Raw genomic sequence first — 56266 nt, forward strand, 5'->3', positions numbered from 1 at the left:
CCGGCAAAATCCAGCGCGCGCTCGACGCTGGTGCTGCCCAAGTCCTTGAGTACGCTGGCGGGCACCACACTGATTGCCTGCGGGATATCGCGGATCGCCGTGTCGGTCTTGGTCGCGCTGGCCGAGCGTGTGGCGCGATAGCCCTTGACCGGGCCGGTCGGCGATTCGTATTCGGAGGTGACGCTGATGGCGTCGAGTTCAAGCGGCTTGGGTTCTTCGGCAAACGCTGGATCGACCAGCAACCCGAGGCTCAATCCCAGCAGGGAGGCCTTTGTTCGAGACGACATGTTATATTGTTCCAATTCCTAGAATTGAAACAATATAACATGCCTGTTGAGAATGTCTTTTATTCGCGCGCCTGGCGCGAAGAAAGTTTTACTCTTCTTTTTCCTGCACCGGCGCCGGTGGTGGGCGCAGGCCGATTTCAGCGGTGAGCTTGAGCTCTTTGCCGTTGCGCATCACCTGAATCGTCACCTTGTCAGTCGGTTTGATCCGCGCGACCTGGTTCATCGAACGACGGCCATCGCCGGCCGGCTCGCCATCGATGCTCAGAATCACGTCGCCCAATTGCAGGCCGGCCTTCTGCGCCGGGCCGTCGCGGAAGATCCCGGCGACGACAATCCCCGGCCGTCCGGACAAGCCGAACGACTCGGCCAGTTCCTGGGTCAGCGGCTGCACTTCAATGCCCAGCCAGCCGCGAATCACCTGACCGTGCTCGATGATCGACTTCATCACTTCCATCGCCAGTTTCACCGGGATCGCAAAGCCAATGCCTTGCGAGCCGCCGGACTTGGAGAAGATCGCCGTGTTGATGCCGGTGAGGTTGCCGTTGGCATCGACCAGCGCACCGCCGGAGTTGCCCGGGTTGATCGCCGCGTCGGTCTGGATGAAATCTTCGTAGTTGTTCAGGCCCAATTGATTACGCCCGGTGGCGCTGATGATGCCCATGGTCACGGTCTGGCCGACGCCGAACGGGTTGCCGATGGCCAGCGCAACGTCGCCGATACGAATGTTGTCGGAGCGGCCGACGGTGATGGCCGGCAGGGTTTTCAAATCGATTTTCAACACCGCGAGGTCAGTTTCCGGATCGCTGCCGATCACCCGGGCGAGGGTTTCACGACCGTCCTTCAGCGCCACGACAATTTGGTCGGCGCCGCTGGTCACGTGGTTGTTGGTCAGAATGTAGCCTTCCGGGCTCATGATCACGCCGGAACCGAGGCTCGATTCCATGCGTTTCTGCTTCGGCGAGTTATCACCGAAGAAACGCCGGAACTGTGGATCTTCGAACAGCGGATGCGCCGGTTTGTTGATGACTTTGGTGGTGTACAGGTTGACCACCGAGGGCGCCGCGATGGTCACCGCATCTGCATAGGACACCGGCCCCTGCTGCACGCTGGTGGTTTGCGGGGCCTGTTGCAGGTTGACGTCGAGGCTCGGCAGCCCGACCCACTGCGGGTAACGCTGAATAATCAACAGAGCGATAAGCACGCCGGCCAACAACGGCCAGCCCATAAAACGCAGCGCCTTGAACATTAAGCACGTCCTGGAAGAGTTGCAGGCGGGGTCAGACCGCCCATAATGTCGCGCATTATACGAGGCCGCGCGTGCCTCTGAACGGGATATTTAGGAGTCTTTCATGGCCGTTGCCCTCAGCACCCTCGTCGAAGAAGCCGACCGTTACCTCGGCAGTGCGAAAATTGCCGATTATTGCCCCAACGGCTTGCAGGTCGAAGGCCGTCCGCAGGTGATGCGCATCGTCAGCGGCGTCACCGCCAGCCAGGCCTTGCTCGATGCCGCCGTCGAGGCCGAGGCCGATCTGGTGCTGGTGCATCACGGCTATTTCTGGAAGGGCGAGAATCCCTGCATCACCGGCATGAAGCAGCGCCGACTGAAGACGTTGCTCAAGTACGATATCAGTCTGCTCGCCTACCACTTGCCGCTGGATCTGCACCCGGATGTCGGCAATAACGTGCAACTCGCTCGCCAACTGGACATCACTGTCGAAGGCCCGCTGGATCCGGATAACCTGAAAATCGTCGGCCTGGTGGGATCCTTGAAAGAACCGATGACAGCACGCGATTTCGCCCGCAAGGTGCAGGACGTCATGGGCCGCGAACCGTTGCTGATTGAAGGCAATCCGATGATCCGCCGGGTCGGCTGGTGCACCGGTGGCGGTCAGGGTTATATCGATCAGGCCGTCGCTGCTGGCGTCGATCTGTACCTGAGCGGCGAAGCGTCCGAGCAGACTTTCCACAGTGCCCGCGAGAACGACATCAGCTTCATCGCCGCCGGCCACCACGCCACCGAGCGCTACGGCGTACAGGCACTGGGCGACTACCTGGCGAAACGCTTCGCCGTCGAACACATCTTCATCGACTGCCCCAACCCGATCTGAAAACCACCGCAAATCCCTGTGGGAGCGAGCTTGCTCGCGAAGAGGCCGTATCAGTCGCCATCATTGTTGAATGGCACACCGCTTTCGCGAGCAAGCTCGCTCCCACATTGGTCCCCATCGGCCGAACTGGTGGGCATATTCATATACCCTTTCGATCTAGTTGGCGTCCTGATTAGAAGAGGCCGCTGTGCTAGGATTTCCCGCTCGAACACGGCCCGCTGGCCGTTCATAAGAAAGTTTTCGTGAGTAGCCATGGTCGACAAACTGACGCATCTGAAACAGCTGGAGGCGGAAAGCATCCACATCATCCGCGAGGTGGCCGCCGAGTTCGATAACCCGGTGATGCTGTACTCCATCGGTAAAGACTCCGCCGTGATGCTGCATTTGGCACGCAAGGCGTTCTTCCCGGGCAAACTGCCGTTTCCGGTGATGCACGTCGACACCCGCTGGAAATTCCAGGAGATGTACAAGTTCCGCGACAAGATGGTCGAAGAACTGGGCCTGGACCTTATCACTCACATCAACCCGGACGGCGTGGCGCAGAACATCAACCCGTTCACCCACGGCAGCGCCAAGCATACCGACATCATGAAAACCGAGGGCCTGAAACAGGCACTCGACAAGCATGGTTTCGACGCAGCCTTCGGCGGCGCCCGTCGCGATGAAGAGAAATCCCGCGCCAAAGAGCGCGTGTACTCGTTCCGCGACAGCAAGCACCGCTGGGACCCGAAAAACCAGCGCCCAGAGCTGTGGAACGTCTACAACGGCAAGGTCAACAAGGGCGAATCCATCCGCGTATTCCCTCTGTCGAACTGGACCGAACTGGACATCTGGCAGTACATCTACCTCGAAGGCATCCCGATTGTGCCGCTGTACTTCGCCGCCGAACGTGAAGTGATCGAGAAGAACGGCACGCTGATCATGATCGACGACGAGCGCATCCTCGAACACCTGTCCGACGAAGACAAAGCGCGCATCGTCAAAAAGAAAGTGCGTTTCCGCACCCTTGGCTGCTACCCGTTGACGGGCGCCGTGGAGTCCGAGGCCGAAAGCCTCACGGACATCATTCAAGAAATGCTCCTGACGCGAACTTCCGAGCGCCAGGGCCGTGTCATCGACCACGATGGCGCCGGCTCGATGGAAGACAAAAAACGTCAGGGTTATTTCTAAGGGGTTGTCATGTCGCACGTATCTGATTTGATCAGCGAGGACATCCTCGCCTACCTGGGCCAGCACGAACGTAAAGAACTGCTGCGCTTTTTGACCTGCGGTAACGTCGATGACGGCAAGAGCACCCTGATCGGGCGCCTGCTGCACGATTCGAAGATGATCTACGAAGATCACCTCGAAGCGATCACCCGCGATTCGAAGAAAGTCGGCACCACCGGTGACGACATCGACCTGGCGTTGCTGGTCGACGGCCTGCAGGCCGAGCGTGAGCAGGGCATCACCATCGATGTCGCTTACCGCTATTTCTCCACCGCCAAGCGCAAATTCATCATCGCCGACACCCCCGGCCATGAGCAGTACACCCGCAACATGGCGACCGGTGCCTCCACCTGTGACCTGGCGATCATTCTCGTCGATGCGCGTTACGGCGTGCAGACCCAGACCCGTCGCCACAGCTTCATCGCCTCCCTGTTGGGGATCAAACACATCGTCGTCGCCATCAACAAGATGGACCTGAAAGACTTCGATGAGGGCGTGTTCGAGTCGATCAAGGCTGACTACCTGAAGTTCGCCGAAGGCTTGAAGATGAAGCCGACCAGCATGCACTTCGTGCCGATGTCTGCCCTTAAAGGCGACAACGTAGTGAACAAGTCCGAGCGCTCGCCTTGGTACAAAGGCCAGTCGCTGATGGAAATCCTCGAGACCGTGGAAGTCGCGGGCGATCGCAACTTCACCGATCTACGTTTCCCGGTGCAGTACGTCAACCGTCCGAACCTGAACTTCCGTGGTTTCGCTGGCACGCTGGCCAGCGGCATCGTGCACAAGGGCGACGAAGTTGTGGTGCTGCCGTCGGGCAAGAGCAGCCGCGTGAAATCCATCGTCACTTTCGAAGGTGAGCTGGAACACGCAGGTCCAGGTCAGGCAGTCACGCTGACCATGGAAGACGAAATCGACATCTCCCGTGGCGACCTGTTGGTGCATGCCGACAACGTCCCACCGGTCACCGACAGCTTCGAAGCGATGCTGGTGTGGATGGCTGAAGAGCCGATGCTGCCGGGCAAGAAATACGACATCAAACGCGCCACCAGTTACGTGCCGGGCTCGATTGCCAGCATCGTTAACAAGGTTGACGTGAACACTCTGGAAGAAGGCCCGGCGAGCGCGTTGCAGCTCAACGAAATCGGCAAGGTGAAGATCGCGCTCGACGCGCCGATCGCCCTCGACGGTTACGAAAGCAACCGCACCACCGGCGCGTTCATCATCATCGACCGTTTGACCAACGGCACCGTTGGCGCCGGCATGATCGTCGCGCAGCCAGTGACCCACGGCACCGCTACGCATCACGGCAAACTTGCCCATGTAGCCACGGAAGAGCGCGCTCAGCGTTTCGGCCAGCAACCGGCCACCGTGTTGTTCAGCGGCCTGTCGGGCGCGGGCAAGAGCACGCTGGCTTACGCGGTCGAGCGCAAGCTGTTCGACATGGGCCGTGCGGTGTTTGTGCTGGATGGCCAGAACCTGCGTCACGACCTGAATAAAGGTCTGCCACAGGATCGCGCCGGTCGCACTGAAAATTGGCGTCGCGCCGCGCACGTCGCGCGTCAGTTCAACGAAGCCGGTCTGCTGACCCTGGCCGCGTTCGTCGCGCCAAGCGCTGAAGGTCGCGAGCAGGCCAAGGACCTGATCGGCAAGGATCGTCTGCTGACGGTCTACGTGCAGGCCTCGCCGGCCGTGTGCGCCGAGCGTGATCCGCAAGGTCTGTATGCCGCCGCTGGCGACAACATCCCGGGCGAATCCTTCCCGTACGACGTGCCGCTGAATGCCGATCTGGTGATCGACACGCAGACGCTGAGTCTGGAAGAAAGCGTCAAGCAAGTGCTGGATCTGCTGCGCAAGCGTGGCGCGATCTAAGCGTTAGCGACAAATAAAAAGCCCGCCGATGAGCAATCATCGGCGGGCTTTTTTATTGGGCATACGGCGATCAAAACTGTGGGAGCGAGCCTGCTCGCGAAAGCGGTGGATCAGCTTGCGTCAATGTTGAATGAAATAAAGCTTTCGCGAGCAGGCTCGCTCCCACAGGGGGTTAGTGTTTGCCTGGGTATTCGCGGTGCATCTGTTCGAGCAACGCATCCTTGTCCAGCCACAGCTGATTGATCCAGCCCTGAAACTGCAAACGATACTCGCCGTCCTGATCGTAATTCTTGCCAATGAATTGCTGGGGAATCTTCAGCTCTTCAAAGTGCACCACCACATCGCGCACATTGCCGCAGAGCAAATCCCAGAACCCCGGACGCCCGGCCGGGTAGTGAATCGTCACGTTGACGATCGACTCCAACTGCTCACCCATCGCATCCAGCACAAAGGCAATCCCGCCAGCCTTGGGCTTGAGCAGGTATTTGAACGGCGATTGCTGCTGCGCATGCTTGCCTTCGGTAAAGCGCGTGCCTTCGACGAAGTTGAAAATCCCTACCGAGTTATTACGAAACTTCGCGCAGGTTTTGCGGGTGGTTTCGAGGTCTTTGCCTTTCTTCTCCGGGTGCTTGGCCAGGTACGCCTTGGAGTAGCGCTTCATGAACGGAAAGCCCAGTGCCCACCACGCCAGACCGATCACCGGCACCCATATCAGCTCCTGCTTGAGGAAGAACTTCAGCGGCTGAATCCGGCGATTTAGCACGTATTGCAGCACCAGAATATCGACCCAGCTCTGGTGGTTACTGGTGATCAGATACGAGTGCTGATAGTCGAGGCCTTGCAGACCACTGACGTGCCAGCGAGTGCGGCGCACCAGATTCATCCAGGCCTTGTTGTTGCTAATCCACGCTTCATGGGTGTGGCTCATCAGCCACAGTGAGGCGCGTCGGGCGAGGTCGAACGGCAGCACTTTGATCAGCGCCACGCAGAACAGAAACGAGCACAGCACAATCGTATTGAGTGCCAACAGCAGCGAGGCGATCACGCCGCGCAGCGGTGCAGGTAGAAAATCCAGCATTTACACATCCATAGGTCGGTTGGCGGCTTGAATCGCAGTGAGGGCGATGGTGTAGACGATGTCATCGACCTGCGCGCCGCGCGGCAAGTCATTCACCGGTTTGCGCAAGCCTTGCAGCATCGGCCCGAGGCTGACGCAATCGGCACTGCGCTGCACGGCTTTGTGCGTGGTATTGCCGGTGTTCAGATCCGGGAACACGAATACGGTGGCGCGACCGGCGACCTGACTGTTCGGCGCCAGTTGCCGGGCGACCTCGGCGTTGGCGGCGGCGTCGTATTGCAGCGGGCCGTCGATCAGCAGCGAGTGCTGTTGCTCGTGGGCGAGCAGGGTGGCTTCGCGGACTTTCTCGACTTCTTCACCCGTCGCCGATTCGCCGCTGGAATAACTGATCATCGCCACGCGCGGGGTGATGCCGAACGCGGCCGCCGAGTCGGCGCTTTGCAGGGCAATTTCGGCCAGCTCTGTGGCGCTCGGGTGCGGGTTCATTACGCAGTCGCCGTAGACCAGCACTTCTTCCGGGAACAGCATGAAGAACACCGACGACACCAGCGTGCAGCCCGGCGCGGTCTTGATCAGTTGCAGGGCCGGGCGGATGGTGTTGGCGGTGGTGTTGATCACACCCGAGACCAGACCGTCGACCTCATCCAGCGCGAGCATCATGGTGCCGATCACCACGGTGTCTTCCAGTTGCTGCTCGGCCATCGGCGCATTAAGGCTTTTGGTTTTGCGCAGGGCCACCATCGGCTCGACGTAGCGCTCGCGGATCAGATCCGGATCAAGAATCTCCAGTCCCGGCGGCAAGACGATGCCTTGGGCGCGGGCGACGGCTTCGACATCTGCAGGTTTGGCCAGCAACACGCAACGGGCGATCCCGCGTTCCTGACAGATCGCCGCGGCTTGCACGGTGAACGGCTCGCTGCCTTCGGGCAGGACGATGCGCTTGTTCGCCGCTTGCGCGCGCTGGATCAACTGATAGCGGAACACCGCCGGCGACAGGCGCATTTCCCGTGGCGTGCCGCAGCGCTGGTGCAGCCATTTGGCGTCGAGATGGCTGGCGACGAAATCAGTGATGATCTCCGCACGCTCGCGGTCATCAATGGGGATTTCCTTGTTCAAACCGTTGAGCAGGTTGGCCGTGTCGTAAGAACCGGTGCTCACCGACAACACCGGCAAACCGGCCTGCAACGCGCCACGGCACAGGTCCATGATGCGCGGATCGGGCAGGGTGTCGCTGGTCAGCAGCAGCCCGGCTAGCGGCACGCCGTTGATCGCGGCGAGGCTGACGGCGAGGATGATGTCGTCGCGATCGCCCGGCGTTACCACCAACACGCCAGGCTTGAGCAGCTCGACGGTGTTGCGCATGGTCCGCGCGCAAATGATGATTTTGGTCATCCGGCGGGTTTCGTAATCGCCGGCGTTGAGCACTTGTGCACCCATCAGATCGGCGACGTCGCGGGTGCGTGGTGCGTTGAGTTCGGGTTGGAATGGGATGCAACCGAGCAAGCGGAAATCACCGCTGCGCAGCAACGGCGAATGCTCTTTCAGACGCGTGGCGAAGGCGTCCATGCTTTCGTCAGTCTTGACCTTGTTGAGGATCACACCGAGGACTTTCGGGTCTTTCGGCCCGCCGAATAATTGCGCCTGCAATTCGACCCGGCCGGAGAGTTCGGCGAGCACTTCGTTTTCCGGCGCCGAGACCAGAATCACCTCGGCGTCGAGGCTCTTGGCCAAATGCAAATTGACCCGCGCGGCGTAACTGGCGCTGCGAGTTGGCACCATGCCTTCGACGACCAGCACGTCTTTGCCAATGGCCGCTTGCTGATACAGCGTGATGATTTCTTCGAGCAACTCATCGAGTTGACCGTCGCCGAGCATCCGCTCGACATGCGCCAGACCCAGTGGCTGCGGCGGTTTCAGACCGTGGGTGCGCGCCACCAGTTCGGTGGAACGCTCAGGGCCGGTGTCGCCCGGGTGCGGCTGGGCAATCGGTTTGAAGAAACCGACTTTGAGGCCGGCGCGCTCAAGTGTGCGCACCAGCCCGAGGCTGATGGAGGTCAGACCCACGCCAAAATCGGTGGGGGCGATAAAAAAAGTTTGCATGCGAATTCTCTAAAGTTGCATGGCAATGGCGGTCGCTTATAGCTGACGACCTACCGAAATTCAGTCGCCAAGGTTAGCGCTAACCGAGCCTTGAGCGCACCAACCGCAGGCAAAGGGTTGGCCTATTTTTTCAATACGTTGCGCCGGGTCGAGCACCCATGCGCGTGATTGCCACGGTGGCTGATGGCGCAGGTGTTGCGTGTGGCCACAGGAAAGCTCGACCACCCAGTGACCGTCTTCGTCCTGATGGAAGCCTGCAATCGTCGAAACCCGTTTGTCCGGGTTGTGTTCGCTTTCGCGCGATTGCTTCGCTAAACTTGGCCTTTCTATATTCTTCTGCAAAAGGTCTCGCCCCATGCTGATCGCCGCCAATAAGGCTGTCTCCATCGACTATACCCTGACCAACGACGCTGGTGAGGTCATCGACAGCTCCGCCGGCGGCGCTCCGCTGGTCTACCTGCAAGGCGCAGGCAACATCATCCCGGGCCTGGAAAAAGCTCTGGAAGGCAAAGCTGTTGGTGACGAGCTGGAAGTTGCCGTTGAGCCGGAAGACGCTTACGGCGAATACGCCGCCGAGCTGGTCAGCACCCTGAGCCGCAGCATGTTCGAAGGCGTCGACGAGCTGGAAGTCGGCATGCAGTTCCACGCTTCGGCGCCGGACGGCCAGATGCAAATCGTCACCATCCGTGACCTCGACGGCGACGACGTAACAGTCGACGGCAACCACCCACTGGCCGGTCAGCGCCTGAACTTCAAAGTGAAGATCGTTGACATCCGTGATGCCAGCCAGGAAGAAATCGCTCATGGCCACGTCCATGGCGAAGGTGGCCATCACCACTGATTTTCTGCGCTAAGCTTCGAGTACTGGAGAGGCGCCTGCGGGCGCCTTTTTAGTCCGCGGCTGTCCTTGGTGACCTCGCCAAGTGGCTGTTTCGAGTAGAACACGGGAATCTTGGAGTTCGCCATGAGTGCTTTTCACGACCTTAAGTTGACAGCCCTGGATGGTCAGGCGCTACCGCTGGCGCCGTTCAAGGGCCAAGTCGTGCTGGTGGTCAACGTCGCCTCCAAATGCGGCTTGACCCCACAGTACGCGGCGCTGGAAAACCTCTATCAGCAATTCAAAGGTAAAGGCTTCACTGTGCTGGGTCTGCCGTGCAACCAGTTTGCCGGCCAGGAACCCGGTACTGAAAAGGAAATTCAGGATTTCTGCAGCCTCAACTACGGCGTGACGTTTCCGTTGTCGAGCAAGCTCGAAGTCAATGGTCATGACCGCCATCAGCTCTACCGTCTGCTGGCGGGCGAGGGTGCGGAATTTCCCGGCGACATCACCTGGAATTTCGAGAAGTTCCTGCTCGGCAAGGACGGCCGCGTGCTGGCCCGGTTCTCACCGCGCACGGCGCCAGACGATCCGACCATTGTTCATGCGATTGAAAAAGCGCTGGGCTGAAAGACAAGAATCGTCGCCCTCGGGCGGCGATTTTTTTTGCCTGCCTTTTGACCCTTAATCATTCAGATCAATAGTGCTATCGCGAAGATGTCTTCACGCATATTATCGCCGTCATATGGTTTTATGCCTTGTCGATAACGTTTTCGTGGAGCCTTTCGATGCCCGTTCAAGCCTTGTTCAAACCGTTCCAACTCGGTGCCCTCGAACTGCCGACCCGCGTGGTCATGGCGCCAATGACCCGCTCGTTTTCCCCGGGCGGTGTACCGAACTCGAAAGTCATCGAGTACTACCGTCGTCGCGCCGCGGCCGGTGTCGGCCTGATCATCACCGAAGGCACCACTGTCGGCCACATCGCCTCCAACGGCTATCCGAACGTACCGCAATTCTTTGGTGATGCGCCATTGGCCGGCTGGAAAAAAGTCGTCGACGCCGTTCACGCCGAGGGCGGCAAAATCGTTCCGCAACTGTGGCACGTGGGTAGCGTGCGCCGCATCGGCACCGAGCCGGACGCCAGCGTGCCGGCCTATGGTCCGTCGGAAAAACTCAAGGACGGTCAGGTCGTGGTGCACGGCATGTCCAAACAAGACATTCAGGACGTGATTGCCGCCTTCGCCCAAGCGGCCAAGGATGCGCAAAGCATCGGCATGGACGGCGTGGAAATCCACGGCGCGCACGGTTACCTGATCGACCAGTTTTTCTGGGAAGGCAGCAACCAGCGCAGCGACGAATACGGTGGCAGCCTGGCCAACCGTTCGCGTTTTGCCATCGAACTGATTCAAGCGGTCCGTGCTGCGGTCGGTGAAGGCTTCCCGATCATCTTCCGCTTTTCGCAGTGGAAGCAGCAGGATTACACCGCGCGCCTGGTGCAAACGCCGGAAGCGCTGGGTGAGTTCCTCCAGCCGTTGTCCGACGCCGGCGTGGATATTTTCCACTGCTCGACGCGGCGTTTCTGGGAGCCGGAGTTCGACGGTTCCGAGCTGAACCTGGCAGGCTGGACCCGCAAACTGACCGGCAAACCGACCATCACCGTCGGCAGCGTGGGGCTGGATGGTGAGTTTCTGCAGTTCATGGTCAACACCGACAAGGTCGCGCAACCGGCCAGTCTGGAAAACCTGCTGGAGCGTCTGAACAAAGAGGAATTCGATCTGGTCGCGGTGGGGCGTGCGCTGCTGGTGGATCCGGATTGGGCGCAGAAAGTCCGCGAAGGGCGCGAGCAGGACATCCTGCCGTTCAGCCGTGAGGCGTTGATGACGCTGGTTTAACCAGCGCCCTCATAGACTCCTTCCCGAGCAGGCTCGCTCCCACAGGTTTATCTGGTGTTCACAAAATTTGTGTTCACTGAAGATCCCCTGTGGGAGCGAGCCTGCTCGCGAAGGCGGTTTTGCTATCAGCAAAGCTTCAAGGCAATGTCTGCGCATTCGGGACTGCCTGCTCGCCTACACAAGCCCCGCGCAAATGCTTTTCAAACTGCTCGATAACCGCCGGCCAGCCCTGGCGACTCGCATGCTGTCGCGCATTCAGGCGCACGCAACGCAACGTCTCATCCTCCTCCAGCAACCACGCCGCCGCCTCGCAGAACGCCTGCTCATCACCGGGCATCGCCAGCACGCCGTTGTAGCCATGACGAATATGCTGCGCCGCTGCCGCTTGATCGTAAGCCACCACACCAAGCCCCGAGGCCAAAGCTTCGAGCACAACATTGCCGAAGGTTTCGGTCAGGCTCGGAAACAGAAATACATCGCCAGACGCGTAGTGCGCCGCCAACGCCTCACCGCGCTGTGCGCCGCAGAAGATTGCCTCGGGCAATTCCTTTTCCAGCGCGAGCCGTTGCGGCCCGTCCCCGACCACGATCAGTTTCAGATTGCGCTGTGGATACGTCTCGCGCAGGGTTGCGAAGCTGCGCTTGAGCAGGCCCAGGTTTTTCTCCGGAGCCAAGCGTCCTACATGAATAACGGCAACGTCGCGCTCGCTCAGTCCCCATTGCTCACGCAAGGCGTTCAGGCGTTTGCTCGGATGAAACAACTGACTGTCCACACCTCGCGACAACAACGCCAACCGCTCGAAATGCCGCCGCTCCAGCTCCAGCCGCTGGCTGACGCTCGGCACCAATGTCATCGCCGAGCGATTGTGGAACCAGCGCAGATAATGCGTGAGCATCCGCGTCAGCAGACCGAGCCCATATTGACTGGTGTATTGCTGAAAGTTGGTGTGAAAACCGCTGACCACCGATATCCCCAAACGCCGCGCTGCACGCAGCGCCGACAATCCGAGCGGGCCCTCCGTGGCGATGTACAGCACATCCGGACGCTGACGTTTCCAGCGCCGCAACAGTTTGTGCATCGACGACTGACCCCATTGCAGCCCCGGATACCCCGGCAGCGGCCAGCCCCGACACAGCAGCAGCGCTTCATCTTCACTGCGCAGCGGATCACCGGCCTGACGCGGGCGCACCAGTTCGACCTGGTGACCACGCGCGCGCAATCCATCGCACAAGCGGCCAAGGGTATTGGCCACGCCGTTGATTTCCGGTGGAAAGGTTTCGCTGATCAGAGTGATGTTTAGAGCTGTCGTCATGGCCTCAGTGTCGGCTGAGGCCATGTCGTCATTGTGTCGAGTTGGTGATGGATTGATGACAGCTGCTTTCAGTCTGCCTAAACCTTTTGCCTGTGCGGTCGTTAGCCTTGGCTTGAACTCTTTTCCAGGAAAACGGCTGTGTCCGAGAATGCTTATGCGTCGCCTGAGGCGCAACTGTTGGTTGCGGATGAACAAACTCCAGAGTTTTATGTTGTCGCACGTTGGAAGTTCTTGCTGCTGTCGATCCTCAGTTTTGGTCTGTATTTCTACTTCTGGATCTACAAGAACTGGAGCCTGTACAAGCGAAGTACTCGACAAGAGTTATGGCCGTGGGCACGCGCGTTCTTTTATTTGTTTTTCGTGCATCAGCTTTATCGGCAAGCCAAAAAGCGAATCCACGACAGGGGCGGTAAGTCCGATTGGGATCTTGAGCAGTGGGCGACAGTCTTTGTGGTATTGACCGTCGTCGCGCACATATTCGAAAAGCTTCCCAAGCAGATTCCTGAGTTGAGTTTTCTTGGTCTTGTCGCCTTGATCATGTTGCCGATAAGAGTTTATGTCGCGAGCGAAGGTCAACAACTGATCAATTTGGCTGCGGACGATCCTCAGGGCCTGAGTAACAATCGCTTCAACGCCTGGAACTTGCTGATCATCGTGCCAGGCGTTGCGGTGTGGGTGTTGGTAGGGCTGATGTTAGCTGGCGTTTACCCCTGAGTTATCAGGATTAAAGCCTGCTGGCTCAGGCCTTTTCCTGAGCCAGCACCTCGGCACCACGTTCACGCACCCAGAACAGCGTTGCGCCAGCGACAGCCGCCGGCATCATCAGGATGTTGACCACCGGAATCAGCAGCACCAGATACACAATCCCGCCAAAGCTCATGCTCTGCCAGCGCTTCTGGCGCAGCCAGGCGAGCATCTCGTTCCAGCCCAGTTTGTGGTTGTCCGCCGGGTAGTCGATGTACTGGATCGCCATCATCCACACGCCGAACAGCAGCCACAGCGGCGCGGCGACGATATTGACCACCGGGATGAACGAGAGAATGAACAGACCGATCGCCCGTGGCAGGAAGTAGCCGAGTTTGCGCATTTCCCGGGCGAGGGTGCGCGGGACCATGGCGATCAGTTCGCCCCAGCTGAATGCCGGGAAGTCATCGGTGCCGCGCACCACCACTTCGACTTTTTCCGCGAGGAAGCCGTTGAACGGTGCGGCGATGACGTTGGCGAGCATGGTGAAAGTGAAAAACACCATCAATGCCACCAGCACCACGAACAAGGGCCAGAGGATGTAGCTGAGGAAACTCAGCCATTCGGGCAGCGAGGGCATCAGCGTATCGACCCACAGGCTGAATTGGTGGCCGGCCAGATAGATCAATCCGACGAACAGCACCAGGTTGATCGCCAGCGGCAACAACACGAACAGGCGCAGGCCAGGGCTGAGGACCAGTTTCAGGCCTTCGCGCAGGTATTGCGGGCCGGACAGAACAGGGGCGGGCATAAGGTACTCCGAGCAAGGGAAAACGCGCCGACCTTACCGACTTTGCAACGGCTGCGAAAGCGCGGCAGAGCGATCGACATTCACTGTAACAAAGACGTCCATCTCGTCAGTGTGTCGGCATAGAGACCACCTATGAGCTGGATTGTTAAACCGTATTTCCTTAATCTTGCCCCCCTCGATACGCTGCACCCAACTTTTTACAGGACTGTCGAGCTCAAGCCTTCCCCAAGGTTTTCCACAGTCCTTTTTTATTCCCGCCGGCAGTCCGGCGATCCGCGCCATTTTTTTCGGCCCGGTCAACAGGAGCAGGTCATGTCTGAAGTCCGTCATTCGCGAGTGATTATTCTCGGTTCCGGCCCTGCCGGTTACAGCGCTGCGGTATACGCGGCCCGTGCCAACCTCAAGCCACTGCTGATCACCGGCATGCAGGCTGGCGGTCAACTGACCACCACTACTGAAGTCGACAACTGGCCGGGCGACGTCCATGGCCTGACGGGGCCGGTGTTGATGGAGCGTATGCGCGAGCACGCCGAGCGTTTTGAAACCGAGATCGTTTTCGATCACATCAACGCGGTGGATTTCGCTGCCAAGCCTTACACCCTGACCGGCGACAGCGCGACCTACACCTGCGACGCCCTGATCATCGCCACCGGTGCCAGCGCGCGTTACCTGGGCCTGCCGTCGGAAGAAGCGTTCATGGGCAAAGGCGTTTCGGCCTGCGCGACTTGCGACGGTTTCTTCTACCGCAACAAGCCTGTTGCAGTGGTCGGCGGTGGTAACACCGCCGTTGAAGAAGCGCTGTACCTGGCCAACATTGCCAGCACCGTGACCCTGATCCACCGTCGCGAAACCTTCCGCGCCGAGAAGATCCTGATCGACAAGCTCAACGCTCGTGTGGCTGAAGGCAAGATCATCCTCAAGTTGAACGCCAACCTCGACGAAGTGCTGGGCGACAACATGGGCGTGACCGGTGCGCGTCTGAAAAACAACGACGGCAGCTTCGACGAAATCACCGTCGATGGTGTGTTCATTGCCATCGGCCACACCCCGAACACCTCGCTGTTCGAAGGCCAGTTGACCTTGAAAGACGGTTATCTGGTGGTGCAGGGCGGCCGTGACGGCAACGCCACTGCGACCAGCGTCGAAGGCATCTTCGCCGCCGGTGACGTGGCTGACCACGTTTACCGTCAGGCCATCACCTCGGCCGGCGCCGGCTGCATGGCGGCACTCGATACTGAGCGTTACCTGGACGGTCTGCAGAACGCTTCGTTCTAAATCGCAGGCATAAAAAAACCGGCCAGATTGGCCGGTTTTTTTGTGCCCGCAATTTCAGCTACACCGGATAACCCTGTGGGAGCGAGCTTGCTCGCGAAAGCGGCTTATCAGTCGACAACAATGTTGAATGTCAGTCCGTATTCGCGAGCAAGCTCGCTCCCACAGGTTTTGGGTAGGCTCCGAAGTCAGCGGCGAGTCAGGGGCTGGGCGGTGAATTTGACGCCGGCCAGACCGTGCTTGATCAGCGCACGGATGTTGCCGTGATCGCTGCCCTCAGGCGTCGCGACCACCGAACGATAGTGCTCGCCAAACGCCAGCAGCGCTTCTTCATCGCTCAGACCTTCCAGCAGCGCCAGACCCAAGGTCTTGCACGAGCCTTCGTTCTGCCCGGCGGCGTTGTCCACGCCACCATTGTTGAACGCTTGCGGCTGATAGTCGTAACCGTCGGCGATGAACGCCAGGGTGTCGGCGAAAGCGTGTTCGCCGCTCTTGAGGCTGGCGCGCAGGGTGTTCAGGTCACTCATGGGTTTTTCCTTTGGCGAACGCCGCTTGTTGTTCGGCGTTGGCTTCTTGCTGAAATTGGGCTTTCCACTCGGCGTAAGGCATGCCGTAAACCACTTCACGGGCGTCGTCGAGGCTGACCTCGATCTGGCGCTCATCGGCTTCGGCCTTGTACCACTTCGACAGGCAGTTACGGCAGAAGCCGGCGAGGTTCATCAGGTCGATGTTCTGCACGTCCTTGCGGCTGTCCAGGTGGGCGACCAGCCGGCGGAAGGCGGCGGCTTCGAGTTCGAGGCGTTGTTGCTCGTTCATGGAGGTCTCTTCGAGACAGCTTCAAGCGGCGAGCTTCAAGCTGCAAGTTTGGATTGTGGGTGGCGGTAGCTTAACGCTTGCAGCTCGCCGCTTGAAGCTCAGCGGCTCGCCGCGAGCGTGATCGATACCGACTCGGCAAATCGCAGCGCATGCGGCTTGTCGACTTCGACTTCGGCGTACAGCACCGAGCCGTTGCCCATCACCAGATCGAGCAGTTCCTGCGTCAGGCGTTCGAGCAGCGCAAAACGGTTGCCCTCGACGTGGGCGATGATCGCTTTGGTGATGGTGCGGTAGTTCAGCGCGTGGTCGATGTCGTTGTCACGCACAGCTTCCTGTGCGGCATACAGAATGGTCAGGTTGATCAGCACATCCTGTTTGTTGAGGATTTCGTCCTCGTTGATCCCGATGAAGGTGCGCAAGCGCAGATCCTTGACCCGGATGCGCGCCATTCCCGGTTGAAGTTGTGGCATTTACTTGCTCCGTCCAATCAATTGCAGGAACTCCTGGCGGGTGTTGCTCGACTCGCGGAAGGCGCCGAGCATGACCGAGGTGTTCATCGTCGAATTCTGTTTTTCAACACCGCGCATCATCATGCACATGTGTTTGGCTTCGATGACCACGGCGACGCCGGCGGCGTCGGTCACCTGTTGCACCGCGTCGGCGATTTGCCGGGTGAGGTTTTCCTGAATCTGCAGACGCCGGGCGAACATGTCCACCAGTCGCGCGATCTTCGACAGACCCAGCACCTTGCCCGTCGGAATATAAGCCACATGGGCCTTGCCGATGAAGGGCAGCAGGTGATGTTCGCACAACGAGTACAACTCGATGTCGGCGACGATGATCATTTCGTCGCTGTCGGAGGCAAACAGCGCGCCATTGACGATCTCCTCGACACTCTGTTCGTAACCGTGACACAGGTATTGCATGGCTTTGGCCGCGCGCAGCGGGGTGTCGAGCAATCCTTCGCGGTCGGGATCTTCACCGAGGCCAATGAGGATTTCGCGGTAATTCTCGGGCAGGGAACGGGTCATGGACATCCTCGCGAATCGGCTTATTTGACGTGCCGTCCGCCGTTGACGGTCAGGGTCGTACCGGTGACATAAGGGTTGTCGAGCAAATAGCGCAGGCTCTGATAGATCACTTCGCTGCCGGGTTCGATGCCCAGCGCGGATTTCGCCAGTGCCTTGGCGCGGTACGCCGCGTCGTCGTCGGGATTGAACAATAGCAGGGCCGGGGCGATGCCGTTGACCTTGATGGTTGGCGCATAACGGGCGGCGAAGGACAGGGTCAGGCTGTCGAGCCCGGCTTTGCTGGCGCAATAACCGATGTGCTGGCTGCTGCCCTTGCGGGTCACGTCGTCACTGATGTGAATGATGTCGGCCGGCGTCGAGCGCTGCAGCAGATCGGCGCAGTGCAGATTGATCAGATAGGGCGCGAGCATGTGAATGTTGATCATGCGGGTGAAGGCATCGGCTTCGCTGTCGGCTGTTTCGGCAAGCCATTCGGAAGCATTGTGAATGATCGCTCGCAGGTGGTCGGTGTGGGTTTTCAGTTCAGCGATAAAGGCGAGAATACCCGCTTCGCTGGAGAAATCCGCGAACACGCCGAGCGCACCCAGGTCACGCAATACCTGCACGCCCGGGCGTTCGCTGCGGTAAGTGAAGATGACCTGATGGCCGTCTTCGAGCAAACGCTGGGCGCAGTGCAAGCCGACACGCTGGCCGGCACCGGTGATGAGAATCGGAGCGGAGGAAAGGGTCATGAACGGCTCGCGTCGCGGCTGGAGCAAAAACTATAACAGCGACATGGCTTGCCCACCTATCGTCGGTTTTCCCCATTATTGTGGGAGCGAGCCTGCTCGCGAAAGCGGTCTTTCAGTCGACATCAATGTTGAAGGTCAGTCCGTATTCGCGAGCAGGCTCGCTCCCACACAGAGATCATCGATTCTGTGCAGAAGACGTCACTGGCAACGGGCGCACCGGGGTGCTGTTCAGCCAGTTCGCCAGCAATCGCGTCGACAGCGGAATAAAGAAGTAAACCATCAGCGGCGTCAGACACGCCGTGCTGATCAATACGCGCGGCAGCAGGCTCATTTCAGCCAGCAACGGGCCCAGTACGAAGTTGAACAATAACGACACCGGAAAGAACGCCAGCCAGATCGCCACAGCCTGTTTCCAGCGCGGAGGGCGCTGACCGGCGGCGCCGAACCAGCCTTCGATGCCGCTGACGCGATGTTCTTTCGGATGGGCAAACAGGTCGCTGCCACGATCCAGCCACGCCGTGCGCGAAGCCGAATGCTCCCACGCATGCAGGGTGTGCTCGTCGGCGAAGCGGAAAATAATCTGGAATTCGTTATCACCGGGTGGCGGAGCGAGCACGCCAGAACCGAGGTAACCGGCGAAGTCGGTCGCCAGTTGTTCGCCTTCGCGCAGCCAGGCGATCAGATCCTGATAGCGGCCATCGGCGACACGACGCGCAACCATCAGCGTGACGGGGGAAGTAGACATTTTGTATCTCCGTATTTCGATTGCGTCGTTCCGGATAGGAATTTCGCCTGACGCAGGACCGGGGTAGAGGCCTGCGTTTTTCAACGAGCAAGGATTATTCCGGTTTTTCCTGATTAAACCAGCGACTTTCGTCGCATTTCATCACTTGAACGCAATTGGGGCATCGGGGTTAGAATGGGATCCAATTAAACCAACATGGACGTTGAACGCCATATGCCTGTCATCACGGACGCAAGCCCCGCTTCGCAGGCATCAGTTGCGCTTGAACGCGAAGACCTGTTCCCCATACGAGAAGTCTCGCGTTTGACCGGCGTCAACCCGGTGACCTTGCGCGCTTGGGAGCGCCGTTATGGTTTGATTCAGCCCACGCGCACCGACAGTGGGCATCGGCTGTATTCGATGACCGATATCGAGCGCGTGCGCAGCATCGTCGACTGGATTGATCGTGGCGTTGCCGTGAGCAAGGTCGGCAAGATCCTCGCCAAGACCGAACCGCTGAAAGTGCTGGCGCACCTCTTTCCCGATGACCTGGTGCAGGCTGATTACCTGCAATGGCAGGAGCAGATACAGCAGGCGGTCAGTTCATTCGACGACCAGCAACTGGATCGCGTCTATGGGCAGATTTTTTCTTCCTACACATTACCCGTGGTGTTCCAGGACATCCTGATGCCCTTGTGGCTGCAATTGTTGCAGCGCCAGGAGGCTTTCGGGCAAACCAGTGAGTGGCTGTTCTTCGATGGGTTTCTGCGGGCGCGGGTGTTACAGCGCATTGTCATGCTGCGTGGCACGCAACCACGGCGAGTGATCGTCAGCGCACTGGCCGGGCAATGCCGAGAGTTGGAGTTACTGGTGGCCGCGCTGTTTCTCAGTGGCAGCGATTCCGGCGTGCGTGTGTTGACCACGGGCCAGCCGTTCGATGAGCTGACGCTGGTCTGCGAAAAGACCCGGCCTGATGCGTTGGTGTTGTTTTCCAATCACGCGCCGTCTGCCGAACTGCCTCGGCGTCTGAACCGCTTGGCGCTGAGCCTTGATTGTCAGTTGATGCTGGCGGGCGATGCTTCAGATCTGGCGCAGGACAGCCTGGCCGGATCCTCTGTTGCGTGTCTGGGCAATGAAGGGGCGAACATGCGTCAGCGCATGCTGCAGTTTCTCGCGGGGAAACTGGATACCTGAAATCAGGTGTGCAGGGCAGGATGGGTCAAACGATGTTGCTGCAGGATGAACTGGCGCAGACGCTCGGTTTCATCGGCATCGGTCTGACTCAGCTCGTAGGCGTAGAAACCACTTTCGGTTTCCCTCTCGAAATGACCGCGCAGTGAAATCCGCTCATACCCCGAAGGGCTGAACCACAGGGCGAAATGCTTGGGCGGTTTGGTCTTGTTGCGCATTTCCAGCAGCACGCCTTTGTGCGAAACCTCATGCACCCACAACATGCCCGGTTGGCCCTTGGCGTTTTCCAGCGCTACCGGTTCTTCAAGCGTGAGTCGCCACGGTCGCACCATCGGTCCGTCTTCGTAGATGCTCGGAACCCCGAGGCGCAGATGCAGCGCGTGAAACTCGTCTTCCACCAAGTGCAGCGGGAAGGTCATTTGCTGGTTTTCGAAGTTGGCCTGAATGGTCACTTGCTCGTGCGCGGCCAGGCGCGTCAGCAAATCGCGGATCTGCGAACCGCCGTTAACCAACAGACTCGACGTCGCATCCCGCACGTTCAGTTGCGGGTTGTGCTGCATGGTCTGGATGAAATCCAGCTCATCCTGAGTGAGGAGGGCGTCGCGTTGCATGGTTAACTCGAAAGATATAGTTACAAAGTCATTGGTGATTGTAGTTAATGACAATTAGTTCGCTGATTTGTTTGCGCCGTTCGTCGCTTTCAATAATGCCAGCTCTCCCTGCAGAGCAGTCACCTGCGCTTCGAGCTGTGCAACACGCTGCTGAGCCTTGACCTGAACGGTCACATCCTTTTGCACCCCGACGAAATAAGTCTGTCCGTCATCGGCGTTTTTCACCGTCGAAAGCGACAGTTCATTCCAGAATGGCGTGCCGTCCTTGCGATAATTGCGCAGAATTTCCCGGCACGATCCATTGTTTCGCAACACCTCGCGAATCAGCTCCAGACTCTGCTGGTCACGATCTCCGGACTGCAAAAACCGGCAGTCCTGGTAAAGGATTTCTTCGCTGCTGTATCCGGTCATGCGTTCGAAGGCCGGGTTCACATAAATCAGGATATTGTCCTGCTCGCCTTCCTTCTCGGCGACCACGATCCCGTCATTCGATGCGTTGATCACCATTTGCAGCAAACTGGCATTGATCATCCTTGAATCCTTTCAGAGCTGTCATTAGCTCGCATTCTAGAAGAACCGTAGGCGCTGTCTACTGGCCATTACCGCCAGTTGAGATTCAATCGCAGCTTTGCGCCTGAGACTGTTACTATCGCCGCTCTTTTTTTTCAGTTGCAGGATCAGATTGATGAAAGTCGCCATCCTCTCCGGTTCGGTCTACGGCACCGCCGAAGAAGTTGCCCGTCACGCCCAGAACCTGTTGAAAGCCGCTGGTTTTGAGACCTTCTACAACTCGCGCGCCAGCCTCGCGGACATTCAAGCGTTCGGCCCTGAAGCCTTCCTCGCGGTGACCTCGACCACCGGCATGGGCGAGTTGCCGGACAACCTGCAACCGCTGTACTCGACTATCCGCGATCAGTTACCCGCCGCGTGGCGCGGTTTGCCAGGCGCGGTGATTGCCCTGGGCGATGCCAGTTATGGCGACACCTTCTGTGGCGGTGGCGAGCAGATGCGCGAATTGTTTGCTGAGCTGGGTGTGCGCGAAGTGCAAGAGATGCTGCGCATCGACGCCAGCGAAAGCGTTACCCCGGAAACGGACGCCGAGCCGTGGCTGGCGCAGTTGATCGAAGTGCTCAAGGGCTGATTCCACGCTCGCGCAACAGCGCCAGCCACGCCTGAGCGGCTTTCGACAGATAGGCGCCGTGACGCCAGATGAAGGCGATATCCCAACGCAAATAATCCGGCGCGCGCAAGGTCAGACGTACCACGCCTGGCCGCACCAGCCCACGCGCGACCACGCTGGGCAACAACACCACGCCTTGCCCGGCGGCCACCAGCGCCGCGAGAAAATCCGCCTGCCCGCTGCGGCCACCTTCTTTGGGCGTGAAACCCATTTGCTGGCACGCCTGCAACAAACGGTCATTGAGCACGAAGCTGCGCTGATAAAGCAGAAAAGGGGTCTCGGCCAATTCTTCCAAGCCAATTTCGCCGCGCTCGGCCAATGGATGATCCATCGGCAACAGCGCGTCGAGCTTCTCGTCGCAAAAAGGCTGACAGTCGAACTGCGGATCCTTGGGCAGCAAACTCCCGCCCAGTTCCAGTTCGCCACTGAGCACGGCTTGCTCGATATTGCGGCTGCCGCCCTCAAGCAACTGGATATTGATATTCGGATAACGCCGCCGGTATTCGGCAAACAGTCCGGCAAACAGCGCATCACTGCCCAATAACGGTAAGCCGAGGCGCAACTCACCGCGCGCCAGATGGCTCATGTCGTCGAGTTCACTGAGCAACTCCTGGCGCAAGCGCAACATGGCTTCGGCGCGTTGCAGCACCACGCTGCCGGCGGCGGTCAGGCGCAACTGTGAGCCGAGCCGCTCGAGCAGAGGCGTGCCGAGACTTTGCTCAAGTTGGGCAATTTGTTTGCTGACCGCCGACTGACTGATGTGCAGGGTTTTCGCCGCTTGGGTGAAACCGCCCTGATGCATGACTTCGACAAAGCTGCGCAGTTGTTTGAATTCCATGACCTGATTCCATTTTGGAATGGCGTTGAGTCTAACAATTCGCTTCGGGGATGGCAGTGCGCTTCGTAAAATAGGCTTCTGTAAGGAGCCAAATGTCATGAACGCTGCAACCTTCAAGCATCTTTTCCGATTACTCAGCGAACTCGCCGTGTTGCTCGGCCTCTACCTGCTCGGTTGCCAACTCGCCGCTTGGCTGGCCCTGCCGATTCCCGGTGGGGTGATCGGCATGGCGCTGTTGCTGCTGGCGTTCGCGTTTGGCTGGGTGAAACCGGCAGCGCTGCAATTGGGCGCCGGTCTGCTGATGGCCGAGATGTTGTTATTTTTTATTCCGGCGCTGATGAGCCTGCTCGACTACGGCGCGCTGTTGCGCAATGACGGTTGGCGCATTTTGCTGGTGATTGCCGCCAGCACATTGATGGTGATGCTGGTCACGGCGTTCACCGTGGAACTGGCCGTGCGCATGAGGCAGTCCCATGACGCTTGAATGGATGCCGATGTTCTGGCTGGCCTTCACCTTGTTGGCGTACTTGTTCAGCCGCTGGATATATCGCCGTAGCGGTCGTTACCTGTTATCGCCGCTGATTCTGGTGCCGGCGCTACTGCTCGCGCTCGCCGTGCCACTGCACACCGCGTATGCCGAATACGCCAGCAACACCCACTGGTTAATGTTGGTGCTGGGGCCGGTGACGGTCGCCTTCGCGGTGCCGATCTGGCAGCAACGGCGGTTGTTGATGCAGCATTGGTCGGCGTTGCTGCTGGGCATGGTCGCTGGCAGCGCGGCGTCGATCGGCACTTCGTTCGGCCTGGCCAAAGCATTGGCACTCGACAGTTCCGTGACGATGTCGCTGGTGCCCCGTTCGATCACCACACCGTTTGCCATGCCGCTGGCACATGACCTCGGTGGCGTGCCGGAATTGACTGCAGTGTTCGTGATGTTCACCGGCGTCTTCGGGGCGATGTTGGGCGGTGTCCTGCTCAAGTGGTTGCCGCTGCGCAGTGCCCTGGCTCGCGGTGCTTTGTTCGGTGTCGGCGCGCACGGTGCCGGTGTCAGCCGGGCCCATGAAGTGGGCGGCGAGGAGGGCTCGGTAGCGGGGCTGGTGATGGTCCTCACCGGCCTGCTCAATCTGTTCGCCGCGCCTTTGTTGGCGTCGATGCTTTGACATGGATCCAAGGTGTTTGCATGGCTGACCCGCTCAGTCATCAAGCTGGCTGGCAATGCAACTACGCGATCCGCTGTGGCTGACTAGACTGCTCACACGTGCAGAACAATAAGAACGCAGAGGTGCATACAGTGAGCGTAGCCCCCGTCCAATCGTCCCTTAATGTCAAAGACCAGGTCAGCGCCGCAGAATGGCAGACCCGCGTCGATCTTGCCGCTTGTTATCGTCTGGTCGCGCTGCATGGCTGGGACGATCTGATCTTCACGCACATCTCCGCCAAGGTGCCGGGCACCGAAGATTTCCTGATCAATCCGTTCGGTCTGATGTTCCATGAGATCACCGCGTCGAGCCTGGTGAAAGTCGATCAGGCCGGCAACAAACTCATGGACAGCCCGTACGAGATCAACCCCGCCGGTTACACCATCCACAGCGCGGTGCACGAAGTGCGGCACGATGTGGTTTGCGTGCTGCATACGCACACCGCTTCCGGTGTTGCGGTGTCGGCGCAAAAACAGGGTGTGCTGCCGATCAGCCAACAGTCGCTGTTCGTGCTGTCGAGCCTGGCCTATCACGCCTATGAAGGCGTGGCGCTGAACCACGAAGAGAAGGCGCGCTTGCAGGCTGATCTGGGCGAAAACAATTTCCTGATGCTGCACAACCACGGTCTGCTGACCTGTGGCGGCACCATCGCCGATACCTTTCTGATGATGTTCACCTTCCAGCGCACTTGCGACATTCAAGTCATGGCGCAAACCGGCGGTGCGGAACTGATCGCCATCGAACCGCCGATTCTGGCGGGCGCCAAAGCGATGATCGCCGGCGTCACCAAAAGTGCTCAAGGCATGGGTGGCGCGCTGGCCTGGCCGGCGCTGCTGCGCAAACTCGATAAACAAGACCCCGGATATAAACTCTAATGCCTCTTGCCGAGATTCCTCTGTGTGTCTGGCGTAAACGCAGCCAGACGTTTGTCTTTCGTGGCCAGCCGATCCGTTACTGGACGGCGGGGCAGGGTGAGCCATTGCTGCTGATCCACGGCTTCCCGACCGCCAGTTGGGACTGGCATTACCTGTGGCAGCCACTGGCCCAGCGTTATCGGGTGATTGCCTGTGACATGCTCGGCTTTGGCGATTCGGCCAAGCCGCTCAATCACAGCTATAGCCTGCTTGAGCAAGCGGATTTGCAACAGGCCTTGCTCGCACATCTGCAGGTCGAGCAACCGGTGCATGTGCTGGCGCACGACTACGGCGACAGCGTCGCTCAGGAATTACTGGCGCGGCACTACGAAAACCAGATCGACGTGGCCAGCTGCGTATTCCTCAACGGTGGTCTGTTTCCGGAAACCCATCGCCCGGTACTGATGCAAAAATTGCTGCTCAGCCCGCTGGGCTGGATGATCGGCCGTGCGTTTACCCGCGACGGACTGGTGAAGAGTTTCCGCCAGATCTTCGGCCCGCAGACCCGCCCGACCGAAAGTGAACTGGATGATTTCTGGAGTCTGGTCGAAAGCAATCGCGGGCCACGGATCATGCACAAATTGATCAGCTACATTCCCGAGCGTCGGGTGCAGCGTGATCGCTGGGTGACGGCGATGCAGCGCGGCGAGATTCCGTTGCGGGTGATCGATGGCGAAGTCGATCCGATTTCCGGGGCGCACATGGTCGAGCGTTATCGCGAGCTGATCGCTGACGCCGACACGGTCCTGTTACCGGGTATCGGCCACTATCCACAGACCGAGGCGCCGGTGCAGGTGCTCAAGCACTATCTGGCGTTTCGTGAACGTTTTGTGCTGCCGCCACGCAAAGTGGCCTGCTCCTGACCAATCAAAAGATCGCAGCCTGCGATCTTTTGATTTTTTTGCGCCTCATCATCCCCCAGCCTTATCGCGCACCATTCAGCCTCAGCCGTATTCATTGTGACCAAAAGCCTCGTGGCTGACACTCGGGGTCAATACTGGCCTGCTGGAGTTGCTGCGATGAATGAGTCTGTGCGTTTCGAAGATAAAGTTGTCATCGTCACCGGAGCCGGTGGTGGCCTCGGACGCGCCCACGCATTGCTGTTCGCCAGACAGGGCGCCAAAGTGCTGGTCAACGACCTCGGCGGCTCGACCCAGGGCGAGGGCGCCAATTCGTCCGCCGCCGACCGCGTCGTCGCCGAAATCCGCGCGGCCGGCGGCGTTGCCGAAGCCAACCACGATTCCGTCACCGACGGCGACAAACTGGTGCAAAACGCCCTCGATGCCTTCGGCCGTGTCGACGTCGTCGTCAACAACGCCGGCATTCTGCGCGACAAGACCTTCCACAAAATGGACGATGCCGACTGGGATCTGGTGTACCGCGTCCACGTCGAAGGGGCCTACAAAGTCACCCGCGCCGCCTGGCCGCATATGCGCGAGCAAAACTACGGCCGAGTGATCTTCACCGCCTCGACCTCTGGCATCTACGGCAACTTCGGCCAGTCCAACTACGGCATGGCCAAACTCGGCCTCTACGGCCTGACCCGCACCCTCGCTATTGAAGGCCGCAAAAACAACATCCTCGTCAACGCCATCGCGCCTACCGGCGGCACACGCATGACCGAAGGCCTGATCCCGCCGCAAGTGTTCGAGCAACTGAAACCGGAACTGGTCAGCCCGTTGGTGGTGTATCTGGCCAGTGAGCAGTGCCAGGAAACCTCTGGACTGTTCGAAGTCGGTGGCGGCTGGATGGGCAAGGTGCGTTGGGAGCGCAGCCTCGGCGCCGGATTTGATCCACGCGCAGGATTCTCGCCGGAAGATGTCGCGGCGCACTGGCAGCAGATTTGTGATTTCGAAGGGGCGGCGCACCCGAAGGATAATATTGAGGCGCTGAAGGAGATGATGGCGAATTTGCAGAAGTATTCGCTTTAAGAAACGTTTGAGCCTCGCTGCGTTCTGGATGCGGCGAGGCTCCTTCTATTACTCCTCGTACCGCTTATCAATCATGAATTCCGGGATTTCCCAGTTTGGACCCGGAATGGCAACAGCCGCATTACCCTCAGCCAGTACACCCTCACGAAATAATTCCTCGTATGTTCTCCACAATTCACCGCGCGCGATAACTTCAAAACGATAACGTCCGAACAGTGTGTCGATGGAGGGAAATGCCAAACCGATAGCCAAAACTGATAACAAATCTCTTAGATTTTCTTGCCTGACAGCTTGTTCGAGTTTGGCAGTCGAACTTTTGGATCTGCTGACGCATTCAAATGCTTCCACCTCCTGTTTTTTCGCCGCGTCGATGGCCTCGTCGGTATAGCGTAATGACTCATCGTCGCTCAGTTTGAAGTCTTCAAGTGTGGCCGTATGGAGGTTATTCCAAAGGGACGGATTACTTTTGGGAATGTAGTCGTCGGCGAATCCCATCGCTCTGAATCGCTCCATCATTCGAAGTGAATAGGCATAGAACCGTCGATCGGTATTGGTCATCTCGAGCTTGCGCTCCAGTATGGCGTCAAGACGCTTGATCATGATGAGGTTGGCTGCAGACCCTTTTCCTTCAATTTTTATTTCGGCGGCCTCAACAAAATTTTGCTCCAGCATTCGTTTTACTCACTGCGAATTTTCGGTTTTGCGGAGCAATTAACCTACATCAGTTTTCGAACGGAAGAATCTGCATCGATCGTCAGTAATGACCTGCTTGGTTGTATGAATAATGTGGAAGGCGGTTTGATAGCTTGGCATTAGAAGATAAAAAAGGAGATTTCCTACAACAATAGGGGATTTTCCCGCTGATGCAGATGGCATGGGTAAAACGGCGCGCAAAAAAAGGCCGCTGCGAACGCAGCGGCCAAGGTAAGACGTTTGATCAAGGAGCGACAAATCACCGTTAGTGCATGGCTGCGCAATAATTTATCCGAAACATTGGCAGCAGATTTGTGATTTCGGAGGGGCGGCGCATCCGAAGGACAACATTGAGGCGCTAAAAGAGATGACGGCGAATTTGCAGAAGTATTCGCTTTAAGGGGTGAGGCCACCAAGCTCGGGCTTGGCGGCCAACAAACCATTAAACGTATCGTTTTTCGGTCATGAATTTTGGAGCCTTCCAGTTGGGGCCTTTAATAGTTAAGCCTTTATCTCCGTGTGCCAGTACTCCAGACGCAATGAGTCGAGTGTAGGCACCCTCAAGGGCTCCATATTGACTGATCAAATCTCGGTTGTATTGTCTGATCATCATGTCCAGGTGCGGGTTTGGTTTGAACAGTGAAAATACGGTCACGATGTCATCCAATGGTTCATTCTTTACAATTTGTTCAATGGTATTCATTACCACATCTCCTTAAGCAACTTCTGATACTCACGCTCTTCTTGCCGCCTAGCAGCTTCCAGCGCCTCTGGCGTATATAACAACGTTGGATCATCTTTAAGCTTGTAATCCTCCAGTGTTGCAGTGTGGACGTTGTTCCATACGGAAGAGTCTTTGTCGGGCATTTCCGTGTCCCCATATCCCAAGGCTTTAAGCCTTTCGAACTCTCTGATCTCATGAGTGTAGAAGCGTTTGTCGGTATCGGTTACCTCTAGTTCTCCTCGAAAAATTCGTTCTAGGCGATCGATCATTATTTTATTCGCATCAGAATCCGGGAACTTTGAAGTGTGTAGCCTCACGATATTAATTCCGTTTTTTGCGATGATGGACGGTGCCCAGTCCGAGCTTGTAACCGGTAACCCTGTTTCTTCGGGGTTGAAATCTCGCCCACTGTGTTCTCCGTCCTCGACTCCCCCATACGGACTGCTAAACACCACATAAAGCGGCGCAATCCCCGAGTCATCTGGAAACACGATGATGAATCGTTCCCAGCCCTCAATCAGTACGGGATGCAGATCCAGTCGTCCTTCAATCGGAACAATTGGAGCGCCTGAATACGCTGGATAATCGGCATCAACCACTGGCGATTCAGTCGAGCTGTCACCCGGCGAGATAGCGGGTGTCCAGGTCAGAAAGTCCGTCGGCGAATCTGGTAGCGCTACTTCATAAACATCATTCAGCAAGTCATAGGCCGCATTCAGAACCAGCACACTCGAGCGGATATGGAAGTCATCGTTTGTAGCGACGAAGACTTCAGCGCCAGCCCCGAGCCGCCTTACGCCCAAGCCCACGGGCAGCTCTAATGTGCCTTGCCGATCCGCTATTTCGCGCAATCTCTGAGGAGACTCCGGCGACAACTCCGCAAGTGGAACGCTCATGGAAAAGCGTTCGCCGTTGCCCAAGCGTGATGGCATTAACAGTGCCGCGAAACCTACCAGCACCGGACCGCTGATCAGCGCAGCCCCTGCCGCTCTCACGGTCAGTAACCCCGCCCGCAGAGAGGTAAGGATCGCGGAAGATGTTGCTGGAGGAAGGTGCGTAGCTTTAGAAGCAAATGATACCGCCGGACTGTTGCTCGCCAGTGCTCCATTAGCCGGGTAGACATGCTGAACTTCTGTCGCACGGCGTTCTTGCTGTTGCGACTTCTCGATAGGTTGTTCCGGTTTCGTTTTAGGTTGGGGCTTCTCGGTTGCCAATTTCTGCTCAGCTGCTTCAGCTTTGGAATCTGCGCCATCCACCGCGGTCTTCGTTGCTGCAATCCGAGATGTCTCCTGCGATTGGGCCCGGGCTTCAGCAATCAATCGTGTCAAGATTTCAGAGTATCTTGCCAAACTGGCAGCCAGCTCCTGTTTCTTTGCCAACTCTGCAAGTTGGGCCTGTTCAGGCGTGCGTATCAGCTCCTCTTCCTTTGTGCGTCTTGTCGCCTCGAGCAAGGCCTGCTGGTCACGCTGTTCGGAAAGTCTTGCCTTTTCAGCAGCCTTTCGCCTTGTTTCTGCTTCGGTGCGAGCGCGTTCCTTAGCCAACCGCTGAGCCTCTGCCAGAGCAGCAAGTCTTGCTTGCTCCACACGTGCTGTCTCGGCGAGGTCTTTTTGGCGTTGCTGTTCAGCATCGACTCTGGCCTGTTCAGCGGCCCGTCGTGCGGCCTCTGCCGCCTCGGCCTGCGCCTGGTCATTGGCCTGCACCGCCGCGAGCCAGTTGTGTACGTTGACTTGCTGCTGGTGCAAAACTGCGAGGGTCTGGGTCAGCAGCCTTGCTTCCATTGCCGCTCGATAGGACTGTTTCCACAGATTCATGCCCGGTCCGTTCGGACTAAGAACCTTGTCCAGGATCTGAGCGCGAGAGAGAAACTGCTAAACGGTCTTGTCGGTGGGGTCGCTGCCGTAAAAGCCATGGGAGAGTGCGGTCTGCCGGTGCTGCTCGGCGGCTTTTCGTTGAATGACTTTGTTGCGCACCCCAAGTTCGCGCGCGATAGCAGCAGCAGGTGGCAGCGCGTGCATCGACTCTTCAAGTCGTGTAGCTGCCAAATCCGTTTCAATGGTCAGCGGGATCTGAGCGGTTTTAGCCTGGTATTCGATTTGCAGTGGCGCGGTGAAATTCTGTAACACCTGATGATAACGAACGGGATTGAGCGGAGTGCCAAACGGGCCGTTGTAACGATTGTGATCGATGGCCGGGGTAACCGGATTGATATCCGTAGGCGCAGGCGCTGTCGTCCAGACAGCCTCTGTCAGTTCATACGCTGGAGGTCTTTGCATATTCATATCCTTTTGAATGTGCGGTTTAACAGTTTGGGTATTGGGGTAGTGCGTTCCTGCCTTCCTTTAAAAGCTACAGCACGGATCGAAAATCCGGGTCCGAGAATGGCGTAGGTAATGACTCAGGATGAAGAAGGCGTTTTCTATGGGGATATCGCATTAAAAGAAATTTCCTATACACAGACAGGACAATTCTTTCCGGGAAGATAGGCGTGGGAATTAGCTGATTTATCAGCGCTAGATGGCGAGCATAAAAAAGGCCGCTGCAAACGCAGCGGCCAAGGTAAGACGTTGGATCAAGGAGCTACAAATCAACGTCAGTGAACACCGGGGCGACAAATCGAACTTTCGATTCATCTGAAATCTGTCAGCAATGGCCCGAGTTGCTCGAAGGTCAGTGCTGCGTGCTTTGCGGCGACTGCCGTGAAAGCGCGTTCAGAATAAGGTCTTGAGCCTGTAGGAAAAATACCGATTCCGGACATGCACTGTTACGGGGCATGCAACAGTCCCATGAATTAATGCGCACCATGCGCGGCACTGATGATCCTTCATCCAGCCAATCCATGACCGGCGCAAACCCCCGCCCTGCAAGGCCATTCATCCTTTCGAGCGACAACACGAATACCTCCTTGGTGCGCTTATCGACCCGCTCGCCCGGCAGTAGGGTGGGGCCTTCTGTCACTCACCGGGGAAGACGCATGACAACAAAAACAATGCGCGCCATCTTCACACCGCAGGCGCTGGCAGCCGCGGTGGCTTTGGGTTGCTGTGCCCAGGCGCACGCGGTTGCATTCAACATTGGCGAGATTGAAGGCACCTTCGACTCGTCGCTGTCGGTCGGTGCGAGTTGGGGCCTGCGCGATGCTGACAAGTCGCTGGTCGGCACGGTCAACGGCGGTACCGGGCAATCTTCCACGGGTGATGACGGACGCCTGAACTTCAAGAAGGGCGAGACCTTCTCGAAAATCGTCAAAGGCATTCACGACCTCGAACTCAAGTACGGCGACACCGGCGTCTTTGTGCGCGGCAAGTACTGGTACGACTTCGAACTGAAGGATGAAGACCGCGAGTTCAAACCGATCAGCGACAGCGGGCGCAAGGAAGGCGCCAAATCCTCCGGTGCGCAGATTCTCGATGCGTTCGTCTATCACAACTACTCCATCGCCGACCTGCCGGGCACTGTGCGCGCCGGCAAGCAAGTGGTGAGCTGGGGCGAAAGTACCTTCATCGGCAACTCGATCAACAGCATCAACCCGATCGACGTCTCGGCGTTCCGGCGCCCCGGTGCGGAGATCAAGGAAGGTCTGATTCCGGTGAACATGTTGTTCGGTTCGCAAGGCCTGACCGATCAACTGACCGTCGAAGGTTTCTATCAACTGGAATGGGACCAGACCGTTCTCGACAACTGCGGCACCTTCTTCGGCGTCGACGTGGCGGCGGATGGTTGCAACAACGGCTACACCGTCGGCAACCCGGCGATTGCGCCGTTTGTGCCGCTGACCCAGGCCTTCGGCCAAGGCATCCAGGTGACCCGCGAAGGCGTGGTGATCCCGCGTGGCGGTGACCGTGATGCGCGGGATTCCGGGCAGTGGGGCACGGCGTTGCGCTGGCTCGGAGACGACACTGAATACGGCCTCTACTTCATGAATTACCACAGCCGTACGCCAACCGTGGGCACTACCACGGCGGGGCTTTCGACCCTCGCGGCGTTGCCGGGCATGGTCGGTATTGCCAACGGCCTGGCACCCGGCAGCGGCTCCGGTCTGGCGCAGAGCGTGATGCTCGGACGCGGCCAGTACTACCTCGAATACCCGGAAGACATTCGCCTCTACGGCGCCAGTTTCTCCACCACCTTGCCGACCGGCACCGCCTGGACCGGCGAGATCAGCTACCGGCCGAATGCTCCGGTGCAGGTCAACACCAACGACCTGACGCTGGCGCTGCTCAACCCGATTGCCGGTGGCGCCGCTTCGCCGATCGCCACCACACCGGGTTCTGACAACAAGGGCTATCGCCGTAAAGAAGTCACGCAAATCCAGAGCACCCTGACGCACTTCTTCGATCAGGTCTGGGGCGCTCAACGTTTGACGCTTGTCGGTGAAGCCGCCGTGGTGCGGGTCGGCGGTCTGGAGTCGCGCGACAAGCTGCGTTACGGCCGCGATTCGGTGTATGGCCAATACGGTTTCGGTGGCGATACCGACGGCTTTGTCACCTCGACCTCGTGGGGCTACCGCGCCCGGGCAATTCTCGATTACGCCAACGTGATCGGCGGGATCAACCTCAAACCCAACCTGTCGTGGTCGCACGACGTCGCCGGTTATGGCCCCAACGGCCTGTTCAACGAAGGCGCGAAAGCGATCAGCGTCGGCGTCGATGCCGACTATCGCAACACCTACACCGCGAGCCTCAGTTACACCGACTTTTTCGGTGGCGATTACAACGTCCTCGAAGACCGTGACTTCGTTGCCCTGAGCTTCGGCGTGAACTTCTGATCTGCCCGAGAAGGATGACTGCAATGCGTAAAATGATTCTGCAATGTGGTGTGCTGGCCCTGAGTCTGCTGGCGGCCAACGTAATGGCGGCGGTGTCACCGGAGGAGGCCAACAAGCTCGGCACCAGCCTGACCCCGCTCGGTGCCGAGAAGGCCGGCAATGCTGACGGTTCGATTCCGGCATGGACCGGCGGCATCCCGAAAAACGCCGGCGCGGTGGACAGCAAAGGCTTCCTCGCCGACCCGTTCGCCAATGAAAAACCGTTGTTCACGATCACCGCGGCCAACGTCGACAAGTACAAGGACAAACTGTCCGAAGGCCAGGTGGCGATGTTCAAACGCTACCCGCAGACCTACAAGATTCCGGTCTATCCGACCCACCGCACCGTCGCCGCACCGACGGAAATCTACGAGTCGGCCAAGCGCAGTGCGCTCAACGTCACCACCATCAACGACGGTAACGGCCTGGCCAATTTCACCGGTAACCGTTACTACGCTTTCCCGATTCCGAAGAACGGCGTTGAAGTGCTGTGGAACCACATCACCCGCTATCACGGCGGCAACGTCAAACGCATCATCACCCAGGTCACGCCGCAGACCAACGGCAGCTACACGCCGATCCGCTTCGAAGAAGAGATCGCCGTGCCGCAACTGATGAAGGATCTCGACCCGGAAAAAGCTGCCAACGTGCTGACCTTCTTCAAGCAGTCGGTGACCGCGCCGGCGCGGCTGGCGGGTAACGTGCTGCTGGTGCACGAAACCCTCGATCAGGTGAAGGAGCCGCGTCTGGCCTGGATCTACAACGCCGGTCAGCGCCGCGTGCGTCGTGCTCCCCAAGTGGCCTATGACGGCCCGGGCACCGCGGCCGATGGCCTGCGCACCTCGGACAACTTCGACATGTTCTCCGGTGCACCGGATCGCTACGACTGGAAACTGGTCGGCAAGAAGGAAATGTACATTCCGTACAACAGCTACAAACTCGACTCGCCGAGCCTCAAGTACGACGACATCGTCAAGGCCGGGCACATCAATCAGGATCTGACGCGCTATGAGTTGCACCGGGTCTGGGAAGTGATCGGCACCGTCAAACCGAGTGAGCGGCACATCTACGCCAAGCGCCACATGTACATCGACGAGGACAGTTGGCAGGTGGCACTGGCCGATCACTATGACGGTCGCGGGCAACTGTGGCGTGTCGCCGAAGGCCACGCGCAGTACTACTACGATCACCAGGCTCAGGCCTACACCCTCGAAGCGCTCTACGACATCATCGCCGGCCGCTACATTGCATTGGGGATGAAAAACGAAGAGAAGCACAGCTTCGAATTCGGCTTCGAAGCCAAGGCTGCCGACTACACGCCATCGGCCCTGCGTGCAGAGGGCGTACGGTAAGCATCCGGATACATTGGCAGGACAAAAGGCGACCGCTCGGTCGCCTTTTTTATGGCTGCCAATCAGCGTGCTGAATACTCGTCAACAAGGGGCCGGGAGAGGGCTAGGGTGAGCGCACAACAATAAAAAGGCTCACCCGATGACTGTCATGACGCCGTGTCTGGAGCGCCCTGGATTTTTACCCAGATTGTCTTCCCATCACCAGCCGCGTGCGCGGCTGAGCGAGCCAATGCTGACGTCGACTGCACGGATCCGACTGGCGTGCGCACCGGCTGGCAGCGGCAAAACCGCGCTATTCACCGAATGTCTGCTGCAGGCACCCACAGAGTACGAAACGATCTGGCTTGCGCTGGCGGGGGCAACGCTCAGCCGTGAAGAATTCTGTCTGCGCGTGAGCCGGGCGCTTGGACTGGTCGAAGGCCTCGGCGACGCCGGGCTGATGGCGGCACTGGCGAGTTGGTCCAGGCCCACTTGGCTGTTTATCGATGATTACAGTCGTCTGCCGGATCCGGCACTGGATGCTTTGCTCGATCGTTTGCTGGCAATCAGTAGTCCCGCGCTCGGTTGGTGGATCAACACTCGCCGTCGGCCGCAGTGCAACTGGCCGCGTTTATTGCTTGATGACGAACTGTACGAATGTGAGCGCGCCAGTCTCGCGCTGACCTGCGATGAAGTGGCCTCGGGGTTGCGCCATTTGCCGCCGGACCAGGCTGACTCTGTCGCTGCCCGCATTATCCAGCGCACCGGTGGCTGGTGCGCTGGTGCGCGTATGGTGCTCTTGCAAAAGTGCGACTGGTCGCAAAACCTTCAGCCACAGCAGCATGCCGACACAGTGTTGGATTATCTGCAGCACGAACTTTTCAGCAATCTGACGCCGGAGCAAGCCGAGACATGGCGCGTGCTGGCTCATCTGCCGCGATTCAACGTGCAACTATGTGAGCATTTATTTGGCGCGAGAGAGGGCGCGCAGCTTCTGCTTGAGCTGCAAGTGCTTGGCTGCTTTATCGAACCGTGGCACTCGTCCGCTGATTGGCTGCGGGTATTCCCGCCGTTGTCGCGAATCATACGTGAATCACATTGGCCGGCCGCGCGCTCGTGGCATCGGCGAACCTGTCAGTGGTTTACCGCGGCGCAGGAGTGGCGAGCGGCATTCGAGCAGGCCTTGTTGGCCGAACTCTACGAGACCGCCGTGAGCCTGTTGCGACATTTGAGCTTCGAAGACTTGTTCGAGGACCAGACGGTTGTCCTGTTGTTGCGATTGCATGAGCAACAGAGCCAGGAGCTGACCCTGTTGACCCCGCAGATGATCGGGTTGGTCACGGCTGCCTTGCTGTTTGCGGGACGATTCGAACAGGCTGAGCAATGCATGGCACATCTCTCCCGCTTCATGCCGCCTTGCGCGCAACAGATGCAGCAACTGCTCGCGCTCTGGCAGGTGCAACAGGGTTGGCTCGCACACTTGCAAGGGCGCATGGAATTGGCGCGCGACTGCTTTCAAGAGGCGTTATCGACGCTGGCTGCCGATGCCTGGCAAGCCCGTTTGATGTGCTTGTCGGGGCTGACTCAGCAAGCATTACTGTGCGGTGAGCTTGATCAGGCCCATGCCATCAACCGTGAGGCCCTATGCCTGGCGCGCGCTCATGACTCGTTGTTGTTCGAGGGGTTACTTGAACTTGACCATGCGCAATGGCTCGAGCAGCGAGGAGCGCCAGCGCGTGCTGAAAACCTGCTTGTGAATATCGAGCATTTACTGCGCCAGCGCACAGCGGCGCCCACGCCGCTGCTGGGTCGAATTGCATTGCGGCGAGGACGGCTGGCGCTGTGCATGGGGCGTGAAGAACAGGCCGCGGATCTGTTCAGGCAAGGTCTTGAAGATTGCCTGCGCAGTGAAGACAAACGTGTGTTGTATGGTTACCTGGGGCAGGCTCAGCTGGCCGGCAATCGTCGAGATTACGCGTGCGCGTTTGAACGCTTGCGCGAGGCCGAGAGGGTCATGCAGCAGCGGCAGATTCCCGAAACGGTCTATCGCGGCGTGGTGCTGCAGATCAGCAGCCAATTGTGGTTGCAACAGGGACGACCGCAGCGGGTACAAGAAACGTTGGGCCGGCTGCTACGGCATTACCGCGGGCCGTCTGCTCTGCAGGCGCCTCCCGCAACCTTCGAGCTGATTACCCGCATCGAATACCTGCTTGCCTGCGCGAACGCGCAAATGAGTTCAGATGATAACGGCCTGGTGACGGTAGAAAGGTTATTGGAGCGGGCCCAGGCCGCAGGCATGCTGATGATGGAGACGGAATTACTGCTGGTCGTCGCGCAACTGGCGGAAACCCAGGGCAGCAGTGCACTGGCGCAGCAAGCCTTGCGGCGGGCGCAGATGCTGGTGGAACGCTGTTTTCTGCATCAAGCCATGCGGGAGTGGAAGTTACGCCGTGGCGATGTCGATACCGGCTCACTCATGGCAATCCCTGCCTCGCAGCCTGAGAGCGCTGGCCGTTCGCCAGGCCTTAGTCGTCGTGAGTGCGAAGTACTTCTTTTAATTGCACAAGGTGCCTCAAATCAGCAAGTTGCCGAGAAACTTTTTATTTCGTTACATACAGTAAAGACGCATGCCCGACGAATTAACGGTAAGTTGGGTGTAGAGCGCAGGACCCAGGCTGTAGCAAAGGCAAAAGCCATGGGTATATTGGATTAGGAATGTTTGGTTTGTATGAAGTGCAGGGCTGTTATTTCTTTTTATTGTGCATGCTTTGTAAAGTATTGGTGCTTCTTGTTATTTGAGAAAAGATCTACCTTGCAATTATCTACAGTGGCTGCGGCAGGCAGCTCTGGATCGTAAAGCAAGGATATAAAATGAGTAAGCTGTTCAAAAGTTTGATGCGCAATTCATTTGCTGAGCCAGTCTCCTGGATAGAAGAGTGGAACAAGGCGAGTCTTGCAAAAGACGAGCTTTTTGCAATGATCGATGCCATGCCGACTGTTCGGGATATTCTGCGGAATATGATTGAAAGCGAATTGAAGCGTTTAGGGAAGAACGTTGACATCGATAAGGTTTACGTCAATACGGATAATGCTTTTCCTGCCCGCAAAGACCGCCCGACAGGCACGCTGAGTGACGTGGTTTTTTATTGTATTGATAACAATGTTAGCCCTCAGTACATTCTCGGTGGTGATGGGGTATTCTTTTTGCCGGATACTTTGAGTAATCAATTCAAAGTCAGCGCACTGAATATTTTCATTGTTACGGATCTGATTGAGGTTGTCTCTGCCGGACTGGAAAAAAGACTACGAGCCGAACTTGCAAGATTCTGGGCTGCGCCGGTGCAATCCCCACGTTCTGAAAGTGCTTCGTTATCCAATAAGCAAGCGTTTGTTCAGGCTCACGCGTTGGTCACAAGTGCAGAGTTGTCGTTGTCGGTAATGGCCAACAATTTTGATGCCCATTGGGGCGAACGATTTGCTCATCTGCTCGACCTGGAAAACGGCCAAGGAGCGATTGAAGTCAACCTGCAGGCAGGTCAGGGTTATCTTGAATCGCTGCAGCCATGTTTCATCCTGGACAATGCCGAGCGTCCGGATGCGGAAATGAAGTTGGTCAGCGAATCAACTTCTTACCTCATGCATACGCCGGAAAAAGGATTTGAGTTCTTTGAAAAAAACACTGATCTGCATAGCAAGTTACAAGCTCGATTGCCCCTGAGCGGCAGTCAGATAAAGTATCTGAAAGGCATGCGTAGCTCGTATGTGTATTGCGTTGAAGTGCACCTCAAGCGGCAACTGGACAGTGTCTCGGCCCTTCTTGAAAACCGTGGCCAGCTGAAACCTGCGCTGACATCGCTGCTGCAGGATAATCTGCGCATGCACGTGCTGCGTGATGGTTTGAACACCCGCTTCAATCTGTTACGGGCCGCATTGAAACGTACCGAGTGGCCGCTTTGGCTGAAGAAAGCGAGCAACGCCATTCAGGAACGCTACAGCGTGCTGGAGAACTCGAAGGATCAATACCGGGGCGATTATCAAACAGCCTTCAACGCGTGCTTCTCGTTCAGGGATTATGTACTGCGTACGTTCGCCGAGTGGGCAGATCGGGTGCTCGGCGAGCAGATTGATCCGCAAGCAATCAGTGTACATAGCGTGTACACCCTGCAAATTGAAGGTCGCGCCATTGAACAGGAAGAACTCCGAACGCTCACGGAATTCCTGGTGTTCGGTTTGCATGACTCCGCATATAAAGCCAAACTCAGTATCATCGGCACGCCAGGCGCAAGCCGTTTTACTGTCGATAAGCTTGAGCAGTGGTTAGAACATCGAAACTTGCGCATGCAGTTTGTCGACGGTCTTCCAGGTTATCCTTCGGATGATTATCAGGCGGCCTATCGTGACCATCTTTTCAGTCAGATAGAGTTTGAATTGTTTGCTGCTCGTCAGTCAGGTGTGTTTAACGACGCGGATGCGAATGTAATTGCCCGCGCGATGGCGAACGATGCCTCGGTTACGATTCGCGGCTTGAAAATCTGGCGGCAAGCGCCAGCCTTGAAAGATGTTCTGGTTTTTACTACTCAAGGATATTCAGGCCATCTGGTATTTTTGCGAACTCCTGAAGGTGCGTTCAGTTTCCGCAAGTTTGCCGATGGGTTCGCCATGAAAAGCTGGTTTGAGTCCGCTCTGGCTGCTAACCGTGAATATGCGGCATTGTTGATCCATCCCGACTATCTGCATGAGGCGGGTGTCTCACTAGGCGGTGCTGGATATCGTTACGAACTGGACCCGAAACAGGCCGATTTGAACCTGAATGCCAAAGAGCCACTGGCTGATTATGTCAATGTCGCTTATCGTGCCGAGGTTGCCCTGCACAAGGCAATTGCGCCGACAGGCTATCGGGCACTGGGAGTCGAGGGGCGCAAGCGCTATACCCGGTTACAGACCGAGCTAAAGGCACTATCAACCGTTGATACGCGAGACAATGGCTTTCCTTCATTTGAGCAATTCACTTATGACTCGGTAAAAAGTGAAATTGAAGGCATCTTGCACGCTAGTGGAATCAAGGTCGCAGTTGATCCTGATCGGATCATTGTGCAGACCGAAGATTTTCGCAAGAGCGTTACTGATTTGCTTCTTGAAGGGCTCAAATTTGACGCGGTGCATCCCGCCTATGAAACCAAATTCAGCCCAAAATATTATTTGCTGAATGGCCACCCGGCCATAGATCAACTGGATATTCGCCATCTTTCATCGTTGTCGAAAACGTTTCGTCCCGGCGATCGATATACCGCGTTGCTGAAAGAAAAATTCCAGAATAAGGAGAAACCCGACTACGCATTCAAGCGTGCTGTACACGCTCGCAAAGTTCGTTGTGAAATGTATTGCAATGCGCTATCCGATTTCACCAGTGGCAGGCTGTCAAGTGAAGTTTTTGCTGGTATTCAGGCAGTTATTAATGGTCTTAAAGAAGGTGGCCGTTATTCGCCGATTCCGGATAGTATCAACCCTGGGGATCAGGGGTTATATAAATTAAATATTGGAGACTTGAGTGTATCGGGGTCTTGGGACCGTACGGTGGGCGGTGTCTATATATTCCGTGTGAAGTTGTTTTCTGGGTTCTTTGACCTGCTTTATACCCCTGACGCCCCCGATCTTGTCAGCTTTCGACCCATCGAGGAGTTTGTTCACTCGATTCGTTTTCGCCAGGGGCCGTTCCGCGAATATTACATCAAGCGGGTATTGCTCGTTGATCAAAAGGTGATCAACGATTACTTTGACAAACTTGTCGCGACTACTGTTTCCAGGCCGGTGATCGGCACCCAGCAGCGCGCCAAATTGCCTGATCTTTACACTTTTCATGATGAGCGAATTCGGCGCGTACTCAGTGATATCGACGCACGCACCACCAGTTTGAATGAGGTGATCGCCAATCTCATCTACGACAACTTGTTGAAAGCCGCGAACATCGTGAGTCTGCTGGTACCTCCGGTCGGGACCGTGGTAGTGGCCGTCCAGATGATGAAAAGCATTTATGACGGCTCGCAGGCTCACAAGAGTGGTGATTACTCCGCCGCGCTGGGGCACATAAAAGACACAGTGACCGGGCTGCTGACGTTGGGCAAAGCCGCGGCGGCGGGCGCCCCCACCAAAGAAATCACTGATGCGCAACGGTCGTTCCTGAGTTTATTCAAGGATGCGCGGACGGTCGCGGAACTGGTTACTTATTACACGGGTCAGGAAACGCCGATAGAAACCCTGGTCGGATATTTCAATACATTGATGGAAAGCGCCGGTTCCGCACTGAGTAAAACAACGGTTCATTGATCTTTGAGCCGTCAGATGCTTTTTCAGTGACTCAATAGGCTGGCTTTTCATAGCCCATGCGCCAACTCACGGCCCGCGTCGCAGCCAACAACCGCTGCGCCGCCGGGCCGTTTTCGTCGGCGTGGAACAGCGAAGTCGGGCCGACAATGGTCAGCACCGCAGCAACCTGGCCGACGGCGTTGAACACCGGTGCAGACAACGCGTCCACACCCGGCATCAGCAAACCATGCACATGATGCAGACCGCGTGCGCGGATCTGTTCACACAGCGTCGTGTAAGTCTTTTCGTCCTTCAGCGGATGATCGGCTGCGGCGATTTCCTGATCGCGCAATTCATCGGTTTCCCGATGCGGCAGATAGGCGCTGAACACCAGCCCGGTCGATGAACTGAGCAGCGGCAATACCGAACCCAATTGCGTCACCACCGTCACCGCGCGCACCGCCGGTTCAATGTGCACCACGGTTGCGCCCTGATTGCCCCACACCGCCAAAAAGCAGGTTTCATTGAGTTCATCGCGTAACTCGGCCAACGGCAAGGCAGCGACTTTCAGCACGTCCATACTGTTGAGTGCGGCCAGGCCCACGCGCAGTGCTTCACGGCCGAGACCGTAATGGTTGGTCGCGGTGTTCTGCTCGGCGAATCCCGAGGCGATCAACGCCTGCAAATAGCGATGGACCTTGCTCGCCGGCATCTGCACATGTTCGGCCAGACGCGACAGCGAAGTGGAGGGCGACAACTCGGCCAGAGCCTTGAGGATGTCGGTGCCGACTTCGGCGGAGCGGACTTTCTGTTTGCCGTTACTGTCGCTGGTTTTTTCCATGGTGCGGCCGGGATCCGAAAACGAATGGGCGTCTTTATAGCTTGACGCTGGATAGCGAGCAAATTACGTTATGCGTAATCGAATTACGATAATAACAACCCCGGCGTGCCGAAACCTCTGAGCCAGAGCGATGGGCCACTGCCGACTCCCTGTTCAGGAGGCTCCATGAACCTCGATTCAACCGCTCAGGCGCTGGCTTACCAGTCCGGTTTCGGCAACGAATTCAGCACTGAAGCGTTGCCCGGCGCGCTGCCCGTCGGCCAGAACTCCCCGCAAAAAGCCCCGTACGGTCTCTATACCGAATTGTTTTCCGGCACCGCGTTCACCATGACTCGCAGTGAAGCGCGGCGCACCTGGATGTACCGGATTCAGCCATCGGCCAACCACCCGGCCTTCGTCAAACTGGATCGGCAACTGGCCGGTGGGCCGTTGGGCGAAGTGACACCCAATCGCCTGCGCTGGAATCCGCTGGATATTCCGGCCGAGCCGACCGATTTCATCGACGGACTGGTGAGCATGGTGGCCAACTCTGGCGCCGAAAAACCGTCTGGCATCAGCATTTATAACTACGCCGCCAACCGTTCGATGGAGCGTGTGTTCTTCAATGCCGACGGTGAACTGTTGCTGGTGCCGCAACTCGGCCGTCTGCGCATCGCCACCGAATTGGGTGTGCTGGACGTCGCGCCGCTGGAAATCGCCGTGCTGCCGCGCGGTTTGAAATTCCGCGTTGAATTGCTCGATCCGCAGGCGCGCGGTTACGTCGCCGAGAACCACGGCGCACCACTGCGCCTGCCGGATCTGGGGCCGATCGGCAGCAACGGTCTGGCCAATCCACGCGACTTCCTGACCCCGGTCGCTGCTTACGAAAACCTTCAGCAACCGACCACGCTGGTGCAGAAATTCCTCGGCCAGTTGTGGGCCTGCGAACTCAATCACTCGCCGCTGAACGTGGTCGCCTGGCACGGCAATAACGTGCCGTACAAATACGACCTGCGCCGTTTCAACACCATTGGCACTGTCAGCTTCGATCACCCCGATCCGTCGATCTTCACCGTGCTGACCTCGCCGACCAGCGTGCACGGCCTGGCCAATCTCGACTTCGTGATCTTCCCGCCACGCTGGATGGTGGCGGAAAACACCTTCCGGCCACCGTGGTTCCATCGCAACCTGATGAACGAATTCATGGGCCTGATCCAGGGCGAATACGACGCCAAGGCCGAAGGTTTTGTGCCCGGCGGCGCCTCGCTGCACAGCTGCATGAGCGCCCACGGCCCGGACGGCGAGACCTGCACCAAAGCGATCAACGCTGAACTCAAACCAGCGAAAATCGACAACACCATGGCCTTCATGTTCGAGACCAGCCAGGTGCTGCGCCCAAGCCGCTTCGCCCTCGACTGCCCGCAACTGCAATCCACTTACGACGCCTGCTGGGCCACGCTGCCCGCCACCTTCGACCCGACCCGGAGATAACCCATGACACAGAATTCCATCACCCGCAGCTGGGTCGCTTCGGCCAACGGTCACGCTGATTTCCCGCTGCAGAATTTGCCGCTCGGAGTGTTCAGCCTTAACGGTTCGGCGCCGCGCGCAGGCGTGGCGATTGGCGAGCACATCTTCGATCTGCAAGTCGCGCTGGAGGCGGGGCTGTTTGGCGGCGTCGCGCGCAGTGCGGTCGAAGCCATGCACGGCGGCCAATTGAACGCGTTCTTCGATCTCGGTCGCGAGGCGCGTGTGGCTCTGCGTACGCGCCTGCTGGAACTGTTCAGCGAAGGCAGCACCCTGCGCGGCAACATCGAAGCCCAGGGCGCGAAACTGCTGCCTTTGGCCGCCGATTGCCAACTGCATCTGCCGGCGCGCATCAGCGATTACACCGACTTCTACGTCGGCATCGAGCACGCGCAGAACGTCGGCAAACTGTTCCGTCCGGATAATCCGCTGCTGCCGAACTACAAGCACGTGCCGATTGGTTATCACGGTCGCGCTTCCACTGTGCGTGCCTCCGGCACCGACGTACGTCGTCCGAAAGGCCAGACCTTGCCGGCCGGTCAGACCGAGCCGACGTTCGGCCCGTGCGCACGTCTGGATTATGAACTGGAACTGGGCATCTGGATCGGCCAGGGCAACGAGATGGGCGATTCGATTGCCATCGGTGACGCTGCTGATCACATCGCCGGTTTCTGCCTGCTCAACGATTGGTCGGCGCGCGATATTCAGGCCTGGGAATACCAACCGCTGGGTCCGTTCCTGTCGAAGAGCTTCATCACCAGCGTGTCGCCGTGGGTCGTCACCGCCGAAGCGCTGGAGCCGTTCCGCACCGCACAACCGGCGCGTCCTGCAGGTGATCCGCAGCCGCTGCCGTACCTGTTCGACAAGCGTGATCAGGACGGTGGAGCCTTCGACATCGAACTGGAAGTGCTGTTGCTCACCGAAACCATGCGCGAGCAGAACCTGCCGGCCCATCGCCTGACCTTGAGCAACACTCGCTACATGTACTGGACCGTCGCGCAAATGGTCGCGCACCACAGCGTCAACGGCTGTCAGTTGCAGGCCGGCGATCTGTTCGGTTCGGGCACCTTGTCCGGCCCGGAAAACGGTCAGTTCGGCAGCCTGCTGGAAATCACCGAGGGCGGCAAAAAGCCGATCGAACTGGCCTCCGGCGAAGTGCGTAAATTCCTTGAGGACGGTGACGAAATCATCCTGCGCGCCCGTTGCGCCCGCGACGGTTTTGCCTCGATCGGCTTCGGCGAATGCCGCGGCAAAGTATTGCCGGCGCGCTGACAGGAGCGGCTCATGGATCTCTATACCTATTACCGTTCGACCTCTTCGTACCGGGTGCGGATCGCGTTGGCGCTCAAGGGCCTCGACTATCAGGCGTTGCCGGTCAACCTGATCGCGCCACCCGGTGGCGAGCATCGCCAGGCAGCGTATCTGGCGATCAACCCGCAGGGCCGCGTGCCGGCCTTGCGCACCGATCAGGATGAGTTGTTGATTCAGTCACCGGCGATCATCGAGTACCTTGAAGAACGTTATCCACAGCCGCCGCTGTTGCCCGCAGATCTCGCTGCTCGCGCCCATGTGCGCGGCGTGGCGGCGGTGATCGGTTGCGATGTGCATCCATTGCACAACGTCAGCGTGCTCAACCGCCTGCGGCAGTTGGGGCATGACGAGCCGCAGGTGGTCGAGTGGATCAGCCACTGGATCGGCCAGGGGCTGGCGACGGTGGAGCAGTTGATCGGCGACAGCGGTTTCTGTTTTGGCGAGTGGCCGTGTGTGGCGGATGTTTACCTGATCCCGCAGTTGTATGCGGCTGAGCGGTTCAACGTCAGTCTGGAGGCGTATCCGAAAATCCGCCGGGTTGCGGCGCTGGCGGCTGAACATCCAGCGTTCATCAAGGCCCATCCTGCCAATCAACCAGACACCCCATAATTCCCTCTGTGGGAGCGAGCCTGCTCGCGAAGACTGAGTGTCAGCCACCATTCATTTAGCTGACATACCGCCTTCGCGAGCAGGCTCGCTCCCACACGGTTCGGCGTTGAACCACACCAAAAATCATAAAAACAAAACAGGTACCTTGCGATGCATAACCAGATTGCCAGCTTCCGCGCGGCACTCGACGCCCGTTCTGTGTCCCGCTATCAGTGGTTGCTCTTGATCCTGCTCGCCTTGCTGCTGGTCACCGACGGTTATGACGCCCAGGTGCTCGGTTACGTGGTGCCCGCGCTGGCGCAGGATTGGGGCCTGGAAAAGTCTGCGTTCGGCCCGGTGTTCAGCGCCAACCTGCTGGGCCTGACCCTCGGTTCGCTGGCGGTCACGCCATTGGCTGACCGTTTCGGTGTGCGGCGGATTCTGCTCGCGTGCGTCTTGATCTACGCCAGCCTGACGGTGTTGATGGTCTTCGCCGATTCGCTTAACACGCTGATGATCGCGCGCTTTATCTGCGGCATCGGCATGGGCGGCGCGATGCCCAGTGCCATGGCGCTGATGTCGGAATATTCGCCGCCGCGCCTGCGCACGTTGATGGTGACGCTGGCTGCGTGTGGCTTCTCGTTCGGTGGCGCGGCAGGTGGTTTTGTTGCCGCCGGATTTATTGACCAGTTTGGTTGGCAAGCGGTGTTCCTCGCCGGCGGTGTGACGCCGTTGCTGCTGTTTCCCTTCCTGTGGTGGATGTTGCCGGAATCGCTGCCGCGTCTGTTGCGCGATGCGCCGCCCTATGCGCGTCTGCGCAAAGTCACGGCGCGGATGCTGCCGGACTGGCAGCCACCCGTTGCCAGTGTCGAGCAGAATGAGCGTGAGCAGGGCAGCAAACTGACTGTCGTCGAGTTGTTTCGCAACGGCTACGCACGGCCAACGTTGCTGCTGTGGGCAACGTTCTTCGTCAGCCTGATTCTGCTGTACTTCATGATCAGTTGGTTGCCGTCGTTGCTGCTGGAAAGTGGCTTGAAACTCAACGAGGCCAATCTGGTGACCTCGATGTTCCTGTTTGCCGGCACGTTGGGCGCGATCTGCATGGCCTGGTTCGCCGACCGCTTGAAGCGCAAAGTGCGCTTGCTGTCCGCCGTGCTGGCGGGCGCGGCACTGTGCACGATTCTGCTCGGGCTCAACCATGACAACCCGCGCTATCTGGTGGCCTGTGTATTCGCTGCCGGGTTCTGCATCATCGGTGGGCAACTGACGCTGAATGCCTTCGCCAGTAACTTCTACCCGGCACACGTGCGCGCCACGGGCACTGGCTGGGCATTGGGCGTGGGCCGATTCGGTTCGATTCTCGGGCCGCTGTTCGGCAGTCTGCTGCTGGCGATGCACATGCCGGTGGAGCAGATTTTCTTCTTCTGCGCGATCCCGGCAGTGATCGCTGCACTGCTGATCATCCAGGTGCGCTCACCCTCTGAAACCACACCAACCCCTGTGGGAGCGAGCCTGCTCGCGAAGAACGATAACGCGATATAACCGGGAGACCGAGTCGCCTGCATCGCTAGCAGGCTAGCTCCCACAGGAAATTCAGTGGACCACGGAGTTGGGCGGCAGGTGGCTGAGGCGTTCCGTCAGGCGCAGGCGCTGGATCGGGTCGTCACTCAGCAACAGCGCGCGTTCCAGATCGAAGCGCTCAGCGTTCGGGCAATCCAGCCGCTGATACAGACTGGCCCGTGCCAGATAATCAGCGGCGCCGGCGTCGCCCAGTTCGAGCACGCGTTCGGCGTCGATCAGCGAGGCAATGAAGTCATCGTGCGTCAGGTACAACTGCCGCAGGTTGCGCGACAGGCGCTGCAGCATCTGCACCGGCGAGGCGGTCAACAGGTGCTCGGCGTTGAGTTTCATGTTCGGCCCGTACTGACGCTGCAACAACTCGCGACAATCATTCGGGTACAAACGTCGACCACCGCACGGATCAAGCAAGTGATCGGCGCCAGGCACGCGTAACAGGAAATGCCCGGGGAAATTGACGCCGACCAGCGGAATCTCCAGCCCGCGCGCCAGCTCCAGGGCAATCAGCGCCAGAGCCAAAGGCTGACCACGGTGGGTCTGCAACACCTTGTGCAGCAACGCAGCCTGAGGGCGAAGGGGCAGGAAGTCATCCTGGGCGAATCCCAGCTCAATCATGCGCCGCAACAACGGTTGCGCCAGTTCGCTGACCGGCAGCATTGGCAAACCGTAACTGACCCGCTGTTGCAGCTCTTTGAAGTCTTGCAGGAGCGCTGCCGGATCGACCTCTTTTTCGTGTTCGGCGGCCATCCACAGCGCGGCTTCCAACAGCGCGGGCGGGGAACGGTGCAGACACTCGAAAAAACGTTGGCGCGGACTCATCGAAATCTCCGGGGAATGCCTCGTTTTAGCCCCGTCCGTGCCATTCGTCCAGTGCCTGACTGTGCGCTGCCCGGGTTATGCCACAAAGCCGCTGTCGGTACGGGCGCTTATTCCGGTGCGCTCCAGCAATTTCCGGGCGCAAGCCTATACTGGCGTTCTACAAGAAGTGATTCGGGAGCCCAACGATGTTTGCTCTCATGCAAAGCACTCGCCTGGAATCGCTGCACCTTAGCGTTGACCCGGTTTCCGGGTTGAAGGCGGTCATTGCCATTCATAACAGTCGCCTGGGGCCGGCCTTGGGCGGATGTCGTTACCTTGCCTATCCCAACGACGAAACTGCGGTCGAAGACGCCATTCGCCTCGCCCAAGGCATGAGTTACAAAGCCGCGCTGGCAGGCCTGGCGCAGGGCGGCGGCGTTGCGGTGATCGTGCGTCCGGCACATGTGGAAAATCGGGGTGCGCTGTTCGAGGCCTTTGGCCGCTGCATCGATCAGCTCGATGGCCGCTACATCACTGCCATCGACAGCGGCACCTCGGTGGCGGACATGGATTGCATCGCCCAGCAGACTCAACATGTCACCAGTACCACCTCGGCCGGGGACCCGGCGCCGCACGCGGCAATGGGCGTGTTCACCGGCATTCGCGCGACGGCCATGGCGCGGCTGGGCAGCGACAACCTCGAGGGGTTGCGCATCGCGATTCAGGGGTTGGGCAATGTCGGTTTTGCCTTGGCCGAGCAACTGCACGCGGCGGGGGCGGAGCTGTTGGTCAGCGACATCGACCACGGCAAGGTGCAACTGGCGATGGAGCAGCTCAATGCGCATCCGATTGCCAACGATGCGTTGCTCAGCACACCGTGCGACATCCTCGCGCCGTGTGGCCTCGGCGGAGTGCTCAACAGCCACACCGTCACGCAATTGCGTTGCTCGGCGGTGGCGGGTTCGGCGAACAATCAACTGACCCATCTGGACGTCGCCGATCAACTGGAACGACGCGGGATTCTGTACGCGCCGGACTATGTGATCAACGCCGGAGGCCTGATCTACGTTTCGCTGAAACATCGTGGTGAAGAATTGCCGACGATTACCGCGCATCTGTCGAAGATCAGTTCGCGGTTGACCGAAGTCTTCGCCCACGCGCAGGCAGAAAAACGCTCGCCGGCGCGGGTGGCGGATGAGTTGGCGGAGAAAGTTTTGTATCGCTGAGTTTCACCGGCATGAAAAAGGCCCTGAGCCATTCGACTCAGGGCCTATTCAATTCGGGCATCGCTTACTTTGCAGCTTTCGCCGCTTTGACCGGCTTCACCGGGGCTTCAGCAGATTCTGCCACTTCAGCTTTTTCGAGCGGTTCAGCGGGAGCGTTGATCAGTTCGGACAGTGCATCCGGCTGGCTCTTGAACGCCCGGGCGAATACATCGCGATTCTTCGCCATGTAAATCCCGGCTTCTTCGACTTGCTGTTCAGTCAGGGACGGAACGGCTTTTTGCAGCACATCGGCCAGATATTCGGCCAGTTCGAGCATTTTGTCATGACGGTCAGCTTCGGCTTTATCCATGAACAAGCGCTCCAGATCTCGGCTGCTGCGGTATACCACTTCGACGGCCATTCACCACCTCACATGCCTTCACGTTAAGTTGTCTTGACGACTACTGTATCCATATACAGCGAAAAGGATAAGCGAATCCCTGCGCCATGGGTAGTGGCTTTTCAATGTAGACCGGATTTGGGGTTTGTCAGGGAGACCGTGTCGCTGCATTCGCGAGCAGGCTCGCTCCCACAAAAGCACAGTGGTGCGACCAAACGCCACGGGGCGGGTTTGGCGGCGGCTCGCCATGATGGCGTGGCCTCTTTTCTGCATGACAACCGTTACGTGCAGAAAACCGTCACGTCCAACACGCATCATCCGCTCGAATCGGGCTAAGGAACATCATCGTGAAAATCAACTGGGCCGAGAAACTGCGGCAAAACGTGCATCAACTGGCCGAGTCCCTGGGCAATCTGTTCGTCGAAACTTTCCACTACCTGGCGCTGTTCGCCATCGGTGCAGTGACGGCGTGGGCGGCGGTGATGGAGTTTCTCGGGATGCTCGAGGAAGGCCACATCAAGATCGATGACATTCTGCTGCTGTTCATCTATCTGGAACTGGGGGCGATGGTCGGGATTTACTTCAAGACCAACCACATGCCGGTGCGCTTCCTGATCTACGTGGCGATCACCGCGCTGACCCGTCTGCTGATTTCCAACGTCTCGCACCACAACCCGCCGGACATGGGCATCATCTACCTGTGCGGCGGGATTCTGCTGCTGGCGTTCTCGATTCTGGTGGTGCGTTACGCCTCGTCACAATTTCCTTCGGTGAAGATCGAGAAACCGCAGCGCAAACTCGGTGCCGGTTCCAGCGAGCATCCTGAAGTCGAGAAAGGCGAGCTTTAAAGCCCGGCCGCAGGTCGGGGCTGGCTGCTGACGCGTGGCGGTGGCGGGGTGATCCCGTTGCCGCTGGTCATCGCTTCGAGGATCGCCATGGCGCTGTGGCCTTGTTCGATGGCGATGCCGAATTGAATGCTTTGCACCAGTCGCTTGAGGCGTGCGGGGTCATTGCGCTGTTCGGCGCTGATCATGCGTTTGGCCACGATGTGGCCGCTGTTGGACAGGGTCAGCATGATGCTGCCGTCCAGGCCCTGAATGCTCAGGTTGATCTGATAGTCCGGCGCGAAGGCATCGGTAATGATCTGAAAAGGATTGTCCATGATGCGTCACCGCCTGATTGAACGTGCAGTTGTTGACCGGCCGTAATCGGGTTGGTTCGCCAAACCGGATCACTGGCATCTCGTTCGCTGAGGTATGCAATCTCCGTTTGCCTCATCAGGGATGTAGCAAGGGGCATGCCGGGAACATTGTCGAACAATGAACACGGGGATAAAAAAGGCGAGCCATGGGGCTCGCCTTTTTTAATGGCCCGTTTTCAGGGCAGAACCAGGTAGATGATCGCTGACAGTGCAATCAGACCGATCAACACCACAAACACGTTGGATACCTGACCCGAATACTGGCGCAAGGCTGGCACGCGACGGATGGCGTACATCGGCATCAAGAACAGCAGGCAGGCAATCACCGGCCCACCGAACGCCTCGATCATCCCGAGGATGCTCGGGTTGAACGTCGCCACGGCCCAGCAACTGAGAATCATGAACACGGCGGTTGCGCGGTTCAGCCAGCTCGCCGACATCACCCGGCCGCGGCTGCGCAGGCTTTTCACGATCATGCCCTGAAAACCTTCGCTGGCACCGATGTAGTGGCCGAGGAAGGATTTGGTGATCGCCACCAGCGCGATCAGCGGCGCGGCGTACGCGATGACCGGGGTCTGGAAGTGGTTGGCCAGGTACGACAGGATCGAAATGTTCTGCGCCTTGGCGGCCGCCAGATCCGCCGGCGACAACGCCAGCACGCAGCTGAAGCAGAAGAACATCACCGTGACGACCATCATGCCGTGCGCCATGGCGAGGATGCCGCTGCTCTTGCGTTCGGCCTGATCGCCGTAACGCTGTTTTTGATCAACGGCAAACGCGGAAATGATCGGCGAATGGTTGAACGAGAACACCATCACCGGGATTGCCAGCCACAGCGTCTTGAGAAAATCAGACATTGGCATCGCGTCTTTGGCGCTGGCGAAAAACGCGCCGTTCCAGTTTGGAATCAGGCTGAGCGCGAGCAGCAGCAACGCGGCAACAAACGGATAAACCAGCACGCTCATGGCTTTGACGATCACGCTCTGACCGCAGCGAACTATCGCCATCAAACCGAGGATCAACACCAGCGAGAGGATCGCCCGTGGCGGCGGGGCGATGTGCAGTTGGTGTTCAAGGAAACTGCTCAGGGTGTTGGTCAACGCCACGCTGTACACCAGCAGGATCGGGAAGATCGCGAAGAAATACAGCAGCGTGATCAGCTTGCCGGCACCGATGCCGAAGTGTTCTTCAACCACTTCGGTGATGTCCCCGGAACGTCCGGACAAGACGAAACGGGTCAGGCCACGGTGAGCGAAAAACGTCATCGGGAAAGCCAGCACGGCGAGAATCAGCAACGGCCAGAAGCCACCGACACCGGCGTTGATCGGCAGGAACAACGTCCCGGCACCGATGGCCGTGCCATACAGGCCGAGCATCCAGGTGGTGTCGAATTTGCTCCAGCCCGTGTGGGCCGTTTCGGTATTGCGTGTGCGATTTACAGCGGGATTTTCGGCAGCAGGTGTACGTACATCGGTCATCGGTATCGCCTCGTTATTATTTTTGCTCGGGCTCACGGTTGGCAGACCGTCGAATGCGGTCTGCCGGGGCGGTCAGGGAATGCGCGTCAGCACTCCACCCAGTTCACAGCCAGGCCGCCCCGTGAAGTCTCTTTGTATTTGTCGTGCATGTCGGCGCCGGTATCGCGCATGGTGCGGATGACCCGGTCGAGGGAAATGAAGTGGTTGCCGTCACCGCGCAGGGCCATTTGCGTGGCATTGATCGCTTTCACCGCAGCGATGGCGTTGCGCTCGATGCACGGCACTTGCACCAGGCCACCGACCGGGTCGCAGGTCAGGCCAAGGTTGTGTTCCAGGCCGATTTCGGCGGCGTTTTCCAGTTGCTCCGGGGTGGCGCCGAGCACGTCGGCCAGGCCGGCAGCGGCCATCGCGCAGGCCGAACCGACTTCACCTTGACAGCCAACTTCGGCGCCGGAGATCGAGGCATTTTTCTTACACAGAATGCCGACGGCGGCCGCGCCCAGGAAGAAAGCGACGACATCATCGTCAGACGCCTCCGGATTGAATTTCATGTAGTAGTGCAGCACCGCCGGAATGATCCCCGCTGCACCGTTGGTCGGTGCGGTGACCATACGCCCGCCTGCGGCGTTTTCTTCGTTGACGGCGAGGGCAAACAGGTTGACCCATTCCATCGCCGACAGCGTTGAACTGATCACGTTTGGTTTGCCGATTTCCAACAGGCTGCGGTGCAATTTCGCCGCACGGCGCGGCACATTCAGACCACCGGGCAGGATGCCTTCGTGGCGCAGACCCTGTTCGACGCATTCACGCATCACCGACCAGATGTGCAGCAAACCCTGACGGATTTCTGCGTCAGTGCGCCACGCGCGCTCGTTGGCCATCATCAGTTCGGACACGCGCAGGTTGTGCTGTTTGCACAGCGCCAGCAATTGTGCGGCGCTGGAAAAGTCGTACGGCAACACCACGTCGCCGGCCGGAGCCACACCGGACTCGGCTTCGGCCGCTTCGATGATGAAACCGCCGCCGACCGAGTAGTACGTTTGTTCGAACAGCTCGGCGCTTTCGCCAAAGGCTGTCAGCGACATGGCGTTGGGGTGGTAGGGCAGGCTCTCGTCCAGCAGCAGGAGATCGCGCTGCCAGTTGAAGGCAATGTCTCGTTGCCCGGCGAGCGACAGTTGGCCTGTCTCGCGCAGTTGCTGGATGCGTGGATCGATGGTCGACGGATCGATGCTGTCCGGCCATTCGCCCATCAGGCCCATGACCGTGGCGCGGTCGGTGGCATGGCCGACGCCAGTGGCCGACAGCGAGCCGTATAAACGGATTTCCACACGCCGCACATCGTTCAACAGATGCTGATCGATCAGCGCCTGAGCGAAGGTCGCGGCGGCACGCATCGGGCCGACGGTGTGGGAGCTGGACGGACCGATACCGACTTTGAATAGATCGAAAACACTGATAGCCATGCTAAACCCTTACAAGCAATGGAGTAGGACTCGCTGCCATTTTTTGTAGGACAAGCGCAATGTCGGCGATACTGCCTACCTCGGTCCTACGTGACTAACGAAATTTCCTAAGTAAGCCTTTAGCAGGACTAAACGATGAGTCGTCAATTGCATGCCCAGACCTACGTCTGGCTGCAGGTGTTTTCCTGTGCCGCGCGGCACCTGTCGTTCACCCGTTGTGCGGAAGAACTGCACATCACCCCGGGGGCGGTCAGCCAGCAGATTCGCCAACTGGAGGAACGCCTCGGTTTTCGTCTGTTTCACCGGCGGGCTCGCGGTGTTGAACTGAGCGCCGAAGGGCAGCGGCTGGCGATTACCGTCAATGAGGCGTACGGCAGCATCGATGCCGAATTGCGTCGGCTCGACGCCGGAATGATCAGCGGTATTTTGCGCGTACGCTCGATTCCGTCGTTCCTCAGCAAGTGGCTGACGCCGCGGTTGCCGCGCCTGCAACAGCGCTATCCGGACATTCAGCTGCGGCTGGTTGCCGAGGACAGCAGTGTGCCGTTGCACGAAGGTGACTTCGATCTGGCGATTGATCTGAACGACGGCAGTTACCCGGGATTGTTATCCACAGCCTTGCTCGACGAGCAGATTTTCCCGGTGTGTGCGCCGAGCCTGTTGCGTGGGCGCCCGCCGCTGCATGGGCCGGCGGATCTGGTGCATTTTCCACTGTTGCACGACATCACCGCCTGGCGTGGCAGTTATGAATACGCGGAGTGGGAATTCTATTTAAACGCGATCGGCTTCGACGGCGCCGACGTGCGGCGCGGGCATACCTTCAATCGCAATCACCTGACCATCGAAGCGGCGATTGCCGGCATGGGCGTGGCGATTGCCCGGCGTACATTGCTCAACGATGAGCTGGAGCGAGGCACGTTGATTGTGCCGTTCGGCCTGTCGGTACCGAATCACAAACGTTACGTGTTGCTGTATGCGCCGGGGGCGTTGAGCCATCCGGGCGTGCGTGCGGTGCATGATTGGCTGGTCGAAGAGGCGGGGATTTTTCGCGGTTTGCATCCGTTGAATGACGGGCAATTGTGAGCAAATTTTGCTGGGTTGCAAGGCGACCCGACTCCCGACCTTACCAGTGCTTTGCTCGGTTGTCCGGCTTTTTTTGCGAATGAATATTTATCTTTTTTCAGGGGTTGAAATGTTCGGCGGTCGGGCCGATTGTTGTAACCAAGGGGTCAGGAAATTCAATTCAGGCCCCTCGCGAGCTAGCTGAAATAAGGGATGAACTATGCAAATCCAAGTCAACAGCGATAACCATGTTCAAGGCAGTAAACGACTGGAGGAGTGGGTACGTACAACCATTGAGAGCACGCTCGACCGTTATGAAGAAGACCTGACCCGTGTCGAAGTCCACCTGAGCGACGAGAACGGTGACAAACCAGGTCCCCATGACTTGCGCTGCCAACTGGAAGCGCGGCCAAAAGGCCATCAACCGATTTCCGTGACCCATAAAGCCGATTCGCTGGAACAGGCAATCGACGGCGCTGCCGAAAAACTCGAGCACGCACTGGAGCACCTTTTCGGCAAACTGCGAGGTAAACCACGTGCCGCTGTGGTGCCATTCACCGGCAAGGCCAACGACAAGCTGTTGGCGGAAGAATTTGACGAGAATGAACAGGCAGCGATCAACAGTTGATACGCTGATTTAATAAGCCAACCAATGAGAACGGGCCTGCGAAAGCAGGCCCGTTTTTGTTTGTGGCGGAATTTTGCGCAAGGCACAAGAGCGCGGCCCCTCACCCCAGCCCTCTCCCGGAGGGAGAGGGGGCCGACCGAGTCGTAATGCGGAGTACATCGACCTGAAAGACCGACTCGATTATGGATTCGGCAAAGCAGAATCAGGTCGGCGTGCCTCGCAAGCATCTCCCAATCAGTTCCTCCTCTCTCCGGGAGAGCGCTGACCGAGTCGGTTATGGATTCAGCCCAATAATTTCAGGTCGGTGTATTTCTGAAGCATCCCCCAATCAGTCCCCTCTCCCTTTGGGAGAGGGTTAGGGTGAGGGCATTTTTTGATTCGCCGCAATTCTTATGATCTGCTCTAGCACATCGTCCATCTGCTGCATCACCTCCAGATTAGTGAAACGCACGACTTCAATGCCTTTTTGATGCAGATAGCGTGTCCTGCGCTGGTCGTGAATCACTCCCGGCGTTTCATAGTGCTGACCGCCATCCAGCTCAATCGCCAGTTTCAGCTCAGCACAGTAAAAATCCAGCACGTAAGGCGGACACGGAAACTGCCGACGAAATTTCAGATTGGCGATTTGGCGAGAGCGGATTTTTTGCCAGAGCAGGTATTCGCAGTCGGTTTGGTTAACGCGTAAATGGCGGGCGAATTGGGCGAGGGTAGGGCGAGTTTGCATGCTTCACGATCCTTGTGAAGTGGGTTGGATATTTCACTGTAGCCGAGAACCCTCACCCCAGCCCTCTCCCAGAGGGAGAGGGGGCCGACCGAGGTGTCTTGCGGGCTACATCGACCTGAAAAACCGAGTCGATTATGGATTCGGCAAAGCGGTTTCAGGTCGGCGTACCTCGCAAGCATCCCCCAATCAGTCCCCTCTCCCTCAGGGAGAGGGCTAGGGTGAGGGGCTTCTCAATCCTCAGAACGCTACAGAAGTCTGCACATAAACCGTGCGCGGTTCCCCGACATACTTGCCCTTGTTATTGTCATCAAACGAGCGCGTGAAGTACTGCGTGTTGAAGATGTTTTTCACGCCCACTGCCACATTCAGATCCGACAATTGCGGCCCGAAGTCATACCCCGCACGGCTGCTGAACAGCATGTAGCCCGGGATCTTGCCGGTGCTGCCGTCAGCACTTTCCTTGGAGGTGTTGGCGTTGTCGGCGAACTGGTCGCTCTGGAAGCTGCTGTCCAGATTCAACTTCCACGGCCCTTCGGTGTAACCAACGCCAATCGTGCCTTTGTGTTTCGAGGAGAACGGCACACGATTGCCTTTGTTCGGCCCGTCTTCACGAATGGTCGCGTCGACATAGGCGTAGGTGGCGTAGACATCGAAACCGGCGAGCGCCGGGCTCAAGTCACCCAGCGCGTAATTGACGCTGGTCTCGATGCCTTGATGACGGGTTTCGCCACGGGCGATTACCGAGTCGTTGGTCTGGTTGCTTTCGTACTGGTTGTCGAAGTTGATCAGGAACGCGCCGATCTCCGCGCGCAACGCGCCGTTGTCATAGCGCGTGCCGAGTTCCCAGGTGCGAGCCTTCTCCGGTTTCACTTCGCCGCTGCTCACGCGGTTGGGCATCTGGCTGTATTGCACGCTGCCGAACGAACCTTCGGTGTTGGCGTACAGGTTCCAGCTGTCGGTCAGGTGATAGAGCACGTTCAGCGCCGGCAGCGCGGTGTTGTAGTCGCCCTTGTATTTGACGTT

General features: G+C 58.3%; 54 protein-coding genes and 2 pseudogenes (2 of these 56 cut by a window edge). 28 read left to right on the top strand and 28 right to left on the bottom strand.

Annotated elements, in window-relative coordinates:
• A protein-coding gene (locus A8O26_RS19200; protein ID WP_064119374.1) for a TonB-dependent siderophore receptor crosses the window boundary here: on the bottom strand, window positions 1-287 show its beginning. It extends 1819 nt beyond the left edge of the window; only the first 287 of its 2106 coding nucleotides appear in the window; the start codon lies at window positions 285-287; its stop codon lies beyond the left edge, outside the window.
• 88 nt (window positions 288-375) lie between these two features.
• Entirely contained in the window at window positions 376-1533 is a 1158-nt protein-coding gene (algW, locus tag A8O26_RS19205; protein WP_064119375.1) for a Do family serine endopeptidase AlgW, read from the bottom strand.
• 103 nt (window positions 1534-1636) lie between these two features.
• On the opposite strand from algW, the gene A8O26_RS19210 reads away from it, so the two are divergent.
• From A8O26_RS19210 to cysN, 3 genes are all read left to right on the top strand, one after another.
• A complete protein-coding gene (locus A8O26_RS19210; protein WP_064119376.1) occupies window positions 1637-2395 on the top strand; it encodes a Nif3-like dinuclear metal center hexameric protein in 759 nt (252 codons plus the stop codon).
• Between the two features lie 252 nt (window positions 2396-2647).
• Window positions 2648-3565, top strand: coding sequence for a sulfate adenylyltransferase subunit CysD (cysD, locus tag A8O26_RS19215; protein WP_007912374.1), 918 nt, complete (start codon window positions 2648-2650; stop codon window positions 3563-3565).
• A gap of 9 nt (window positions 3566-3574) precedes the next feature.
• Complete coding sequence (gene cysN / locus A8O26_RS19220; protein WP_064119377.1) at window positions 3575-5473, top strand: sulfate adenylyltransferase subunit CysN; 1899 nt, start codon at window positions 3575-3577, stop codon at window positions 5471-5473.
• A gap of 172 nt (window positions 5474-5645) precedes the next feature.
• On the opposite strand, the gene A8O26_RS19225 is transcribed toward cysN, so the two are convergent.
• From A8O26_RS19225 to A8O26_RS29475, 3 genes are read right to left on the bottom strand one after another with little or no spacing between them, the layout of a single operon-like run.
• Window positions 5646-6551: an acyltransferase gene (locus tag A8O26_RS19225; RefSeq protein ID WP_064119378.1), complete on the bottom strand. Its 906-nt coding sequence runs from the start codon at window positions 6549-6551 to the stop codon at window positions 5646-5648.
• Window positions 6552-8651 carry a phosphate acetyltransferase gene (gene pta / locus A8O26_RS19230; RefSeq protein WP_064119379.1) on the bottom strand — a complete coding sequence of 700 codons (2100 nt, stop codon included), beginning with the start codon at window positions 8649-8651 and terminating at the stop codon, window positions 6552-6554.
• A 60-nt stretch (window positions 8652-8711) separates the two neighbouring features.
• Window positions 8712-9038: a DUF3565 domain-containing protein gene (locus A8O26_RS29475; RefSeq protein WP_081265220.1), complete on the bottom strand. Its 327-nt coding sequence runs from the start codon at window positions 9036-9038 to the stop codon at window positions 8712-8714.
• On the opposite strand from A8O26_RS29475, the gene A8O26_RS19235 reads away from it, so the two are divergent.
• The 3 genes from A8O26_RS19235 (at window position 9007) to A8O26_RS19245 (ending at window position 11360) form a co-directional block, all read left to right on the top strand.
• Window positions 9007-9492, top strand: a complete 486-nt coding sequence (locus A8O26_RS19235) for an FKBP-type peptidyl-prolyl cis-trans isomerase (RefSeq protein ID WP_056782966.1) — start codon at window positions 9007-9009, stop codon at window positions 9490-9492. The two genes, A8O26_RS29475 and A8O26_RS19235, sit on opposite strands and share 32 nt — an antisense overlap.
• Window positions 9493-9615: 123 nt before the next feature.
• Complete coding sequence (locus tag A8O26_RS19240; protein ID WP_064119380.1) at window positions 9616-10098, top strand: glutathione peroxidase; 483 nt, start codon at window positions 9616-9618, stop codon at window positions 10096-10098.
• Between the two features lie 158 nt (window positions 10099-10256).
• Complete coding sequence (locus A8O26_RS19245) at window positions 10257-11360, top strand: NADH:flavin oxidoreductase (protein ID WP_064119381.1); 1104 nt, start codon at window positions 10257-10259, stop codon at window positions 11358-11360.
• A 136-nt stretch (window positions 11361-11496) separates the two neighbouring features.
• On the opposite strand, the gene A8O26_RS19250 is transcribed toward A8O26_RS19245, so the two are convergent.
• Entirely contained in the window at window positions 11497-12696 is a 1200-nt protein-coding gene (locus A8O26_RS19250; protein ID WP_064119382.1) for a glycosyltransferase family 4 protein, read from the bottom strand.
• Between the two features lie 114 nt (window positions 12697-12810).
• On the opposite strand from A8O26_RS19250, the gene A8O26_RS19255 reads away from it, so the two are divergent.
• Window positions 12811-13386, top strand: a complete 576-nt coding sequence (locus tag A8O26_RS19255) for a hypothetical protein (RefSeq protein ID WP_064119383.1) — start codon at window positions 12811-12813, stop codon at window positions 13384-13386.
• Between the two features lie 25 nt (window positions 13387-13411).
• On the opposite strand, the gene cysZ is transcribed toward A8O26_RS19255, so the two are convergent.
• A complete protein-coding gene (cysZ, locus tag A8O26_RS19260; RefSeq protein ID WP_064119384.1) occupies window positions 13412-14167 on the bottom strand; it encodes a sulfate transporter CysZ in 756 nt (251 codons plus the stop codon).
• Between the two features lie 312 nt (window positions 14168-14479).
• On the opposite strand from cysZ, the gene trxB reads away from it, so the two are divergent.
• Window positions 14480-15442, top strand: a complete 963-nt coding sequence (gene trxB, locus A8O26_RS19265; protein WP_064119385.1) for a thioredoxin-disulfide reductase — start codon at window positions 14480-14482, stop codon at window positions 15440-15442.
• A gap of 185 nt (window positions 15443-15627) precedes the next feature.
• On the opposite strand, the gene A8O26_RS19270 is transcribed toward trxB, so the two are convergent.
• The 6 genes from A8O26_RS19270 to A8O26_RS19295 form a co-directional block, all read right to left on the bottom strand.
• Window positions 15628-15966: a HopJ type III effector protein gene (locus A8O26_RS19270; RefSeq protein WP_064119386.1), complete on the bottom strand. Its 339-nt coding sequence runs from the start codon at window positions 15964-15966 to the stop codon at window positions 15628-15630.
• A complete protein-coding gene (locus A8O26_RS19275) occupies window positions 15959-16255 on the bottom strand; it encodes a DUF1244 domain-containing protein (RefSeq protein WP_034154503.1) in 297 nt (98 codons plus the stop codon). The genes A8O26_RS19270 and A8O26_RS19275 overlap by 8 nt, the downstream gene beginning before the upstream one ends.
• 98 nt (window positions 16256-16353) lie before the next feature.
• A complete protein-coding gene (folX, locus tag A8O26_RS19280; protein WP_064119387.1) occupies window positions 16354-16725 on the bottom strand; it encodes a dihydroneopterin triphosphate 2'-epimerase in 372 nt (123 codons plus the stop codon).
• A complete protein-coding gene (gene folE, locus A8O26_RS19285; RefSeq protein WP_064119388.1) occupies window positions 16726-17286 on the bottom strand; it encodes a GTP cyclohydrolase I FolE in 561 nt (186 codons plus the stop codon). It lies immediately after the preceding gene.
• Window positions 17287-17306: 20 nt separating this feature from the next.
• Window positions 17307-18017, bottom strand: coding sequence for a dihydromonapterin reductase (folM, locus tag A8O26_RS19290; protein ID WP_064119389.1), 711 nt, complete (start codon window positions 18015-18017; stop codon window positions 17307-17309).
• Window positions 18018-18192: 175 nt separating this feature from the next.
• A complete protein-coding gene (locus A8O26_RS19295) occupies window positions 18193-18762 on the bottom strand; it encodes a hypothetical protein (protein ID WP_064119390.1) in 570 nt (189 codons plus the stop codon).
• A gap of 213 nt (window positions 18763-18975) precedes the next feature.
• On the opposite strand from A8O26_RS19295, the gene A8O26_RS19300 reads away from it, so the two are divergent.
• A complete protein-coding gene (locus A8O26_RS19300) occupies window positions 18976-19935 on the top strand; it encodes a MerR family transcriptional regulator (RefSeq protein ID WP_064119391.1) in 960 nt (319 codons plus the stop codon).
• A 2-nt stretch (window positions 19936-19937) separates the two neighbouring features.
• On the opposite strand, the gene A8O26_RS19305 is transcribed toward A8O26_RS19300, so the two are convergent.
• A complete protein-coding gene (locus A8O26_RS19305) occupies window positions 19938-20543 on the bottom strand; it encodes a hypothetical protein (protein ID WP_064119392.1) in 606 nt (201 codons plus the stop codon).
• Window positions 20544-20597: 54 nt separating this feature from the next.
• Window positions 20598-21074 carry a PAS domain-containing protein gene (locus A8O26_RS19310; protein WP_064119393.1) on the bottom strand — a complete coding sequence of 159 codons (477 nt, stop codon included), beginning with the start codon at window positions 21072-21074 and terminating at the stop codon, window positions 20598-20600.
• Between the two features lie 154 nt (window positions 21075-21228).
• Here A8O26_RS19310 and A8O26_RS19315 point away from each other — a divergent pair, with 154 nt between their 5' ends.
• The gene (locus A8O26_RS19315) at window positions 21229-21684 is read left to right on the top strand and encodes a flavodoxin (protein ID WP_064119394.1); all 456 of its coding nucleotides are present in this window, start codon (window positions 21229-21231) and stop codon (window positions 21682-21684) included.
• Here A8O26_RS19315 and A8O26_RS19320 read toward each other — a convergent pair.
• A complete protein-coding gene (locus A8O26_RS19320) occupies window positions 21674-22561 on the bottom strand; it encodes a LysR family transcriptional regulator (protein WP_064119395.1) in 888 nt (295 codons plus the stop codon). The two genes, A8O26_RS19315 and A8O26_RS19320, sit on opposite strands and share 11 nt — an antisense overlap.
• Window positions 22562-22658: 97 nt before the next feature.
• Between A8O26_RS19320 and A8O26_RS19325 the strand changes: the two genes are divergently transcribed.
• The 5 genes from A8O26_RS19325 to A8O26_RS19345 all read left to right on the top strand — a co-directional run bounded on the left by A8O26_RS19325 (window position 22659) and on the right by A8O26_RS19345 (window position 26605).
• Window positions 22659-23045 carry a CidA/LrgA family protein gene (locus A8O26_RS19325; RefSeq protein ID WP_064119396.1) on the top strand — a complete coding sequence of 129 codons (387 nt, stop codon included), beginning with the start codon at window positions 22659-22661 and terminating at the stop codon, window positions 23043-23045.
• Complete coding sequence (locus A8O26_RS19330) at window positions 23035-23721, top strand: LrgB family protein (RefSeq protein ID WP_064119397.1); 687 nt, start codon at window positions 23035-23037, stop codon at window positions 23719-23721. The genes A8O26_RS19325 and A8O26_RS19330 overlap by 11 nt, the downstream gene beginning before the upstream one ends.
• Window positions 23722-23852: 131 nt before the next feature.
• Entirely contained in the window at window positions 23853-24635 is a 783-nt protein-coding gene (locus tag A8O26_RS19335) for a class II aldolase/adducin family protein (protein WP_064119398.1), read from the top strand.
• Window positions 24635-25537 (top strand): alpha/beta fold hydrolase, encoded by a 903-nt coding sequence (locus tag A8O26_RS19340; RefSeq protein ID WP_064119399.1) that lies wholly within the window; start codon window positions 24635-24637, stop codon window positions 25535-25537. The genes A8O26_RS19335 and A8O26_RS19340 overlap by 1 nt, the downstream gene beginning before the upstream one ends.
• 156 nt (window positions 25538-25693) lie before the next feature.
• Entirely contained in the window at window positions 25694-26605 is a 912-nt protein-coding gene (locus A8O26_RS19345) for an SDR family oxidoreductase (protein WP_064119400.1), read from the top strand.
• A gap of 48 nt (window positions 26606-26653) precedes the next feature.
• On the opposite strand, the gene A8O26_RS30310 is transcribed toward A8O26_RS19345, so the two are convergent.
• Window positions 26654-27277 carry a hypothetical protein gene (locus tag A8O26_RS30310; protein ID WP_253756946.1) on the bottom strand — a complete coding sequence of 208 codons (624 nt, stop codon included), beginning with the start codon at window positions 27275-27277 and terminating at the stop codon, window positions 26654-26656.
• Between the two features lie 319 nt (window positions 27278-27596).
• Here A8O26_RS30310 and A8O26_RS29815 point away from each other — a divergent pair.
• Window positions 27597-27698, top strand: a pseudogene (locus tag A8O26_RS29815) (serine/threonine protein kinase); the annotation flags it as partial.
• Window positions 27699-27740: 42 nt separating this feature from the next.
• Here A8O26_RS29815 and A8O26_RS19355 read toward each other — a convergent pair.
• From A8O26_RS19355 to A8O26_RS19365, 3 genes are read right to left on the bottom strand one after another with little or no spacing between them, the layout of a single operon-like run.
• Window positions 27741-28001, bottom strand: a complete 261-nt coding sequence (locus A8O26_RS19355; RefSeq protein WP_064119401.1) for a hypothetical protein — start codon at window positions 27999-28001, stop codon at window positions 27741-27743.
• Window positions 28001-29833: an S-type pyocin domain-containing protein gene (locus tag A8O26_RS19360; RefSeq protein ID WP_253756949.1), complete on the bottom strand. Its 1833-nt coding sequence runs from the start codon at window positions 29831-29833 to the stop codon at window positions 28001-28003. The genes A8O26_RS19355 and A8O26_RS19360 overlap by 1 nt, the downstream gene beginning before the upstream one ends.
• A 57-nt stretch (window positions 29834-29890) precedes the next feature.
• Window positions 29891-30295: a hypothetical protein gene (locus tag A8O26_RS19365; RefSeq protein WP_064119402.1), complete on the bottom strand. Its 405-nt coding sequence runs from the start codon at window positions 30293-30295 to the stop codon at window positions 29891-29893.
• Window positions 30296-30993: 698 nt separating this feature from the next.
• Here A8O26_RS19365 and A8O26_RS19370 point away from each other — a divergent pair.
• The 4 genes from A8O26_RS19370 (at window position 30994) to A8O26_RS19385 (ending at window position 40481) form a co-directional block, all read left to right on the top strand.
• The gene (locus A8O26_RS19370; RefSeq protein ID WP_064119403.1) at window positions 30994-32787 is read left to right on the top strand and encodes a DUF1302 domain-containing protein; all 1794 of its coding nucleotides are present in this window, start codon (window positions 30994-30996) and stop codon (window positions 32785-32787) included.
• Between the two features lie 23 nt (window positions 32788-32810).
• Complete coding sequence (locus A8O26_RS19375; RefSeq protein WP_064119404.1) at window positions 32811-34178, top strand: DUF1329 domain-containing protein; 1368 nt, start codon at window positions 32811-32813, stop codon at window positions 34176-34178.
• Window positions 34179-34317: 139 nt separating this feature from the next.
• Window positions 34318-36870 carry a helix-turn-helix transcriptional regulator gene (locus A8O26_RS19380; protein ID WP_064119405.1) on the top strand — a complete coding sequence of 851 codons (2553 nt, stop codon included), beginning with the start codon at window positions 34318-34320 and terminating at the stop codon, window positions 36868-36870.
• A 158-nt stretch (window positions 36871-37028) separates the two neighbouring features.
• Window positions 37029-40481, top strand: a complete 3453-nt coding sequence (locus A8O26_RS19385) for a dermonecrotic toxin domain-containing protein (protein WP_064119406.1) — start codon at window positions 37029-37031, stop codon at window positions 40479-40481.
• Between the two features lie 31 nt (window positions 40482-40512).
• On the opposite strand, the gene A8O26_RS19390 is transcribed toward A8O26_RS19385, so the two are convergent.
• Window positions 40513-41301, bottom strand: coding sequence for an IclR family transcriptional regulator (locus A8O26_RS19390; RefSeq protein ID WP_064119407.1), 789 nt, complete (start codon window positions 41299-41301; stop codon window positions 40513-40515).
• 165 nt (window positions 41302-41466) lie between these two features.
• Here A8O26_RS19390 and hmgA point away from each other — a divergent pair, with 165 nt between their 5' ends.
• The 4 genes from hmgA (at window position 41467) to A8O26_RS19410 (ending at window position 46248) form a co-directional block, all read left to right on the top strand.
• The gene (gene hmgA / locus A8O26_RS19395; protein WP_064119408.1) at window positions 41467-42771 is read left to right on the top strand and encodes a homogentisate 1,2-dioxygenase; all 1305 of its coding nucleotides are present in this window, start codon (window positions 41467-41469) and stop codon (window positions 42769-42771) included.
• Window positions 42772-42774: 3 nt separating this feature from the next.
• Window positions 42775-44079 (top strand): fumarylacetoacetase, encoded by a 1305-nt coding sequence (gene fahA, locus A8O26_RS19400; protein WP_064119409.1) that lies wholly within the window; start codon window positions 42775-42777, stop codon window positions 44077-44079.
• A gap of 12 nt (window positions 44080-44091) precedes the next feature.
• Window positions 44092-44727 carry a maleylacetoacetate isomerase gene (gene maiA / locus A8O26_RS19405; protein WP_064119410.1) on the top strand — a complete coding sequence of 212 codons (636 nt, stop codon included), beginning with the start codon at window positions 44092-44094 and terminating at the stop codon, window positions 44725-44727.
• 150 nt (window positions 44728-44877) lie between these two features.
• Window positions 44878-46248, top strand: a complete 1371-nt coding sequence (locus tag A8O26_RS19410) for an MFS transporter (RefSeq protein ID WP_064119411.1) — start codon at window positions 44878-44880, stop codon at window positions 46246-46248.
• Between the two features lie 51 nt (window positions 46249-46299).
• Here A8O26_RS19410 and A8O26_RS19415 read toward each other — a convergent pair whose 3' ends face one another.
• On the bottom strand, window positions 46300-47103 hold the full coding sequence (locus A8O26_RS19415) for a SirB1 family protein (protein ID WP_064119412.1): 804 nt from the start codon (window positions 47101-47103) through the stop codon (window positions 46300-46302).
• 185 nt (window positions 47104-47288) lie between these two features.
• Here A8O26_RS19415 and A8O26_RS19420 point away from each other — a divergent pair, with 185 nt between their 5' ends.
• Complete coding sequence (locus A8O26_RS19420; RefSeq protein WP_064119413.1) at window positions 47289-48308, top strand: Glu/Leu/Phe/Val dehydrogenase family protein; 1020 nt, start codon at window positions 47289-47291, stop codon at window positions 48306-48308.
• A gap of 145 nt (window positions 48309-48453) precedes the next feature.
• On the opposite strand, the pseudogene A8O26_RS19425 reads toward A8O26_RS19420, so the two are convergent.
• A pseudogene (locus A8O26_RS19425) lies at window positions 48454-48708 on the bottom strand (YebG family protein); the annotation flags it as partial.
• A gap of 326 nt (window positions 48709-49034) precedes the next feature.
• Between A8O26_RS19425 and A8O26_RS19430 the strand changes: the two are divergent.
• Entirely contained in the window at window positions 49035-49535 is a 501-nt protein-coding gene (locus tag A8O26_RS19430) for a phosphate-starvation-inducible protein PsiE (RefSeq protein ID WP_026000737.1), read from the top strand.
• Here the strand turns inward: A8O26_RS19430 and A8O26_RS19435 are convergent.
• From A8O26_RS19435 to A8O26_RS19445, 3 genes are all read right to left on the bottom strand, one after another.
• On the bottom strand, window positions 49532-49849 hold the full coding sequence (locus tag A8O26_RS19435; protein WP_064119415.1) for a DUF3509 domain-containing protein: 318 nt from the start codon (window positions 49847-49849) through the stop codon (window positions 49532-49534). The genes A8O26_RS19430 and A8O26_RS19435 overlap by 4 nt on opposite strands.
• A 215-nt stretch (window positions 49850-50064) precedes the next feature.
• Window positions 50065-51366, bottom strand: coding sequence for a serine/threonine transporter (locus tag A8O26_RS19440; protein ID WP_064119416.1), 1302 nt, complete (start codon window positions 51364-51366; stop codon window positions 50065-50067).
• A gap of 86 nt (window positions 51367-51452) precedes the next feature.
• Window positions 51453-52829 carry an L-serine ammonia-lyase gene (locus tag A8O26_RS19445; RefSeq protein WP_064119417.1) on the bottom strand — a complete coding sequence of 459 codons (1377 nt, stop codon included), beginning with the start codon at window positions 52827-52829 and terminating at the stop codon, window positions 51453-51455.
• A gap of 135 nt (window positions 52830-52964) precedes the next feature.
• Between A8O26_RS19445 and A8O26_RS19450 the strand changes: the two genes are divergently transcribed.
• Window positions 52965-53912, top strand: a complete 948-nt coding sequence (locus A8O26_RS19450; protein ID WP_064119418.1) for a LysR substrate-binding domain-containing protein — start codon at window positions 52965-52967, stop codon at window positions 53910-53912.
• A 199-nt stretch (window positions 53913-54111) separates the two neighbouring features.
• Window positions 54112-54519 carry an HPF/RaiA family ribosome-associated protein gene (locus A8O26_RS19455; protein ID WP_064119419.1) on the top strand — a complete coding sequence of 136 codons (408 nt, stop codon included), beginning with the start codon at window positions 54112-54114 and terminating at the stop codon, window positions 54517-54519.
• A 355-nt stretch (window positions 54520-54874) separates the two neighbouring features.
• On the opposite strand, the gene A8O26_RS19460 is transcribed toward A8O26_RS19455, so the two are convergent.
• Both A8O26_RS19460 and fecA read right to left on the bottom strand, forming a co-directional pair.
• Window positions 54875-55243 carry an endonuclease domain-containing protein gene (locus tag A8O26_RS19460; RefSeq protein WP_064119420.1) on the bottom strand — a complete coding sequence of 123 codons (369 nt, stop codon included), beginning with the start codon at window positions 55241-55243 and terminating at the stop codon, window positions 54875-54877.
• A 237-nt stretch (window positions 55244-55480) separates the two neighbouring features.
• Window positions 55481-56266: the 3' end of a TonB-dependent Fe(3+) dicitrate receptor FecA gene (fecA, locus tag A8O26_RS19465; protein WP_064119421.1), read on the bottom strand. It continues 1548 nt past the right edge of the window; the window shows 786 of its 2334 coding nt (coding positions 1549-2334); the start codon falls outside the window, past its right edge; it ends in the stop codon at window positions 55481-55483.

Source organism: Pseudomonas fluorescens (assembly GCF_001648775.1).
Classification (GTDB): domain Bacteria; phylum Pseudomonadota; class Gammaproteobacteria; order Pseudomonadales; family Pseudomonadaceae; genus Aquipseudomonas; species Aquipseudomonas fluorescens_M.

Bases quoted from the DNA above. Each gene is read 5' to 3' on its own strand.
- folX (WP_064119387.1), bottom strand. From the start codon at position 16,725: ATGCCACAACTTCAACCGGGAATGGCGCGCATCCGGGTCAAGGATCTG.
- folM (WP_064119389.1), bottom strand. From the start codon at position 18,017: ATGACCCTTTCCTCCGCTCCGATTCTCATCACCGGTGCCGGCCAGCGT.
- algW (WP_064119375.1), bottom strand. From the start codon at position 1,533: ATGTTCAAGGCGCTGCGTTTTATGGGCTGGCCGTTGTTGGCCGGCGTG.
- A8O26_RS19365 (WP_064119402.1), bottom strand. From the start codon at position 30,295: ATGCAAAGACCTCCAGCGTATGAACTGACAGAGGCTGTCTGGACGACA.
- A8O26_RS19390 (WP_064119407.1), bottom strand. From the start codon at position 41,301: ATGGAAAAAACCAGCGACAGTAACGGCAAACAGAAAGTCCGCTCCGCC.
- A8O26_RS19380 (WP_064119405.1), top strand. From the start codon at position 34,318: ATGACTGTCATGACGCCGTGTCTGGAGCGCCCTGGATTTTTACCCAGA.
- A8O26_RS19455 (WP_064119419.1), top strand. From the start codon at position 54,112: ATGCAAATCCAAGTCAACAGCGATAACCATGTTCAAGGCAGTAAACGA.
- cysN (WP_064119377.1), top strand. From the start codon at position 3,575: ATGTCGCACGTATCTGATTTGATCAGCGAGGACATCCTCGCCTACCTG.
- A8O26_RS19375 (WP_064119404.1), top strand. From the start codon at position 32,811: ATGCGTAAAATGATTCTGCAATGTGGTGTGCTGGCCCTGAGTCTGCTG.
- A8O26_RS19440 (WP_064119416.1), bottom strand. From the start codon at position 51,366: ATGACCGATGTACGTACACCTGCTGCCGAAAATCCCGCTGTAAATCGC.
- folE (WP_064119388.1), bottom strand. From the start codon at position 17,286: ATGACCCGTTCCCTGCCCGAGAATTACCGCGAAATCCTCATTGGCCTC.
- A8O26_RS19420 (WP_064119413.1), top strand. From the start codon at position 47,289: ATGTTTGCTCTCATGCAAAGCACTCGCCTGGAATCGCTGCACCTTAGC.
- A8O26_RS19300 (WP_064119391.1), top strand. From the start codon at position 18,976: ATGCCTGTCATCACGGACGCAAGCCCCGCTTCGCAGGCATCAGTTGCG.
- A8O26_RS19235 (WP_056782966.1), top strand. From the start codon at position 9,007: ATGCTGATCGCCGCCAATAAGGCTGTCTCCATCGACTATACCCTGACC.
- A8O26_RS19320 (WP_064119395.1), bottom strand. From the start codon at position 22,561: ATGGAATTCAAACAACTGCGCAGCTTTGTCGAAGTCATGCATCAGGGC.
- A8O26_RS19250 (WP_064119382.1), bottom strand. From the start codon at position 12,696: ATGGCCTCAGCCGACACTGAGGCCATGACGACAGCTCTAAACATCACT.
- A8O26_RS19345 (WP_064119400.1), top strand. From the start codon at position 25,694: ATGAATGAGTCTGTGCGTTTCGAAGATAAAGTTGTCATCGTCACCGGA.
- A8O26_RS19270 (WP_064119386.1), bottom strand. From the start codon at position 15,966: ATGAGTGACCTGAACACCCTGCGCGCCAGCCTCAAGAGCGGCGAACAC.
- A8O26_RS19295 (WP_064119390.1), bottom strand. From the start codon at position 18,762: ATGTCTACTTCCCCCGTCACGCTGATGGTTGCGCGTCGTGTCGCCGAT.
- A8O26_RS19415 (WP_064119412.1), bottom strand. From the start codon at position 47,103: ATGAGTCCGCGCCAACGTTTTTTCGAGTGTCTGCACCGTTCCCCGCCC.
- A8O26_RS19355 (WP_064119401.1), bottom strand. From the start codon at position 28,001: ATGAATACCATTGAACAAATTGTAAAGAATGAACCATTGGATGACATC.
- maiA (WP_064119410.1), top strand. From the start codon at position 44,092: ATGGATCTCTATACCTATTACCGTTCGACCTCTTCGTACCGGGTGCGG.
- A8O26_RS19445 (WP_064119417.1), bottom strand. From the start codon at position 52,829: ATGGCTATCAGTGTTTTCGATCTATTCAAAGTCGGTATCGGTCCGTCC.
- A8O26_RS19310 (WP_064119393.1), bottom strand. From the start codon at position 21,074: ATGATCAATGCCAGTTTGCTGCAAATGGTGATCAACGCATCGAATGAC.
- A8O26_RS29475 (WP_081265220.1), bottom strand. From the start codon at position 9,038: ATGGAGACAGCCTTATTGGCGGCGATCAGCATGGGGCGAGACCTTTTG.
- A8O26_RS19225 (WP_064119378.1), bottom strand. From the start codon at position 6,551: ATGCTGGATTTTCTACCTGCACCGCTGCGCGGCGTGATCGCCTCGCTG.
- A8O26_RS19460 (WP_064119420.1), bottom strand. From the start codon at position 55,243: ATGCAAACTCGCCCTACCCTCGCCCAATTCGCCCGCCATTTACGCGTT.
- A8O26_RS19325 (WP_064119396.1), top strand. From the start codon at position 22,659: ATGAACGCTGCAACCTTCAAGCATCTTTTCCGATTACTCAGCGAACTC.
- A8O26_RS19410 (WP_064119411.1), top strand. From the start codon at position 44,878: ATGCATAACCAGATTGCCAGCTTCCGCGCGGCACTCGACGCCCGTTCT.
- trxB (WP_064119385.1), top strand. From the start codon at position 14,480: ATGTCTGAAGTCCGTCATTCGCGAGTGATTATTCTCGGTTCCGGCCCT.
- A8O26_RS19245 (WP_064119381.1), top strand. From the start codon at position 10,257: ATGCCCGTTCAAGCCTTGTTCAAACCGTTCCAACTCGGTGCCCTCGAA.
- A8O26_RS19275 (WP_034154503.1), bottom strand. From the start codon at position 16,255: ATGAACGAGCAACAACGCCTCGAACTCGAAGCCGCCGCCTTCCGCCGG.
- A8O26_RS19240 (WP_064119380.1), top strand. From the start codon at position 9,616: ATGAGTGCTTTTCACGACCTTAAGTTGACAGCCCTGGATGGTCAGGCG.
- A8O26_RS19435 (WP_064119415.1), bottom strand. From the start codon at position 49,849: ATGGACAATCCTTTTCAGATCATTACCGATGCCTTCGCGCCGGACTAT.
- A8O26_RS19385 (WP_064119406.1), top strand. From the start codon at position 37,029: ATGAGTAAGCTGTTCAAAAGTTTGATGCGCAATTCATTTGCTGAGCCA.
- A8O26_RS30310 (WP_253756946.1), bottom strand. From the start codon at position 27,277: ATGCTGGAGCAAAATTTTGTTGAGGCCGCCGAAATAAAAATTGAAGGA.
- A8O26_RS19210 (WP_064119376.1), top strand. From the start codon at position 1,637: ATGGCCGTTGCCCTCAGCACCCTCGTCGAAGAAGCCGACCGTTACCTC.
- A8O26_RS19360 (WP_253756949.1), bottom strand. From the start codon at position 29,833: ATGAATCTGTGGAAACAGTCCTATCGAGCGGCAATGGAAGCAAGGCTG.
- fahA (WP_064119409.1), top strand. From the start codon at position 42,775: ATGACACAGAATTCCATCACCCGCAGCTGGGTCGCTTCGGCCAACGGT.
- cysZ (WP_064119384.1), bottom strand. From the start codon at position 14,167: ATGCCCGCCCCTGTTCTGTCCGGCCCGCAATACCTGCGCGAAGGCCTG.
- A8O26_RS19305 (WP_064119392.1), bottom strand. From the start codon at position 20,543: ATGCAACGCGACGCCCTCCTCACTCAGGATGAGCTGGATTTCATCCAG.
- A8O26_RS19370 (WP_064119403.1), top strand. From the start codon at position 30,994: ATGACAACAAAAACAATGCGCGCCATCTTCACACCGCAGGCGCTGGCA.
- hmgA (WP_064119408.1), top strand. From the start codon at position 41,467: ATGAACCTCGATTCAACCGCTCAGGCGCTGGCTTACCAGTCCGGTTTC.
- A8O26_RS19340 (WP_064119399.1), top strand. From the start codon at position 24,635: ATGCCTCTTGCCGAGATTCCTCTGTGTGTCTGGCGTAAACGCAGCCAG.
- A8O26_RS19330 (WP_064119397.1), top strand. From the start codon at position 23,035: ATGACGCTTGAATGGATGCCGATGTTCTGGCTGGCCTTCACCTTGTTG.
- A8O26_RS19450 (WP_064119418.1), top strand. From the start codon at position 52,965: ATGAGTCGTCAATTGCATGCCCAGACCTACGTCTGGCTGCAGGTGTTT.
- cysD (WP_007912374.1), top strand. From the start codon at position 2,648: ATGGTCGACAAACTGACGCATCTGAAACAGCTGGAGGCGGAAAGCATC.
- A8O26_RS19315 (WP_064119394.1), top strand. From the start codon at position 21,229: ATGAAAGTCGCCATCCTCTCCGGTTCGGTCTACGGCACCGCCGAAGAA.
- pta (WP_064119379.1), bottom strand. From the start codon at position 8,651: ATGCAAACTTTTTTTATCGCCCCCACCGATTTTGGCGTGGGTCTGACC.